Origin of the sequence: Cupriavidus respiraculi (assembly GCF_914271545.1) — a bacterium.
Classification (GTDB): Bacteria; Pseudomonadota; Gammaproteobacteria; order Burkholderiales; family Burkholderiaceae; genus Cupriavidus; species Cupriavidus respiraculi.
Genome location: NZ_CAJZAH010000003.1, coordinates 394141 through 450598, shown reverse-complemented (window position 1 = coordinate 450598; position 56458 = coordinate 394141). Strand labels below are relative to the sequence as shown.

Below are 56458 nucleotides of genomic sequence, written 5' to 3'. Positions count from 1 at the left end.
CCAGGCCGATCCCGACCTGGGCTACACCTTCGGCCAGCCCTCCATCGTCAAGCTGCGCGACGGGCGCTGGGCGGCCATCTTCGGCAACGGCTACAACAGCACCGCGGTCAACCCGGCGGCGAGCGGCGAGGCCTATCTGTACGTCGTGTTCCTCGATCGCGCCGCCAACCGCAAGACGTGGGTCGCGGGCACCGACTACCTGAAGATTCCGACCGGCGCCGGCACGCAGGCAAATCCCAACGGCCTCGCGCAGGTATTTCCGGCCGACGTGGACGTCAAGGCCGACGGCATCACCGACATCGTCTACGCCGGCGACCTGCAGGGCAATGTGTGGAAATTCGACATGCGCCATGCCAGCGCGGCCGGCTGGGGCGTGGGCACGGCGCGCACGCACCTGTTCCGTGCCACCGATCCGTCCGGCAACGCGCAGCCCATCACCACGTCGGTCGATGTGCTGCGCAATCCCGCGGGCGGCTACAACGTGCTGTTCGGCACGGGGCGCTACGTGGACACCGCCGATCCGGGGGATATGTCGGTGCAGACGCTGTATGGCATCTGGGACCGCGACATTGCCGGGCTGGCCACCATGACGCGCAGTGCGCTGGTGCAGCAGACCATCCTGCGCGAAGCCACCGTCAACGGCGATGTCTACCGCGTCACCAGCGACCATGCCGTGGCGTATTCGGCCAGCGGCGCCAAGGGCTGGTTCATGGATCTGGTCACGCCGCCGAATGGGCAACGGCTGGGCGAACGCGTGGCGTACAACCCGCTGATCCGCGGCAGCCGGGTGGTGTTCACCACGCTGGTCCCGTCGCTCAATTCCTGCGACAACGGCGGCTACAGCAACCTGATGGAGCTCGATGCGCGCTCCGGCGGGCGCCTGCTGGTGACGCCCTTCGACGTCAACGGGGACGGCATCTTCGACAGCCGGGACTTGATCGACGACGGCACCGGCAGGATGGTACCGGTCAGCGGCGTGCGCACGCGGGTCGGCATCGTACCCACACCCACCGTGCTCGACTGCGGCCAGGGCAAGGAATGCAAGTTCCTGACCGGCAGCAGCGGCAACCAGCAGACCATCACCGAAAGCGCGGGCAAACCCAAGGGCCGCATCTCGTGGCGGGAGATCCTGCGATGAGCGGCCATGGCAACCACAGGAGGACCGCGATGCCCCGTCGCCGCGCGCACGCCGGCTTCACGCTGATCGAGGTGATGATCGTCGTCGCCATCGTCGGCATTCTCGCCGCCGTGGCCTACCCCAACTACACCGAGCACGTGCAGCGCGGCAGGCGCACCGAGGGCAAGGCGGCGCTGCTCAAGACCCAGGGCGCGCTGGAGCGCTACTTCACCGTCAACAACACGTACACGACGGACCTGGGCGAAGTGCGGGCCAATGCGTTCTCGGGCGACAACGCCGCGTCGAGCGCCTACACCATCGCGGTGGCGCCCGGACCGGCCGGCATCGCGGCGTCGTACGTGATCACCGCCACGCCGACGGCGGGCGATGCGCTGTGCGGCCGGCTGACGCTGGACAACCTCAACACGCGGGGACAGGAACGCGGCACCCAGGCCGCCTGCTGGTGAGGCCGGCGCGATAGCGCGGCCGACGAATTGACAGACGGAAACGTTTGGACGGCGCGCGCGGCAATAAGCTCGGCTCCTCACTTTGCCAGGGGGAGCCCGCCCGATGTCCGCCACACCTTGCGCGCCTGCGCGTCGATCCCGAGCAGAAGCTCACCGGTTCCGCCCGCGCTCCCACGCGCGCGGCTATCTGCTGACGGAGGTACTGTGCGCGCTCGCCGTACTGGGGGTGGGCCTGCTGTCGCTGGGGGGCGCGGCCGTCGTCGCGCTGCCGTGGCTGCGTGAGCAGGCGGTCCTCGCGCAGGCGATGCGCGTCGCCGCCGAGGCGGCCGAGCAGCACCCATGGCGAGCGACCGCGCCATCCAGCCCTCCGGCACCGCTGGCGTCGCTGGCGTCGCGCTCGGTTGCGGCCGGACTGATCGGCTCGCCACGGCTGTGCGCCGCGGCGCTTGCCGGGCCGGCCGCCGGCGGCTGCGTGCCGGGCAGCCGGCTGTCCGTGGTCCATCTGCTGGCACGGTCCGCCGCGCCCACGGAAACCGCGCCGCGCGACCTGCGCGCCATCGCACTCTGGCTGGCACCATGACGGCGACCTTTCCGCTATCGCCGCGCACGGGCGTTGCGCACGGCTCGCGCGGCTGGTCGCTCGTCGAGCTGATGGTAGGGCTCGTGCTGGGCCTGATCGTCACGGCCGCCGCCGGCGCCGCCTTCCACGGCGCGCATGCCGCGTATGGCGCCACGGTCGAATCGCTGCTGCTGGAGCAACGCGGCCAGTTCGCGCTGGACGTGCTGGCGCAGCAGATCCGGCACAGCGGCTGGAGCCCGGCTCCCGCGGCGCCCGCACCGGCCAACGGCACGCGACCGCCCACGCTGGCCGGCCGCGACGATTGCGGCCAACCCGGCATCGACGACGTGCCGACGTGCGGGCGTGCCGGTCTTGGCGCCAGCGATGCGCTGCTGCTGCGCTTCACCGCGCCGCCGCAGCCGGATCGCGCCATGGTCGATTGCAGCGGCTATCCCGCGGTAGCGGGGGTTGCCGGCGCTGCCACGGCGCCATCGACGGCGGACGTGGCCAACCTCTTCTATGTCGCGGCGGGCAGCGACGGCGAGCCACAGTTGCTGTGCCGCTATCCGAGCCGGCGCGCCGGCGAGCTGTCGGGGTCGGGCTGGACCTCCGGCGCGCTGGTGGCGGGTGTCGAGACCATGCAGTTCCGCTACGGCGTGGATACCAGCGGCGATGGCAAGCCCGATGCCTATCTACGCGCGGACGAAGTCCAAGCGCTCGGGCGCGCGGCCTGGCGCAAGGTGATCGCGGTACAGATCGCGCTGGTGCTGCGCAGCCAGCGGCCGTTCGCTTCAAAGCGCCCGGCAACCGGCTCACCGCCGCTCGCGCTGCTGCCCGCGCGCTTTCCCGGCGAAGGCGGGCCCGATATCGGCTTCGTCCCGGCAACCCGGCCCGATGCCATGCGCCGGGTGTTCGCGACGACCGTGCGCCTGCGCAATGCGCCGGCCTGCGGGGAAACGCTGTGCTGAGACAAGGCGCGGTGCCGGCGCGCGCGGGACACGGCGGCGGCGTGACGCTGCTGGTGACCGGCGTGCTGCTATCGATGAGCGCGGCCGTCGTGGCCGCCGCGCTGTATGTCGTGCTGTCCGGCCGGCAGGCGCTGTCCGACAGGCTGGACCGCGAGATCGCCTTTCGCGCCGCGGAGGTGGCGCTGCTCGATGCGGAGGCGGACGTGTTCGGTGCCGCCTCCGGCGCCGCGCGCGGCGAACGTTTCGACCACTGGCCCGCGCCGGGACGCTGCGGCGAAGGCCCGCAACGAGGGCTTTGCGTGCCGGGGCCGCGGGTGGGGAAAGTCACCGCGGCAAGCATGTACCCGGTCTGGCAGCCCTGGCTGGACCGCACCAGGCCGGACGATCGCATCGGCGTGACCCTTGGCACCTTCACGGGCGCGACGCTTCCCGTCATGCCCGCGGGCGTCGCGGGCCCCACCGTTTTGCCCCGCTATGTCGTCGAACTGCTGCCCCGCCATGCCTCGGGCGAGCGCATCGACGCGCCAATGGCCATGCCGCGCCCCCGCCTGCGGATCACCGCAATGGGCCAGGGCCGCGACCCGGCCGTGCGGGTCGTGCTGCAAACCATCGTGCAGCCATGAGGACGCCAAACCCGGACCGGCGGGCGCCGGCGATGCTGTCCCCGCGCACGATGCTGCCCGCGGCGCTGAGCGCGCTGGCTTCGATCTGTGTCCCGCTGCGCGCCGACACCGTGCCGCCCGGCCGACTGCCGCTCAGCTATGTCACGGCACCGGCCGCCTATCCCTGGACCGGGCGGTTGCGCGCCATCGCCTTCCGCGCCCGCCCGGCGGAGCGCACGGTGGCGCTCGGCACCGACGCATGGGAGGCCGGCGCGCTGCTGCGGGCGCGGGCGCCGTTCACCCGGGCGCTGCTGACTTCGCTGGCATCCGGCGACGGCCTGCCGGAACGGCTGGTGCCGCTGTCATGGCCGGCGCTGGACGCGGCATCGCGCGCGTGGCTCGATGCGGACCCGCGCACGGGAACGCCCGACGGCAACGGCGCCGCCCGGCTCGGCTGGCTGCGCGGCAAGCTCGATGTCGACGGCGTGGCCGGTCTGCGCCCACGCGATATCCCGCTCGCCAGCGCCGCGGGCGCGCGCGTGCTCGTCGTGCCGCCACCGCTGTGGCATCCAGGCGAAGCCGGGCATGCCGCATTCCGCGAGCGTCACCGGCTGCGCACCACCACGGTCTGGCTGGGCACCGCCGATGCGCTGCTGCACGGCTTCGACGCCATCACGGGAACCGAACTGGCCGCCTATCTGCCCCGCACCCTGTTGCGGGATGCCGGCGCGGCGGCGACGCGGAGCGGCCGCATGGCGCCACCGCCGTGCCCGCGGCCCGACAGCGTCGACGCGAGCCTGGCGGGGCAATGGCGCACCCTGTTGCTGTGCGGCGCGGGCCGGCCCGCCGGCAACGTACGCGATAGCGCCGCCGACAGCGCCCCCGACAGCGCCGCTGGGGTCTTCGTGCTCGATATCTCGAACGTAGCGGGCCCGCAGCCGATCCGACTGGTGTGGGAGATCGCCGCCTCGCCCGAGCTGCCGCTGGCGCCCGCCGGGCCGGTACGCGCGGCACGGCTGGACGACGGAGCAGAGCCCCGCTGGTACGCCGTCGTACCGACGTCGCCGCCGGAGAGCGCGGAACACGCGCCCATCCCGCCCTCTCTCGCCCTGCTGCCGCTGGACAAGCCGCCGGCGGCAGGCTGGGCCGGCCGCTACGCCATCCGCCGGCTCGCACTGGCGGCCGGCGGCTGCGGCGACACGGCCGCCGCACCGGTGGTCGCGGTATCCATCGCCGTGCAGGCGAACGGCATGGCGCTGGCGGCCTACGCGGTCGACGGTCGCGGGCGCCTGTGGCGCGTGATGCTGAATGGCGCGCTGGCCCCGGACGCAAACCGCGCATCGACGTGCCTTTACCACCTCTCGGCGACGGCACGCGCGGATCTCGCCGAGGCGCCGGCGTTGTTCGCCATCCCGAACGGCACGCTGGCGATCTACGGGGCGGGCAACACGGTGGCCGCGGTGCCCGATACGGACGCGACCCACCCCGCACCGCCGCGCCGCATCCTCGCGGAACAGGTCGAGGATGGCTTCGTACTTCACGCCGACACCGATGCACCAGACGCGCGGCCGGACGCCGGCTGGGTCCTACAGCTGCCGCGCGCGGGCGAGACGCTGGATCGCATCCTTCCCGCCGCATCCGGCTACCTCGGCTTTGTCACGCGCACGCCGGACGGGAACCTGTACGCCTATCTGGTCAACGCCCTCAGCGGCGAGTCGCGAACGGCCGACGACGATGGCACGGCGCCCGCGCCAATGCCTGCCGGCCTGCTCGCGGGGCGGTCCGGCGAGGTCGGCATCGAACTGGTGCAGCAGCCGTCGCCAGCCGCCACGCTGCCCACGCCGGGCGCGACGACGCGCGAGACACGGGACGTATCGGTCTGGGCCCTGGACGGCGCCAACGCCCGCCGGCTGGCGCGCACCGGCGCCACCCGGCGCACCGGCCGCATCGGATGGCGGGAACTGGTCGAGCCGGAGGCGCCATGAACGCTCGCCGCGCCTGCGGCTTTACGCTGCTCGAACTGATCGTGGCGCTGGCCATCGTTGCCATCCTGGCCACGGTGGCGGTCAGCACCTGGCAGCGCCATCTGTGGCGCGGCTGGCGCGCACAGGCGAGGTCCGCCATGACCGCGGCGATGGTGGACCTGGAGCGCCACGCCATGTCGGCCATGACCTTCGCGGCGGATGCCGGTGGGGAAACGGTCGCCGGCGCCTGGCCACGCGCGGTGCCGCCGACGCCGGCGCGCACCCGCCACGTGCTCTTCGCCAAACCGTGCGCCCAAGCCGGCCTCGCTACCTGTGTCGAACTGCATGCCCTGCCGCAGGCGCCGGACCCGGACTGCGGCACGCTGATCCTGCGCAGCACCGGCGAATGGCTCGCCTCGCCGCCCGGCTCGGCACAGGCAGTGCCGCTGCCCGAGGCTTGCTGAGTGCATCCCGCCCTGCGATCCGTCACCGGCAACCGGACGGTCCACTGCTCCGCCGCCGCCCGGGCCGGCCGCCGCGGGCACGGCCTCACGCTGATCGAACTGCTGGTGGCCCTGGCCGTCATGGCCGTCCTCGCCGCCGTGGCCTATCCCTCGTTCCGCCGGTGGCTGGCGTGGCAGCGCGTGGAGCTGACCGCCGATCTGCTGGCGGGCGCGCTGGAATCGGCGCGCACCATCGCGGCGTCGCGACGCCGCACGGTGGTACTGGCTCCGTTGCCGGGCGCGGACACCCTGGCGGCGGGCTGGCGCCTGCTGGCCGATGACGTTGGTGGAGTGGCGCCCGGCGGTCGGCGCGTGCTGTCGGTCGTCCGCCTGCGCAACCCTTGCCTGCGGATCGACATGCGCGCCAGCGCGGGCGCCGGCCATACGCTGCGAGTAACAGGTGTGGGATACTCACGCTCGGAGCGCGGCGGCCTTCTTGCCGCGACCTTCACCGTGCGCTGCGACGATGCGCAGCGACAGGTCAGGCTCGGTGCCCAGGGGCGCCTGCGCATCTGCACACCGGGCCGCGATGCCGGCTGCGACGACGCGGACGGCGCGGGCGATCCCGATCCATGACCGCGCCCGCAGCGTCCGGCAGCGCCGCCCGTCCGCCAACCCGGCTTCCACCCTCAGACCCTCGGCAATCCATGTTCTCCGATACCGACCACGCCGCCATGCAGCTAGCGCTGAAGCTGGCGGCGCGCGGCATGTATATCACCACGCCCAATCCCCGCGTCGGCTGCGTGCTGGTGAAGGACGGCACTGTGATCGGTGAGGGCTCGACGCAGCCGGCCGGACAGGATCACGCCGAAGTGCAGGCGCTCAAGGACGCGGCCGCGCGCGGCTTCGACCCGGCCGGGGCGACGGCCTACGTCACGCTGGAGCCGTGCAGCCATTTCGGGCGCACGCCGCCTTGCGCCGACGGCCTGGTGCGGGCCGGCATCGCCCGCGTGGTGGCGGCGATGGAGGATCCAAACCCGGCCGTCTCGGGCCGCGGCCTGCAGCGGCTGCGCGAGGCGGGCATCGACGTGCGCTGCGGCCTGCTGGAAAAGGAGGCGCGCGACTTGAACATCGGCTTCGTGTCGCGCATGACGCGCGGCCTGCCGTGGGTGCGGGTCAAGGTCGCGGCATCGCTCGATGGCGGCACGGCGCTGCACGACGGCACCAGCCAGTGGATCACCGGCCAGGCCGCGCGCGACGACGGCCATGCCTGGCGCGCCCGGGCCTGCGCCATCCTGACGGGCATCGGCACCGTGCGGGACGACGATCCGCAGCTGACCGTGCGCGCCGTCGACACGCCGCGCCAGCCGCAGCGCGTGCTGGTGGACTCGCGGCTGGAAGTCCCGCTGGATGCGCGCCTGCTGACGCCGGACACCGGTCCTTTCGCCAAACCCGTGCTGGTCTTCTGCGCGGTGGACGACCCCGCCCGGCGCGCGGCGCTGGAGGAGCGCGGGGCCCAGGTCGTGGTACTGCCCAATCCGCATGGCAAGGTGGAACTGCGCCGAATGCTCGAGGAGCTGGGCCGGCGCGGCATCAACGAACTGCACGTGGAGGCGGGCTTCAAGCTCAACGGCTCGATGATCCGCGAGGGCTGCGCCGACGAGCTGCTGGTCTATCTCGCGCCGCGCCTGCTCGGCGATGCGCAGGGCATGTTCAACCTGCCGCCGCTGGCCAGCCTCGCCGATGCCCCGGCCTTCCGCTGGCACGACGTGCGCCAGATCGGCGACGACCTGCGCCTGATCGCCCGCCGCAGCCACGGCGACTGACGGTCCGCGCGAATAGCCCTGCCGCCGTCGCGGGCCGGCGCTCCTGCTAGCATTCGGGTTTTCGTACGCATTTCCCTTCCATCATGTTCACAGGCATTGTCGCGGCGGTCGGCCGCATCGAAACGGTCTCCCCGCTGGGTGGCCAGGACACCGACGCCGGCGTGCGCCTGCGTATCGACGCCGGCTCGCTGGACCTCTCCGATGTGCAGCTTGGGGACAGCATCGCCATCCAGGGCGCCTGCATGACCGTGGTCGCCAGGGACGCGCGGCATTTCGACGTGGACGTCTCGCGCGAATCGCTGGACAAGACCGCCGGCCTGGACCGCCCCGGCCGCGTCAACCTGGAAAAGGCCCTGCGGCTCGCGGACCGCCTCGGCGGGCACCTGGTGTCCGGCCACGTCGACGGCCTTGGGGAGGTCATCCACTTCGCGCCGGTGGGCGAATCGCACGAACTGCGCGTGCGCGCCTCCCGCGACCTGGGCCGCTATCTGGCCTACAAGGGCTCGGTGGTGGTCAACGGCGTCTCGCTGACCGTGAACCGGGTGATCGACGACGAAGCCGGCTGCACCTTCTCGATCAACCTGATCCCGCACACGATCGAGGTGACCACGCTGCAGGACCTGCGCCCCGGTGCGCGGGTGAACCTGGAGATCGACCTGATCGCGCGTTACGTCGAGCGGATGATGAGCGCCCCGGCGGCCGGCTGAGGCCGCCCCGCCAACCCTTTCGAAGCGGGGGCCACGGCGCCCGCTTCGCGTACAATGTCGGGCTGAACCGAAAGCGCCCGACGGCCCGACGGCCCGAAATCCGGCCCCGCCTGCCATCCGCCCACGCGCGATGGCCACCGCCGCGGCCGCCGGCGCCCTCCCCGCCCGATATTCCAGCCTGCATTCCATGACGATCGCCCCAACCGAAGACATCATTGCCGAGATCCGTGCCGGACGCATGGTCATCCTGGTCGACGAGGAGGATCGCGAAAACGAAGGCGATCTGGTACTGGCCGCGGATTTCGTGACGCCCGAGGCGATCAACTTCATGGCCAAGTTCGGGCGCGGCCTGATTTGCCTGACGCTGACCGCCGAGCGCTGCAAGCAGCTGGACCTGCATCCGATGGTCAGCCGCAACGGCACCGCCCACGGCACCAATTTCACCGTCTCCATCGAGGCCGCCGAGGGCGTGACCACCGGCATCTCCGCGGCCGACCGCGCCCGCACCGTCCAGGCCGCCGTGGCGAAGAACGCCACGCCCGCCGACCTGGTGCAGCCCGGCCATATCTTTCCGCTGACCGCCCAGCGCGGCGGCGTGCTGATCCGCGCCGGACACACCGAGGCCGGCTGCGACCTGGCCGCGCTGGCCGGCCTGGAACCGGCCTCGGTGATCTGCGAGATCATGAAGGACGACGGCACCATGGCGCGTCTGCCCGACCTGATCGAATTCGCCGAACAGCACGGCCTGAAGATCGGCACCATCGCCGACCTGATCCACTATCGCAGCCGCACCGAATGCATCGTCGAACGCGTGGGCGAACGCACCATGCAGACGCCGTACGGCACCTTCCGCAGCATCGCGTACCGCGACAAGCCGAGCGGCAACGCCCACCTGGCGCTGATCAAGGGCGAGCCGCAACCGGAGCGCGAGACACTGGTGCGGGTGCATGAGCCGCTGTCGGTGCTGGACCTGCTGGAAGTCTCGCGCACCACTCACTCGTGGAGCATGCCGGCCGCGCTGGAAGCGATCGCGGGCGCCGAACACGGCGTGATGGTGCTGCTGAACTGCGGCGACGGCCCGCAACGGCTGCTGGACCAGTTCGCCGCGCTGGACGCGCCGCAGGGCCGCCCGCGCCAGAAGCCCGACCTGCGCACCTATGGCATGGGCGCGCAGATCCTCAAGGATGTGGGCGTGGGCAAGATGCGCGTGCTGGCCTCGCCGCAGCGCATCCCCAGCATGACCGGCTACGATCTGGAAGTGACCGGCTACCAGCCGATGCACGGCGAGCTGGCCGACTGAATACCGCGGCGCGCCCGCACCGACACCGGCGCGCCCAACCCGAACCTGGAGAACACAATGGATCATGGTTTCTACCCGAGCAACATGGACGGCGAAGGCCTGCGCATCGGCATCGTGCAGGCGCGCTTCAACGAGCCGGTATGCGAGGAACTGCGCGAAGCGTGCGTGGCCGAGCTCGAAAAGCTCGGCATCGAGGGCGAGGACACGCTGCTGGTGACCGTGCCGGGCGCGCTGGAAGTGCCGCTGGCGCTGCAGAAGATGGCCGAGAGCGGCCAGTTCGACGCGCTGATCGCGCTGGGCGCCGTCGTGCGCGGCGAGACCTATCACTTCGAGCTGGTGGCCAACGAATCGGGCGCCGGCATCACGCGCGTGGGCCTGGACTTCAACGTGCCCATCGCCAACGGCATCCTGACCGTCGACACCGACGAACAGGCGCACGCCCGCACCCGCGAGAAGGGCCGCGACTGCGCCCGCGCCGCGGTGGAGATGGCCAACCTCGTGGTGGCGCTGGATTCGCTGCGCAGCCAGGACGACGAGGACGAGGAAGACGATGAGTGACGCTCCCGAAACCGGCCGCCCGACCGGCGACAAATCCGCCAAGGGCGCCAAGGGCGAGCCCAAGGCACCGCCCAAGAGCGCGCGCCGCCGCTCGCGCGAGCTGGCGCTGCAGGGCCTGTACCAGTGGCTGCTGAACCGCAACGATATCGGCGCCATCCAGGCCCACCTGCACGACGCCCAGGGCTTCAGCAAGGCCGACAGCGAACATTTCGACGCGCTGCTGAATGGCGCGATCCGCGAGGAAGAGCGGCTGACCGGCGCCTTCGCGGAATACCTGGACCGCCCCGTCGCCGAGCTGTCCCCGATCGAGCGCGCCGCGCTGCTGATCGGCAGCTATGAGCTGGTGCACTGCATCGACATTCCCTACCGCGTCGTGATCAACGAGGCGGTGGAGCTGACCAAGACCTTCGGCGGCGTGGAAGGCTACAAGTACGTCAACGGCGTGCTCGACAAGGTCGCCGCCCGCGTGCGCGCCACCGAGGTCGCCGCGCGCCGCTGAGCGCACCGGCAGGTCCCGCGCGGACGCCCCGCCTGCCACGACACCCGCCCCGGCGGGTGTTTTCACTTCCGATTCCCTCACGCCTGAGAACGCCGCCATGGACATCCAGCGCCTCGCCACCGCCTCCCGTCTCGCCAATATCAATGCCTTCCATGTGATGGAGCTGGCCAAGCAGGCCGCCGAGCTGGAACGGGCGGGCCGCCACATCATCCATATGGGCATCGGCGAGCCGGATTTCACGGCGGCCGAGCCGGTCGTGCGCGCTGCCGAGGCCGCCATGCGGCGCGGCGTGACGCAATACACCGGCGCGCTGGGCATCCATGCGCTGCGCGAGGCGATCGCGGGCCATTACCGGACCGCCTACGGCCTCGATATCCCGGCGCGCCGGGTCATCGTCACCGCGGGCGCCTCGGGCGCGCTGCTGCTGGCGTGCGCGGTACTCGTCGAGATCGGCGCGGAAGTGCTGATGCCGGACCCGAGCTATCCATGCAACCGCCATTTCGTCGCGGCCTTCGACGGCGTCGCGAAAATGATCCCGAGCGGCCCCGAAGCCCGCTTCCAGTTGACGGCGGACCAGGTGGAGGCAAACTGGGGCGAGGCGACGCGCGGCGTGCTGCTGGCCTCGCCGTCGAACCCCACGGGCACCTCGATCCTGCCCGGCGAACTCGCGCGCATCCTGCAGGCGGTACGGGCGCGCAACGGCTTCGCGATCCTGGACGAGATCTACCAGGGCCTGTCGTACGACGCCGCACCAGTGTCGGCGTTGAGCCTGGACGACAACGTCGTCACGGTCAACAGCTTCTCGAAGTACTTCAATATGACCGGCTGGCGCCTGGGCTGGCTGGTGGTACCCGAGGCGCTCGTGCCGGCCTTCGAGAAGGTGGCGCAGAACCTGTTCATCTGCGCCTCGGCTGTCGCGCAGCATGCGGCGCTGGCGTGCTTCACGCCCGAGGCGCTCGCCATCTACGACGAGCGCAAGGCGGAATTCCGCCGCCGGCGTGAAGCCATCGTGCCCGCGCTGGAGGCGCTCGGATTTCGCGTGCCCGTCAAGCCGGACGGCGCCTTCTATGTCTATGCCGACTGCCGCGGGGTGAACCATGCCGATGCCGCGAATGCGGACCGGCTGACGCAGTCGATGCTGCACGACGCCGGCGTGGTGTTCGTGCCCGGCAACGACTTCGGGCCCTACACCGCCAGCGACTACATCCGCATTTCCTACGCCACCTCGATGGCCAATATCGACGAGGCGATGACCCGGCTCGGCCGGCTGTTCTCGCGCTAACGGGCGCCGCGCGCCAAACGGAACGCGGCGGCCTGGTGGCCGCCGCCTTCGTTATGACGCCTGGGATGGGACGACCGGGATCTGCCGCGCGGCCACCATGAAAAACACCCCGGAGACCGGACGTTCGTCCACTCTTCGGGGTGTTGTTCGGAGGCGCGTCATCCGCGCCCGGCGCGAGCCGATCGTCAGGCGCTCTGCGGCACGGCGCTGGCCACTTCGATCTGCGGGCCTTCGGCCGGCGGATGGTTCTCTGCCTGCGTCTTGGTAGAGGAAGGCACCTCGGGCGCGGGAATCACGTCCGGCGTGTTCTTCACGCCCAGCAGCGATCGCAGCCGGCCGCGCTCGGCCAGTACCTTGGCGCCATAGCCGCCGTCGGTTGCCGTGGTGGCGCCGACGTAGTACTTCAGGCCACCCTCGATCGAGCCGGCGCGGGCGATGCAGTCCTTGAGCACCAGGGCGCCGATCTTGATATTGGCGTACGGGTTCAGCGCGGCGGACACGCCGCCCACGGCCTCGTACTTGTCCTGGTGGACCTTGGTCATGACCTGCATCAGGCCCTGCGCGCCCATGCCGCTCTCGGCGTACGGGTTGAAGCTGGACTCGATGGCGATCACGCCCAGGATCAGCAGCGGATCGATGCCCACTTCGCGGCCCGTCAGGTAGGCGGCCTTGACCAGTTGCCCGGTCGCCTGCGCCGCCACGCGATACTTGCGGGCGATGTATTCGGCCACCGCGGCCTGCTCGCGGGCACTGCCCAGCAGGCTGGTGTAGCGCGCGTCCAGCGCCACGCGCTGGGCCGGAATCCGGGCGGCCAGATGGGCCACCGAAGGAACCTTGGCATCCGCCGCATGGCCCCACTCGCCCACGCCCGACACGGTGGGCAGACCCGAAGCCGGTTGCACGGCGACGGGCGCCGACGAAGCGGGCGAGAGCCGGGCAGCGGCCACGTCGGCGCTGCTGGCGTGGACCGTGGCCGAAGCCGTGGCGGCCTGCAGCAGCACAGCGGGTGCTTCGTCGCCGGCCAGGATGGAGGCCAGTTCGGTGCGCCATTGCGGGCTTGCCGCCAGCGTGATCGCGGCGATCACGGACAACACGCCCGCCGCGTTGACTGCGTACTTCAACGTTGCGCGGCCGCCCCGAAAGGCGCGCCCCGCGACCGGATGGGCAAACCGAACCTGGAAGGAACGTCGCACACCGGGAACCGGTTGCCTGAAGCGGACCTGCAACGCCCGCCCGACACCGGGAATATGAAGGGTTTTCCAACCACTCATGCTTACCTCCATCCGCTGCCGCTCCGGCCGGGCACGTATGCCTGGCCAGTCGAATCAACGTAGTCAAGTAAGGATGCCGCCTCGCCTTGCAGAGGCTACCGGCATCTGTTGTTGGTAGGCGCTCCCCGTGCGCCTAACGATTAGCAGGGACGTTCCTGGGGAGAACAACCCTGCTGCGAACAGACTCAATACGCTTCGGCAGTGCGCCGAAGGAAACCGGCGCGACATGCAGTGAACCCTGTGGTCCGTCTCGCCGATCTGTTACGAAGTTGCTGCCGCGTCCCCTTGACAGGGCTCGATATTCATTGTTGCGGCGCAGCACTCCGATGAGCAGACGCGATTGTATGAACGACTTTATACATCGTCAAGAATTAAAGCCGAACAAAACAAAACAACTGGTTATATGTAACTCACCCGTCTAAGTGTATTTTTAATCACTCGACGGGCCGCAATCCCTGTGCTGGCGTAGAACCGCTTCGTCCGGCGTGCCGGTATCCCGCCAAAAAAACTTACAATTTGCCGCTACACCTTGCGGCATTTATTTGCCGCCCGCGGCTCAAAAGAGCATTTCCAGGCATCTCCCTATCTCGGACGGCTGCCGCAGATGCGCCACGTCCAAACCGGAATCACCATGAAATACAACGACTTGCGCGACTTCATCGGCCAGCTCGAAACCCTCGGCGAACTGCGCCGGGTCGGCGAACCGGTCTCGCCGCGCCTCGAAATGACCGAGGTCTGCGATCGCCTGCTGCGTGCCGGCGGTCCTGCGGTCCTGTTCGAGCGGCCCGTCCGGCAAGCCGGTGACGCCGCGTCTGGTGACAGTTATAAGGTGCCGGTCCTGGCCAATCTGTTCGGGACCCCACGCAGGGTGGCGCTTGGCATGGGCGCCGAGTCGCTGGCCGACCTGCGCGACATCGGCCATGTGCTTTCCGCCCTGAAGGAACCCGAGCCGCCGCGCGGCCTGCGCGAAGCCGGCAAGCTGTTCAACCTCGTGAAGTCCGTGTGGGACATGGCGCCGAAGCGCGTCTCCGGCCCCGCCTGCCAGGAGATCGTCTGGGAAGGCAACGACGTGGACCTCGGGCGCCTGCCCATCCAGCTGTGCTGGCCGGGCGATGCCGCGCCGCTGATCACGTGGGGCCTGGTCGTGACCAAGGGCCCGCACAAGAAGCGGCAGAACCTGGGCATCTATCGCCAGCAGGTGATCTCGCGCAACCAGGTCATCATGCGCTGGCTCGCGCACCGCGGCGGCGCGCTGGACTTCCGCGAGCACGCCCGCGCCAACCCCGGCCAGCCCTTCCCCATCGCCGTGGCGCTGGGCGCCGATCCGGCCACGATCCTGGGCGCCGTCACGCCGGTGCCCGACACCCTGTCCGAATACCAGTTCGCCGGGCTGCTGCGCGGCAGCCGCACCGCGCTGGCCTCCTGCGTGACGCCGACGCTGTCGGCGCTCAGCGTGCCGGCCTCGGCCGAGATCGTGCTGGAAGGCCATATCCAGCCGGACCCCGCTCACCCGAGCGGCTACCAGCATGCGCTCGAAGGCCCGTTCGGCGACCACACCGGCTATTACAACGAGCAGGACTGGTTCCCGGTCTTCACCATCGACCGCATCACGATGCGGCGTGACCCGATCTATCACTCCACCTACACCGGCAAGCCGCCCGACGAGCCCGCCGTGCTGGGCGTGGCCCTGAATGAAGTGTTCGTGCCGCTGCTGCAGAAGCAGTTTCCCGAGATCACCGATTTCTATCTGCCGCCCGAGGGGTGCAGCTACCGCATGGCCGTGGTCAGGATGAAGAAGCAGTACGCCGGCCACGCCAAGCGGGTGATGTTCGGCGTCTGGAGCTTTCTGCGCCAGTTCATGTATACGAAGTTCATCGTGGTGGTGGACGACGACATCGACGCGCGGGACTGGAAGGAAGTCATCTGGGCCATCACCACCCGGGTCGATCCGTCGCGCGATACCGTGCTGGTCGACAACACGCCCATCGACTACCTGGACTTTGCCTCGCCGGTGTCCGGCCTGGGCTCCAAGATGGGCATCGACGCCACCGACAAGTGGCCCGGCGAGACCAACCGCGAATGGGGCCGCACCATCGAGATGGACGCCGCGGTGAAGAAGCGGGTCGACGCGATGTGGGAGCGGCTGTTCGACCGCCCCGCCGGCTGAGGAGCAAGGCAAAGGCGCCCCGGGCGCGGCGGCGAAGCGCGGGCGCCGCTATCATGGCGGTCTGACAAGGAACGCGGCACCCCGCCCCGGCACGTTTCACGCACACGCTGGCGCCAGCGGGAGATGCCCTCGCGCAAACCCGATATGGAGACCAGGATGGCCAATGCGCTGGACCGGATGCAAGATCGCTCGCTGATTCGCGGCGAGTCCTATATCAACGGCGAGTGGGTCGGCGCCACGGGCGGCGCCAGTTTCGCCGTCATCGACCCCGCCACCGGCGACGAACTGGTGCGCGTCGCCAATCTCGGCGCCACGGAGACCGAACGCGCCATCGCCGCGGCCGATGCGGCACTGCCCGCGTGGCGGGACAAGACCGGCAAGGAGCGCGCCGCGCTGATGCGCCGCTGGTTCGACCTGCTGATCGCCAACACGGAGGATCTCGCCACGCTAATGACCGCCGAGCAGGGCAAGCCGCTGGCCGAGGCGAAGGGCGAAGTCGGCTATGGCGCCTCGTTCATCGAATGGTTCGCCGAGGAGGCCAAGCGCGTGGCTGGCGACGTGCTGGCTTCCACCTGGGCCGACAAGCGCATGGTGGTGCTGAAGCAGCCGATCGGCGTGTGCGCCTCCATCACGCCGTGGAATTTCCCGATCGCGATGATCACCCGCAAGTGCGCGCCGGCGCTGGCCGCGGGCTGCACCATGGTGATCAAGCCGGCCGAGCAGACGCCGCTGTGCGCGCTGGCGATGGCCGAGCTGGCGCATCGCGCCGGCATTCCGCCCGGCGTCATCAATGTGGTCACCGGCGACGCCGACAACTCCATCGCCATCGGCCGCGCGCTGTGCGCCTCGCCGGTGGTGCGCCATCTGTCCTTCACCGGCTCCACGCCGGTCGGCCGCATCCTGATGGAGCAATGCGCGCCCACGGTCAAGAAGGTCGCGCTGGAGCTGGGCGGCCATGCGCCCTTCATCGTGTTCGACGATGCCGACGTGGACGCGGCGGTGGAAGGCGCCATCGCCTCCAAGTACCGCAATGCCGGCCAGACCTGCGTCTGCACCAACCGCTTCTACGCGCACGAGTCGGTCTACGACGCCTTCGTCGAGAAGCTGGCTCGCAAGGCCGCCGACCTGCCGGTGGGCAACGGCTTCGACGCCGGCGTGGCGCAGGGCCCCCTGATCGACGACCAGGCCGTCGACAAGGTGCAGCGGCATATCGACGACGCGGTCACCCGCGGCGCGCGGCTGGTCACCGGCGGCAAGCGCGTGCCGGGTCTGGGCACGGACCGCTTTATCGCGCCGACCGTGCTGGCCGACGCCACGCCCGAGATGCTGATCGCCCGAGAGGAAACCTTCGGCCCGGTCGCCGCCGTGTTCAGGTTCCGCGACGAGGACGAAGTGGTCGCCATGGCCAACGACAGCGAGTTCGGCCTGGCGTCCTACTTCTACAGCCGCGACATCGGCCGCATCTGGCGCGTGGCCGAGCGGCTCGAATACGGCATGGTGGGCATCAACACGGGCCTGATCTCCAACGAGGTGGCGCCCTTCGGCGGCGTCAAGCAATCGGGCCTTGGACGCGAGGGCTCGAAATACGGCATCGACGAATACCTCGAGATCAAGTATCTGTGCATGGGCGGCATCTGAGACACCCAGGCCGGCATCCGAGCCGGCATCCCCACAACCCCGCATAGACGGGCAACCGGAGGAGACATGAGCACCATCGAGGAAGGGCAACTGGTCTGGACGCCATCGCCGGCCCGCCGCGAAGCGGCGCAACTCACCCGCTTCATGCGCTGGCTGGCCACCGAACGCGGCCTGCGTTTCGACGACTACGACAGCCTGTGGCAATGGTCGGTCACCGACATCGAGGCATTCTGGGATGCGGTGCGGGCCTACTTCGACCTGCGCTTCGACACGCCGGCCGCGAGCGTGCTGGCCAGCCGCGAGATGCCCGGCGCGCGCTGGTTCGAGGGCGCCAGCCTGAACTACGTACAGCAGGTCTTCCGCCATGCCGGCACCGGCGCGGCGCGCGCGCGTCCCGCGATCCGCCATGCCGCGGAAAGCGAGGCGCTGGCGGACCTGGACTGGGACACGCTGGAGCGCCAGGTCGCCTCGCTGGCCCATGCGCTGCGCGGCATGGGCGTGGGCCGCGGCGATCGCGTGGCCGGCTATCTGCCCAATATCCCGGCCACCGTGGTGGCATTCCTCGCCACCGCCAGCCTCGGCGCGATCTGGTCGGGCTGCGCGCCGGACATGGGACAGGTGGCGGTGATCGACCGCTTCCGCCAGATCGAGCCCAAGGTGCTGATCGCGGTGGACGGCTACCGCTACGGCGGCAAGGCGTTCGACCGCACGCCGGTGCTGGCGCAGCTGGTGCAGGCCCTGCCCTCGCTGACCGACGTGGTGCTGGTGCCGCGCCTGGGCGCCACGTTCGACGTCGGCGCCGGCCCGCGGCTGCATCGCTGGGACGACGTGCTGGCGCACCAGGTGCCGCTCGCCATCGAGTCGGTGCCCTTCGACCATCCACTGTGGATCGTCTATTCCTCGGGCACCACCGGCATGCCCAAGCCGATCGTGCACGGCCATGGCGGCGTGGTCATCGAGCAGCTCAAGCTGATGGCCTTCCACAACGACCTGGGACCGGACGATGTCTTCCACTGGTACAGCAGCAGCGGCTGGATCATGTGGAATGCGCAAGTGGCGGGACTGCTGCTGGGCACCACCATCGCCATCTACGACGGCAATCCGGCGTGGCCGGACGCGGGCGTGTTGTGGCGATTCGTCGAAAGCGCCGGCATCACCGTGTTCGGCGCTGGGGCGGCGTTCTTCACCAATGGCATGAAGGCCGGCGTCACGCCGTCGCAAAGCGTCGACCTGAGCCGGCTGCGCGCGGTGGGCTCGACCGGCTCCCCGCTGCCGGCCGAAGCCTATGACTGGATCTACCGCAACGTGCGCGCCGATGTCTGGCTCGCGCCGATGAGCGGCGGCACCGATTTTGCCGGCTCGTTCGTGGCGGGATGCCCGCTGCTGCCGGTCCACGCCGGCGAGATGCAATGCCGCTGCCTGGGCGCCAACGTCCAGGCGTTCGACGAGAACGGGGCGGCGCTGATCGACCAGGTGGGGGAACTGGTCTGCACCGAGCCGATGCCGTCGATGCCGCTATACCTGTGGGGCGACCGCGATGGCCGGCGCTATCGCGACAGCTACTTTGACACCTATCCCGGCGTCTGGCGCCATGGGGACTGGATCAAGATCACCTCGCGCGGCGGCGCCATCATCTACGGCCGCTCGGACGCCACGATCAACCGCCACGGCATCCGCATGGGCACCAGCGAGCTGTATCGCGTGGTGGAGGAACTGCCGCAGGTGCTGGACAGCCTGGTGGTCGATCTCGAATACCTTGGGCGCGAGTCGTACATGCCGCTGTTCGTGGTGCTGCGCGAAGGCATGACGCTCGACGACGCGCTGCGCGACACCCTGCGCGCACGCATTCGCGACGCGCTGTCCTCGCGGCACGTCCCGAACGAGATCCTGCAGGCGCCGGGCGTGCCGCGCACGCTGTCGGGCAAGAAGATGGAAGTCCCGATCAAGAAGCTGCTGCTCGGCCACGCCCCGGAGAAGATCGCCAACCGCGATGCCATGGCCAACCCGGACACGCTGGACTGGTACTTCGACTACGCGCGCCGGTTCATCGCGAGCAGGCCCCGCGAGGATGCGGCCTAACGACGCCGCCGGACGACACCGCCTGAGCACGCGGGCATCGCGGCAAGGGCGGGCACGTTACGTGCTCCTGCCCAGCGCCGCGCCTGGCGCGGCATGCCCCTTGTCAACAGGAACCGATCCGCCCGTATGCAAGACCGCGACGCCACCCCCGCCTCGACGACTCTCTCCTTCCCGCCCCAGGGCCTTGCCCCCACGCGCGAACAAGTGCTGCGCCATCTTCAGCGCGCCAGTGCCGTGGCCGAACGCGCGACGCTGCTGGGGCACCATCCCTTCGGGGCGATCCTGGTCGGTCCCGACCAGGAGACCGTGCTGATGGAGCAGGGGAACGTCGATACCGTCAACCACGCCGAGGCCGTGCTGGCTCGCGTGGCGGCCATGAACTTTCGGCCGGAGTATCTGTGGGGCTGCACGCTGTACACGACGGTGGAGCCGTGCTGCATGTGCGCGGGCACCGCGTACTGGGCCAATATCGGGCGCGTGGTATTCGGACTCACCGAGGCGCGGCTGCTCGAAGCCACGGGCAGCCATGCGGAGAATCCGACGATGAGCGTGTCGTCACGCTATGTGTTCGACCATTGCCAGAAGCCGGTCGAACTGATCGGGCCGGTGCCCGAGGTGGAAGAGGCCATTCTCGCCGTGCAGCGCGCCTTCTGGGCGGGGCGCTGAGCGGCTCGCGCAACCGCTACTTCTTTGCCTTGGTGAAGGTCGACATCCCGTCGATCACGGTCCGCGCGTAGACGACGGCCGCCTCGATGGCGGCGCGCGGCGTATGGCCGCTGTGGTCCGGCAGGGGCGACGGCATCTGCAGGGACTCGTTGCCCCCGTTGACGCGCGTGATGCTCACCGTGGCGTGGAAGTCCAGACGGGCCGTCTGCGCGCCGGCTACCTGCGGCAATGACCGCTGGACGTGGGCCGACACCCGGAACCCCTTGTACACCGCATTGTTCTCGACCATGACGGTCTCCTGATATTTGCATGGAGGGGCTGTGCCCCTGGCTTTCCGACGAAGCCCACCGCGATGGCCGGGCCGGGAATGTGTGTGACTGGACCCGTGAAAGCTCACTCGGCAACGCCAATAGCGCGTATGCTCGCCACACCGGCCGGCAACCAGTCCGGATAACGAGCGCCATTCAAGGAGCACCCCATGGCAAAAGGTCAATTACGCGGCAACCGCGAAGCCAAGAAACCCAAACAGCCGAAGAAGCCCGCCGCCCCGGCGGCGCCCTTTTCCGGTATCGCCGTGCGCGGCAGCGCGCGCACGGACGACAAGAAGAAATAATCCGATGCGAGGGCGGCCTACAGCGCCGCCACGGACTCGCCCTCTACCAACCCGTTGATGATGTCCTCGCCGAAACGCACGGCGCCGCGCCTTGCGGTGCCGACGTTTTCCCAAGGCGCCGCTTCGAGACGGAACACCTTCGAACGCTCGCCGCCGGGCGCTTCGCCGTCGCGGCAGATCAGCACCGAGGCGCTGAATGTACGATCAGACTTGACCCGCGGCCAGGATTGCGCCGGTTCGATCTTGTAGACCAGGGGATAAAGGTCGAAACCCTTGTATTTGGCGGTGGGGGCGTTGTCCATGCGAACTCCAGGGTGAGGGGGTAAGTCACCTGGACGGCGCCTCGCGGCGCCGGCACGCACGGCATGTGCATGTCCCACTGATGATGACGAATCCAGCCACTGTACTCCTATCCGGTGACAGCTATGTGATTTCTTCCGCGGCGCTGCCTTTGCGCCCGGTGAACCGGCGACCGCGCACCATCGCGCACCATCGCGCCGCATCGCCGGCACCAGCACGGGGCACTGCGGTTATGATGCCCAGGCGGCGCGCGCCGCCGCCATCCCTCCAGTCGCGCCCGACGTCCCCCCTTGCCGGTATCGACAGCCCCTAACACCCAGCCCATGCCCGCTCACACCACCCTCCGCTTCCAGGACCAGGAACTGATCCGCGTCGGCGACGAAAACGATTACTTGCTTCTGGCCCCGCAGTACGGCGGCCGGCTTGTGCGCTGGGTCCATCGCGGCGAGGACATCCTGTACTGGCCCGCCGACGCGGACTGGTCCCAGCCCGCCCGTATACGCGGCGGCAACCCGCTGCTGTTTCCCTTTATCGCCCGGCATTTCGTCGACGGCGACATCGGCAAATGGCGCGACGCCGAGGGCACCGTCCGCGCGATGCCGGTACATGGCTTTGCCCGCGACCTGCCGTTCGAAGTGGTGGCGCAGACCGAGGACAACGCCATCACCATGCGCTTGCAGGCGGGCGCCGCCACGCGCGTGCCCTACCCCTACGAGTTCGAGTTCGAGGTCACCTACCGCCTGCTGGAAAACGGGCTCGAAGCGGCGCTGGCCGTGACGAACGGCGCGGCGGAATCGGAGCAGGACCTGCTGCCCGAGGCCAAGTCCAACGCCCTGCCGTACTACGCCGGGCACCACTTCTATTTCGCCCTGGCCCACGGGGCGCGGGCCGGCACGTCGCTGGCCATGCCGCCATCGTCGCTGGCGCGGCAACGGCCGGACGGCAGCATCCAAGACATGGCGCCGGGCGAGCCGGCCTACACGCTGGACGATGCCCGCCTGCAGGACACCTTCCATGTGCTGCAGGAACCGGCCCCCGACGGCTGCACGCTCACGATGCCGCCCAATCCCGCGGCCCCCGCAGGCCGGCGCCTGCGCATCGCGCTCGACCGGCGCGACGACGGCGCGCCATGGCACGCCATCACCACGTGGTCGGAGAAGGAAACCTCCGACTTCTACTGCGTGGAGCCGTGGCTCGGCCTGCCCAACGCCATCCACCACGGGCGCGGCCTGCGCTGGCTGCAGCCGGGACATCGGGAGACGGCGGTGTGCCGGATCCTCGTCGAGTCGGCTGCCGAGGGAACATAGGACGCCGGAATCGGACTCACCGGTATGAAGCCCTACAAGAACCTGTCCGGCGACTCCGGTGTCGTGGCGTACGACATCGGCAAGGAGCACATCGACGTCCAGTTCCGGCATGGCGACGCCTATCGCTACGACTACCCGAGCGCGGGCGCGGAACATATCGAGAACATGAAGCTGCTCGCCCGCGCCGGGCGGGGACTGAGCACCTATATCAGCCGGTATGTGAAGGACCGGTATGGGAGCAAGCTGTAGTCCTTCGGTCGCGAGGGATCACGCCGGCACCGGACGGGCGTGGACAAACCAATCGCAGCTATAAATAATCCTTGATCCCCGGATTATTTATAGCTACGATTATTCCGCATGGACATCGCGTTCGATCCTGCCAAAGACGCCAGCAATCAGTCCAAGCACGGCGTCTCGCTGGCACTCGCCGCGATGCTGGACTGGTCGGCCGTCTTGGCAGGCGTCGATACCCGTCGCGACTACCGTGAACTGCGCGAAATCGGGTTCGGCATTATCGGTGCGCGCCTCTACTGCGTCGTGTTCACCCAGCGTGGCGAGACCATGCACATCATCAGCTTGCGGAAGGCGAACAAACGGGAAGCGAGAAACTATGTCGGGCAAACCTAAGCTGATCATGCCGAGCGACGAAGAGGACGCGGCAATCAACCGCGGCATTGCGTCGGATCCGGACACCTACGAGGTATCGGCCGAACAGATGAAGGCTATGCAACCCCTTGGCAAGCGAGGAAGGGGCCGTCCGAAGCTGGCAAGTACAAAGGAGCTTGTCAGTATCCGCTACGACGCGGAGGTGATCCGCGCATTCCGCGCCAGCGGTGAAGGCTGGCAGACCCGGATGAACGACGCCCTGAAGGACTGGCTCCGGACCCACCGACCGTGATCGAGAGGCCGCCGGAGCGGCATCGACTCATGCTACAATCCGCGCCCAGTAAGCCATAGCGGGCGTCGTATAATGGCCATTACCTTAGCTTCCCAAGCTAAAGACGTGGGTTCGATTCCCATCGCCCGCTCCACTCCTCGCTGATACAAGCCGCCTCAGCCGCCTGGTCGCCCGCCGACCGGTGATCCGCCCGGCGGCTTTTTTGTTGCCATGCTTCCCGACGAACCGAATACCGAACCGACTGCCGCGGACGATGCCGATCCAATCGCCGGCGTGGCGCATCCGCGCCGCATCCGCTCCTTCGTGCGCCGGGCGGGTCGGACGTCGACCGGCCAGCAGCGCGCCATCGACGAGATCGGCCCGAAGCTGATGATTCCGTATGCGCCGGCCGTGCTCGACTGGCAGGCGGCGTTCGGCCGCCAGGGCCCGGCGATCCTGGAGATCGGCTTCGGCATGGGGGAGACCACGGCGCATATCGCTGCACTGCGTCCGCAGGACAATTTCCTCGGCTGCGAGGTGCACGAGCCGGGTGTGGGCGCGTTGCTGAAGCTGGCCGGCGAGCGCGGCCTGGACAATATCCGCATCGTGCAACACGACGCGGTCGAGGTGGCCGCGCACATGCTGGCCGAGCAGACGCTCGACGGCGTGCATATCTTCTTCCCCGACCCCTGGCACAAGAAGCGCCACAACAAGCGGCGCCTGGTCCAGCCGCCGCTGGTGAAGCTGCTGGCGAGCCGCCTCAAGCCCGGCGGCTATATCCACTGCGCGACGGACTGGGAAGAGTACGCGCACCAGATGGTCGAAGTGCTGGCGGGCGAGCCGACGCTGGAAAACACCTCCACCGCCGCCGGCGGCTTCGCCGAGCGCCCCGAGTACCGGCCCGTCACGAAGTTCGAGAAGCGCGGCCTGCGTCTTGGCCACGGCGTCTGGGACGTGGTGTTCCGCAAGCGCGCCTGACGGGCCTGCGTCAAGCGCCGGCCCGTTCCGGCGGCCATGGCTGGAAGCCGGCCAACGCCGGTATCCGCTCCGCCAGGAACTGAATCAGCAGCCGCGCCCGCAGCGACTGATACCGTCGCGACGGATAGAGCAGGTGGGCCTGCTGCATCGGCGCCCGCCACTTCGGCAGCACGGCGACCAGGTCGCCTGACGCCATCAGGTCGTCGACCAGCCAGGCCGGCGCCAGTCCGACGCCTGCCCCGCTTGCCAGGCTCTCCCGTATCGCCAGCGCGTTATTGACACGGTAGCGGCCATGCGTCGTCACCGTGACGCTGCCGCCCGGCCCCTCCAGCGTCATGGCATCGCCGCTTGCCAGCCAGGCGAAGCGGATCGTTTCGTGCCGGTGCAGGTCATCGGGCCGGCGAATCGCCGGACGGCCGCGCAGATAGCCGGGCGAGGCCACCAGCAGGCGCGGCGACACGGCGATGCCGCGCGCAATGCCATCGGGCGGCAGCGTGCCGCCGAGCCGCAAGGCCACATCGACACCCTCCTCCACCAGGTCGACGAAGCGGTCGTTCAGGATCAGCTCGACCTCGATGTCCGGGTAGCGCGCGAGGAACTCCAGCATCAGCGCGTTGAGGCGGAACTGGCCCAGCGCGACCGGCGCGTTGACGCGCAGCAATCCAGTCGGCATCCCGGTCTGCCCACGGGCATCCGCCACGGCCTCGCCATATTCCTCCAGCACGCCCTTGGCGCGGACGTGGAACCGCCGGCCCTGCGGCGTCGGGGTAAGGCTCGTGGTGGTGCGTTCCAGCAGGCGCACGCCCAGATCCCGCTCCAGCGCCGCCACGGCCTTGCTGATGGTGGGCTGCGTGGTGCCCATCTCGCGCGCCACCGCCGAAAGGCTGCCCAGTTCTACCGCCCGCACGAAGATCCGCATCGCCCGAAGGTTGTCCATCTCATTCCTTGCTGGAATATGTCCCATGCGATTTTGCCCGCTACCCCGGCGACAAGGAAGAACTTAATGTCGCGGCATCGAAACAAGCACGGAGTACCGCCATGTCACGATCCGCCCTGCTGAGCGCCACGTTCGGCGTGGCCAGCCTGATGTCGGCCGCCGCGGTGGCCGCGCAGCCCGCGCCGCCGTTGCGCTGGGTCGGCACCTGGGCCGCCAGCCCGCAACCGCCGTGGGAGCCGGACTTCGCGCTGCCCACCGGCATTCCGCGGCAGTTGTCGGACCAGACCATCCGGCAAGTCGTCAGGGTCAGCGTGGGCGGCCGGCGCGCACGCGTCGTGTTGTCGAACGCCTACGGGAAGCAGGCGCTGGTCATCGGGGCCGCCCGTCTGGCCATCCCCGCCGGGGGCGCCGCCATCGTGGCGGGAACCGATCGCAGGCTGAGCTTCGGCGGCAGCCCCTCGGTGACCATTCCGCCCGGCGCGCCGGCAATCAGCGATCCGGTCGATATCGATGTTCCCCCGCTTTCCGAACTGGCCGTCAGCCTTTATCTGCCCGAGCCGACGCCGCTCACGACCTTTCACTGGGATGGCCGCCGCACCGCCTACCTCGCGGCCGGCAACGTCGCACACGCCGGCTCCCTGGACGCGGATGCGACCCTCGCTTCCCGGCTGTTCCTCAGCGGCGTGCAGGTCGAAGCTGGCGGCACCCGGCCGGTGGTGGTGGCCTTCGGCGACTCGCTGACCGACGGCAACGGCTCCACCCCCGGCACCGACCGCCGCTGGCCCGACTTCCTGGCGCGGCGGCTCGCGCCGCGCCAGGTGTCGGTCCTCAATGCCGGCATTTCGGGGGCGAGAGTGCTGGACAGCCTGATGGGAGACAACGCGCTGGCGCGTTTCGATCGCGACGTGCTGAGCGAACCGGGCGTGAAGGCAGTGATCGTGATGATGGGCATCAACGATATCGGCTGGCCCGGCAGCCCCTTCGCGCCGCGCGCCCGGTCAATGCGGGCCGAGGCCCTGATCGCCGGCTACCGTCAACTGAGCGAACGGGCGCGGGCCCGAGGGGTGCGCATTGTCGGCGGGACGCTGCCGCCGTTCGAGGGCGCGCTGCGGGGCACGCCGCTAGAGGGGCACTACAGCGCGGACAAGGAACGCGTCCGGCAGGCGGTCAATGCGTGGATACGGAACGGCGGCGCCTTCGACAGCGTGGCGGACTTCGACGCGCTGCTGCGCGATCCCTCACGCCCGACGCGGCTGCTGTCCGCCTACGATTCCGGCGACCACCTGCATCCCGGCGACGCGGGCTACGAGGCGATGGCGCAGGCCATCGACCTGCGCAGCCTGCTGGGCAGCGACCCGATGCCCGAGGACTGAGGCCTCAGGCGTGCCAGGCCACCCAGCCGAACTGCGCGGTGGCCAGCACGATGATGCCGAAGGCGATGCGGTACCACGCGAACGGGCGGAAGTCGTGCGTCGCCACGAAACGCAGCAGCCAGCGCACGCACAGGAAGGCCGACAGGAAGGCGAAGACGAAGCCCACGGCGAAGATGCCCAGGTCGTCCACCGACAGCAGCGTGCGCGCCTTGTACAGCTCGTAGACGGTGGCGCCCGTGATCACCGGAATGGCCAGGAAGAACGAAAACTCGGTGGCCACCTTGCGCGACAGCCCGAAGATCAGGCCGCCGATGATCGTCGCGCCCGAGCGCGAGGTGCCCGGCACCAGCGCGAAGCACTGCGCCAGCCCGACCTTGAGCGCATCGCGCCACGTCATGTCGTCCACCGACTCGATGCGCGGGGCGCCCGCCTTGGCCGCTTCCAGCAGGGCATTGCCCTGCGGATGGGAGACCTGCCCGCGCCGGCTCTCGCGCCGTTCCGCCCACAGGATCACCAGGCCGCCGACGATAAAGGCGGACGCCACGGTGATGGGATTGAACAGATAGGCCTTGATCCAGGGGCCGAAAATGAATGCGAGCACGATGGCCGGCGCGGTGGCAATGATCACGTTGGCGGCAAAGCGCTGTGCGCGCGGCTCGGTGGCCAGCCCGCTCACCACGTCGATGATCCGCTGGCGGAACTCCCAGCACACCGCCAGGATGGCGCCCAGCTGGATCACGACTTCGAAGATCTTGCCCTTCTCGTCGTTGAAGCTCAGCAGGTCGGCCACCAGGATCAGGTGGCCCGTACTGGAGATGGGCAGAAACTCGGTCAGGCCTTCGACGATGCCGAGGATCAGGGCTTTCAGGGCGAGTGCGATATCCATGCGGTACGGGCAGGCAGACTGAATCAGGTTTTGGGGAACGACGGAACGGGACGAAAACGAAACGAAACCGGGACGGCGCGAACGGCACGGCGGCAGAGATGGCGGCGCCGCTCGCGGGCGCAGCGCCGGCCCTACCGCCGGTTGATCTTGACGTTGATGCCGTTCGGCAGGACGGTGATTGTACCGGGCTCGACACTTGAGCCGCCGAACTGCAGCTCCTCCGGACGGAACGTGTAGAGCGGATAGTCTTGCAGCAGCTGCTCGGCCAGGATGCCGCCGAGGGCATTCAACTGGCGCGAATACTGCGGCGGCAGCCCGGCCACGTCGAACTGCTGGACCACCGGGTCCTGCAGCACCACCGAACGGGTCGATGGCTCGTAGCGCAGCGCGCTGTCCAGCGCGAAACGGCCGGTAAAGGCGCGGGTGAAGAACAGGCGATTGTCCAGCGTGGCGTCGAACTGCACGTTGACACGGTTGCGGTTGGGATCCAGCGTCAGCTTCGGGTTGGCCAGCTGGATATCGAACAGCTCCATATAGCGCTTGCTGAACGGAAACTTGCGCTCCAGCGCGGATTGCAGCTGCCCTTGCGAGAAGGTGTATTCGTTGCCGAACGAGCCGCAGGCGGCCAGCACCGCGGTGAGCAGGGTCGCGCCCGTGGCGGTGAGCCATCGTCGGCGTGTCATCAAAGCCATCTAACATCTCCAGGTCAATGCCGGTCCGGGCGCGTTCGCCGCGGCCCGGATCAGACGGTGGCCAGCGCGTCCGGCGTGGTCGCCACTTCCAATTGTGCAAGCCAGAGCAGCGCGGCTCCGCGCGATTCGCCACACATCTCCGCGGATGGCCGCAGGCTCGCGCAAAAGGCCGGGCGCTCCGGCCGGCCGAAGACGGCGCAGCGCATGTCGGGCAGCAATTGCGCGCAAGGGACCCCGGCCGGCTTGCCGCCCGGCATGCCCGGCAAGGGCGAGGCGATCGACGGGGCAATGCAGCAAGCGCCACAACCGGGGCGGCAGGAAACGTCAGACTGGCGGTTCATGGGGATGGTTCTGGGTGAAGCGCAAGGCTTACACCCTCTTACATGCGAGGCGGCCGGCTGCGGCGTGGGCCTTGCGGGCGCCTGCCGGCGAAGGCGCCATTGTGCCGCAGGCCGGCGGCGGGTAGCCACCGATCGCTGGCGCACAAGACGTGTCTTGACCCTATGCCGCACTCCACACTACATTACTGACCCATCGGTTATTTATTTCTGACCGCGCCGATCCGGCCCGTCTCGCCCCGCCCGCGCTTGCGCAAGGGGCGAGCCAAGCCGCCCGGGATTTACCACCGTTCGCTTCTACCCCGTACCCGCTTTTCTTGTGACCAAGCCACCGGAACGCCCCTCCGAGCCCCAGGATGCCCGCAAGTGGTCGCGCCGCAAGGCCGCGCGCCCGCAGGAACTGGTCGCGGCCGCACTGAACCTGTTCGTCGAGCGTGGCTATGCCGCGACGCGGTTGGAGGATGTCGCTGCCGCCGCCGGCGTGTCCAAGGGTACCGTCTACCTGTACTTCGCCAACAAGGAAGAGCTGTTCAAGACCGTCGTGCGCGAAAACCTCGTGCCGGCGCTGGCCAAGGGCACGGACCTGGTCGACACCTACGAGGGGACGACGCCCGAGCTGCTGCGCGAACTGATGCGCGGCTGGTGGGGGCTGATCGGGGCGACGCCCGTGGCCGGCCTGACCAAGCTGATCATGGCCGAGTCCGGCAATTTCCCCGATATCGCGCGCTTCTACCACGAGGAAGTGATGGTGCCCGGCGACGAACTGTTCGCCCGGGTACTGGCGCGCGGCGCGGCGCGGGGCGAGTTCCACGCGCTTCCCGCCAATCCCGTCACCACGCTGATCTGCGCCCCGCTGGTGTTCCTGATGCTGTGGCAGCACGCGTTCCATGTGGGCAGCCACAAGGACATCGACCCCGAGGCGTATCTGGACAACCTGCTGCAGGTGCTGCTGTTCGGCCTGACCGCCGGGGCGGCACGCGATACGCCGCTGCCGCCGCAGAACGGCCCCTACGTGTGGGAGCAGATCCTGGCAGAACAGATGGCGCAACAGCAGGCCCAGCAGCAGGCGCAGCAACCATCGCCACAACCGCCACAACAACCGGCCGCGCTGGCGGCCGATCCGGACGAGGGCCAGGCCCGACCATGACGAAGACCCGACGCAAGACCATCCTGTTGGCCGTGCTGGCGGTGCTGGTGCTGCTCGGCGCCACCGCCGCCGTGCGCTCGGCGCGCGGCAACAAGGAAGCCAAGCCGCCGGTGTCCGCCGCCGCGCCGGCCGGACTCATCGAACTGCTGCAGACCGATGTGGTCACGGCCAGCCAGCGCACGCTGCGCACGTCGCTGCCGCTCTCGGGCGGGCTGCGGGCCCTGAACCAGGCGTCCGTCAAGGCCAAGGTGTCCGGCGAGGTGCAGCAGGTACTGGTGCGCGAGGGCGAGGCAGTGCGCGCCGGCCAGGTCATCGTGCGCATCGATCCGTCCGAGTACGAGGCCAAGGTCGCGCAGGCGCGCGGCCAGATGCTGGCGATGCGCGGACAGTACGAGAATTCGCGGCAGACCTACGAGCGCAATCGCACGCTGGTCGACAAGGGCTTTATCTCGAAGACGGCCTTCGACAACTACCAGTCCAATCTCGACGTGGCCAAGGCCAATCTCGACGCGGCCGAGGGCGGGCTCGCCGTCGCGCAGAAGGCGCTGAGCGATACCGTGGTCAAGGCGCCGCTCGATGGCACCGTCGCCATCCGCGCCGTGCAGCCGGGCGAGAAGGTATCGCCGGACACCCGTCTGCTCGACGTGGTCGACCTGCGCACGCTCGAGCTCGAGGCCCCCGTGCCCACGGCCGACGTGGGCCGCGCCCGCATCGGCCAGGCCGTGCAGCTCGACGTCGAGGGCAGCGGCCACTTCGAGGGCAAGCTGGTGCGCATCAACCCCGCGGTCAGCGAAGGCACGCGCAGCATCCTGGTCTATGTCCGCGTGGACAACCCCGAGGGCCGGCTGCGCGCCGGCATGTTCGCCAAGGGCGCGCTGGTGCTCGGCGAACAGGCCGACGCGATCGCGGTGCCGGTCACCGCGGTGCGCACCGAGGGCGAGCGCAGCTTCGTCTATGTGGTGGAGAACGGCGTGCTGGCGGAGAAAGCCGTGCAAACCGGCGTGCGCGACGAGGAAAGCGGCATGGTCGCGATCGTCTCCGGTCTCGCCGACGGGGCCCAGGTGGTCCGCAACAACCTTGGCACCCTGCGCGTGGGCAGCCAGGTCCGGCTGGTCAAGCTCGGCTAAGGCCCGACCGCTCAGGAGCGCTTCCCCATGTGGTTCACCCGCCTGTCCATCCGCAACCCCGTGCTGGCCACCATGATGATGATGGCCTTCATCGTCGTGGGGCTGTTCTCGTACCAGCGCCTGCCGGTGGACCAGTTTCCCGACATCACCTTTCCCATCGTCGTGGTGCAAACCGAGTATCCCGGCGCGGCGCCGGAGTCGGTGGAATCGGACGTGACCCGCAAGGTCGAGGAAATCGTCAATACCATCTCGGGCATCGACGAGATCTTCTCGCACTCGTACCAGGGCACCTCGGTGGTGGTGATCAAGTTCGATCTGACCGTGGACGTGGGCCGCGCCGCGCAGGACGTGCGCGACAAGATCGCGCTGATCCGCCCGCAGTTCCGCGACGAGGTGGAAGAGCCGCGCGTGCTGCGCTACGACCCGTCAGAGGCGCCGATCTTCCACCTGTCCGTGTCCAATGCGCCGGGCGCCAACCGCAGCCAGCGTGAGCTGACCACCATCGCCGACCAGATCGTGCGCAAGCGGCTGGAGACGGTGCGCGGCGTGGGCGCGATCAGCATCGTCGGCGGCACCAAGCGCGAGATCGAGATCCGCATCCGCCCCGCCCAGCTGGAAGCGCTGGGCATCGGCGTCGACCAGGTCATGACCGCCATCCGCAACGAGAACCAGGAGCTGCCCGCGGGCGAGCTGCGTTCGTCGGTCAGCGAGACGGTCGTGCAGATCAAGGGCCGCGTGCCGACGCCCGAGTCGTTCCGGCAGATCATCGTCGCGCGCCGGGCCGGCCAGCCGGTGACGCTGGCGCAGATCGCCGACGTGCGCGACGGCGAGGAGGAACAGGAAAGCCTCGCGATGCTCAACGGCCAGCGCGCGCTGTTCCTGTCCGTGGTCAAGGAACAGGGCCAGAACACCGTCGACACGGTGGACGGGCTGGTCGCCATGACCGACGAGATCCGCGCGCTGGTGCCCGCCGGCGTGCAGCTGAACGTGGTCAACGACAGCGCGCGCGGCATCCGCAACAGCGTCAAGGAGGTCCGCTCCACGCTGCTCGAAGGCGCCTTTCTGACCGTGGCCATCGTGTTCCTGTTCCTGGGTTCGTGGCGCAGCACGGTCATCACCGGCCTGACGCTGCCGATCGCGTTGATCGGGACCTTCGGCGTGATGTACATGTTCGGCTTCACGCTGAACGTGATCACCCTGATGGCGCTGTCGCTGTGCGTGGGCCTCTTGATCGACGATGCCATCGTGGTGCGCGAGAACATCGTGCGCCACAACCTGATGGGCAAGAACCATCGCGACGCGGCGCTGGACGGCACCGACGAGATCGGCCTGGCGGTGCTCGCCACCACCTTCTCCATCGTCGCCGTCTTCCTGCCGGTGGGCTTCATGGGCGGCATCATCGGCCGCTTCTTCCACCAGTTCGGCGTGACGGTGGTGGCCGCGGTGCTGATCTCGATGTTCGTGTCGTTCACGCTGGACCCCATGCTGTCGTCGGTCTGGCACGACCCCGACCTGCACGGCACCGGCAACAAGCGCAGCTGGTACGGCCGCAGCGTGGGCCGCATGCTCGACTGGTTCTCCGCGCGCATGGACCGGCTCGGCCATGGCTACGGCAGCATGCTCGGCTGGGCGCTGAAGCATCGCCTGGCCACCGCGGTGATCGCGGCGGCCACCTTCTTCGGCAGCTTCGCGCTGGTGCCGCTCATCGGCACCGAGTTCGTGCCCAACGCCGACCTGGGCGAGACGCAGGTGGGCTTCACCACCCCGGTGGGTACCGCGCTGGAGGTCACCGAAGCCAAGGTCCGGCAGGTCGAGGCCGCGCTGAAGTCGTTCCCCGAGGTGGCCTACACCTACGCCACCATCAATGCCGGCAATACCTCCGGACGCAACAACGCGCTGGTATCGGTGCGGCTGACCGACCGGCGCGAGCGCGAGCGGTCGACCGCGGAACTGAACCCGATGATCCGCAAGCGGCTGGAGCAGATCGCCGGCATCACGCTGACCATGGTCGGCATGCCGGACGGCGCGGGCGGGCAGAAGGCGATCCAGATTTCCATCCAGGGCGACGACCTGGGCGAGCTCAAGCGGCTGTCGCAGGAGGCGTCACGGCGCATGAATGCCGTGCCCGGGCTGGTCGATCTCGATTCGAGCATGAAGGACGACCGTCCCACCGTGGAGGTGCGCATCCGCCGCGAGCTGGCGTCGGACCTCGGCGTGGGCATCGTGCAGATCGGCAACGCGCTGCGGCCGCTGCTGGCGGGCGACGCGATCAGTTCGTGGCGCGCGCCGGACGACGAGAACTACGACGTGCGCGTGCGCCTGCCCAAGGACGCGCGCACCGGCATGGCGGACCTCAGCGCGCTGATGATCGCCAGTACGCAGACCAATGCGGACGGCTCGCCGCGCATGGTGCCGCTGCGCCAGATCGCCGAGCTGGTGCCCACCACCGGCGCCAACCAGATCAGCCGGCGTGACCTGAACCGCGAGGTCGAGCTCACCGCCAATACCGCCGGCCGCTCGCAGGGCGAGGTGGCGCGCGATATCCGCCAGGCGCTGGACGGCATGACGTGGCCGGCCGGCTACAAGTACCGCTTCGGTGGTTCCACCAAGTCGATGAACGAGTCGTTCGGCTACGCGGTGTCCGCGCTGGCGCTGGCGGTGATCTTCATCTACATGATTCTCGCCTCGCAGTTCGGCAGCTTCTTCCAGCCCATCGCCATCATGACGTCGCTGCCGCTGACGCTGATCGGCGTGTTCGCCGCGCTGCTGCTGTTCCGCTCGACGCTCAACATGTTCTCCATCATCGGCTTCATCATGCTGATGGGGCTGGTCACCAAGAACGCCATCCTGCTGATCGACTTCGCCAACCAGGCCCGCCGCGGCGAGCACGGCAAGGCCCCGCTCGGCCGCGAGGCGGCGCTGGTGGAGGCCGCGCGGGTGCGGCTGCGGCCCATCCTGATGACCACGCTCGCGATGATCTTCGGCATGGTGCCGCTCGCCTTCAGCCTGGGCGAAGGCGCCGAGCAGCGCGCGCCGATGGGACAGACCGTCATCGGCGGCATCATCACCTCGTCGATCCTGACCCTGGTGGTGGTGCCGGTGATCTACACCTATCTGGACGATTTCGGGGCATGGCTGGCGCGGCTGTGGCGCGGCAAGCCCGCCCGGGCGCAGGAACCCGGGAAAGACACGGCGAACGACACGGCGACGCCCGGCGCCGAGCCGGTGCGGCCGGCGAGCGCGGAGTGAGCGAGTGCGGCCGCACGAAAGAGGCGCGGCCTGGGCCGCAATACTTCGTAATACGCCGCGCACGCCACCCTGTCACCGGCGGGGTTAAAATGACGGGTTTGACGAATTTCCCGGCCTGTGGCACTCGCAGGGCCGGCAACAGAACACTTCGCGCGCCTCAGGGCGTCAGCGCATCAGCAGTTGGCAAAGCAAGGAATGGCAAGATGGACCTCGAAAAAGCCCGATTCAATATGATCGAACAGCAGATCCGGCCGTGGGACGTGCTGGATCAGGAAATCCTCGACCTGCTCGCCGTGGTCAAGCGCGAACAGTTCGTACCGAAGGCCTATGCGTCGCTGGCCTTCGTCGACACGGAAATTCCGCTGCCCGGCGGCCAGAACATGCTGGCCCCGCGCGTCGAGGCCCGCGTGCTGCAGGAACTGAACGTGCGCAAGCACGAAACCGTGCTCGAAGTCGGCGCCGGCTCCGGCTACATGGCCGCCCTGCTCGCCCACCGCGCACGCCAGGTCCTGACCGTGGAAATCCTCCCCGAGCTGGCTGCGCTGGCGCGCCAGAACCTGGCCGACGCCGGCATCCTCAACGTCGAGGTGGCAGAGGGCAATGGCGCCGAGGGCTGGCCCGCGGGCGCGCCGTACGACGTGATCTGCCTGTCCGGCTCGGTGCCGGCCGTGCCGCAGGCCATCCTCGAACAGGTCAAGGTGGGCGGGCGCATCGCCGCCTTCGTCGGCATGCTGCCGGTGATGGAGGCGCAGCTGATCACCCGCATGTCCGAGACCGAATACCAGACCGTCAACCTGTTCGAGACCGCCGTGGCGCCGCTGACCGGCGTGCCGCAGCCCTCGCGCTTCCGCTTCTGAGCCGACAGTCGAGTCCTCACCCATGCAACTGATTTCCGCCCCCGAGCTCGCCCAGTGGCTTGCCGACGAGAGCCGGCCCCGCCCGGTGCTGCTCGACGTCCGCGAAGACTGGGAAGTGCAGACCTGCGCCATGCCCGGCATCACCCATATCCCCATGGGACAGATCGTGGCGCGCGCCGCGGAGCTGGACGAGGACGCCGACATCGTCTGTGTGTGCCACCACGGCGCGCGCAGCATGCAGGTCGCCAGCTTCCTGGAACGCCAGCACGGCTTCGGCAAGGTCTACAACCTGACCGGCGGCGTGCATGCCTGGGCGGAGCAGGTCGACCCCGCCATGCCGCGGTACTGAGCAGAACGGGACGACGCGCGCCGCCCGGGTCGCGGCGCGCAGGTCGACGAACGACTCCAGGCGGGCTTTCCCGCGGAGTCCCTGGCGCTGTAGAAAATCAAGAACGGTAACCGTTGACCGCGCGTGGCCCGGGCAACCTGGAGAAGTCATGACGTTTGCGCTGAGTTTTGCGATTTCCACTGCACGGGGCGTCCACGGGAAGCGCCTCGCCCCGACGCTGGCGGCCTCGCTGCTGGCGTTGGCCCCGGTGCTGTTCGCATCGGCGGCCCACGGTGCCGACCTGCTGCAGGTCTATCGCGATGCCCAGTCGAACGATGCGCAGTTCGCCAGCGCCCGGGCACAGCTGCAGGCGAGCCTCGAGCGCCTGCCGCAGGGCCGCGCCGGCCTGCTGCCGCAGCTGAACGGCACCGCCGCGGCCACGCGGACCATCGTCGACCAGTCGGCGCCGATCGCGATGGACCGCTACCTGAACAACAACAACTGGGCCCTGCAGCTGGTGCAGCCCCTGTTCCGCTGGGACCGCTGGGAAACCTACAAGCAGGGCGAGCTGGCCGCGCTGGCCGGCGAGGTCACCTTCAGCCAGGCGCAGCTGGACCTGATCACCCGCACGGCCCAGGCCTATTTCGACGTGCTGGCCGCGCAGGACAACCTGTATCTGGCCGGCGCGCAGAAGCGCGCGATCGAGGAGCAGCTGGCGCAGGCCCGGCGCAACTTCGAGGTGGGCACGGCCACCATCACCGACGCCAACGACGCGCAGGCGCGCTACGACCTTGCCGTGTCGACGGAGATCGCGGCGCGCAACGATCTGGAAGTGCGCCGTGCCACGCTGCAGCAGATCACCGGCAAGCCGGTGGACGAGCTGATGGGCCTGCGCAGCGGCGCAGACATTCCGGGCCCGATGCCGGCGGACGTGAACGCCTGGGCCGCGCAGGCCGAGGACACGAGCCCGCAGGTCGCGCTGGCGCGCTACAACCTCGAAACCGCGGAGCGCGAGTACAACAAGGCGCGCTCCGGGCATCTGCCCTCGGTCGATCTGGTGGCCTCGTATGGCTACGTCAATTCCACCGGCAACGCGCAGCAGCAGGTCAATATCGCCAGCCGCTACAACAGCGCGCAGATCGGCGTGCAACTGAGCGTGCCGATCTACAGCGGCGGACAGATCCAGTCGCGCGCCCGCGAGACGCTCGCGCTGGCCGACCGCGCCGCGAGCGACCTGGAATTCGCCCGCCGCACCGCGGCGCAGACGGCGCGGCAGACGTTCTCGGGCGTCTCCAACGGCCTGGCCCAGGTGCGCGCGCTGGAGGCCGCGGAACGCTCGGCGCAGACCGCGGTGGAGTCCAACATGCTGGGCTACGAAGTGGGCGTGCGGATCAATATCGACGTGCTGAACGCCGAGGCGCAGCTGTTCTCGACCCGGCGCGACCTGGCGCGAGCGCGCTACGACACCATCATGAACGGCCTGCGGCTGAAGTCCGCCACCGGCGCGCTGCGCGAGGACGATGTGGTGCAGATCAACACGCTGCTGACGCTCGAGCCAGGAGCGATGTACAAGCTGCCGGAGAAGCCCAGAGCCGGGACCGCGGTGCCGAAGGGGCCTTCGCCTTCGGCGGGAACGCGCCGCGAGGCGGTGGGCGGGCGGCGGTCTTAGGCTGACGGCGACAAACGCCCGCACACCCCGGTATCAATTCGCGCGCGTCCGCGCCTCCACCTTCAGCAACTCCCACCGGATCGCCGAAGCATCCGCCGGCGGGTTCGGCACGCGGTACTCGCGCACCCTGAGCGTGTAGGCCACGCCAGGCTCGAAGTCCAGTCCCTCGATCGGCCCGTACCACAGCTGCCACGGCGCCGAGGGATTGTCCCGCACCCGGTAGCAGGTCTGTTTGGCGACCCCGGTGCAGTCGACGCGCTGCGAATCCACGTAGACGGTCTTTTCCACGCCACCGGCCTGCTGCGCATCCATCTTGTCGCCGCGCCGCCCCACCCCTTCGCGCTCGGCAAACTGGAGCAGATCGCCGCCGGCGGTCTTCCATACGATCTGGCGGCCGCCGCTGCCCGCGGACGGCTGCGTGCCCACGGTGGTGAATGGCTGCTCCATGGCCTTGAGCAGCGCGGTCTCCACCTCCATCCGCGGCGGCGGGCAGGCCATGCGGGTGCCCGCGATGCGGCCGAAGCGCATGCCGGCGTCGGTCTTGCTGTAGCTGCCGCTGAAGCGGTTGCAGCCGCTGTGGCCCTTGACGGTGCCCTGGGCAGCGTCAATGCCGTCGTTGAATTCGAAGATGATCGGCTCGCCGTTGTCGCCATGCGGGATGGTCTTCAGGCTGCCGTCCGGCTGCTGCCAGCGCACCAGTTCCCAGCGGCTCGGGCCGGTGGAGCGGGTCTCGTTGAGGCTGGCGGCGGCCCCGGGCGATCCAGGCGCCGGGCTCATGGCGCAGCCACCGAGCGCGGCGGCGAGCAGCACGGCCGCCGAGCCGGCCGAAACACGTGTAAGCATGGGCATGGATGGAGCTCCTGTTACCGTTGCGGAACGCGACGCCATGGCGGGCCACGCGTCCAAGCGATTTGCCGGCCGCCGCGGACGCGGCGAGGCCGGTTCTGGGTGGCATCTGAGGATGGGACGCCGGTAGCGGCCCCGCAGTTCCTGCCAGGTGCGCTTTTTGTCACCGGGCGGGGAACCACGCGACGCCTAGCCGGCCTCGCCGATCAGCCGCTCCAGCGCAACCAGGGTCCGTTCGGTCGCCCCGCGATGCTGCCCCGCGAAGGCCCGGGCCTTCGCGCCCATGTCCTGCAGCCGCGCCGGATCGGCCAGCACCGCGGCCGCCGTGCCGATCAGCTCGTCGGCATTGGCGACCCGCAGGCAGGCGCCGGCCGCGATGGCGTCGTCGGTAGCCTGCGCGAAGTTGAAGGTATGCGGGCCGATCAGCACCGGCGTGCCCACCGCGCAGGCCTCGATCAGGTTCTGCCCGCCGAGGGGCAACAGGCTGCCGCCGATGAAGGCGATATCCGCGGCGGCGAAATACATGGCCATCTCGCCCATGGAGTCGCCCAGCAGCACATCGGCATCGACGGGCGCGAAGTCCGGCCCGTTGCCAAGCGCACTGCGCCGCGACACGCGAAAGCCGGACTGCGCGGCCATCGCGGCGACCTCGTCGAAGCGTTGAGGATGGCGGGGAATCAGCAGCAGCGCCGGAGGCGCACGGTCGCCCCACCCTTCGCCGGCCAGCGTGCGCCAGCGCGACAGCGCATCGAGCAGCATCGCCTCCTCGCCCTCGCGCGTGCTGGCCGCCGCCAGCACCGGCCGCCGCCCCTGCTGGCCCAACGCATCGCGCAGGGCCTGGCCGAGCGCGATCTGCGGCTCGGACGGCTGCATGTCGAACTTCAGGTTGCCGGTGATCTGCACGGCCGGCACGCCCAGCGCCTCGAAGCGCTCCGCGTCGCCGGCGGTCTGCGCCAGCACGCCGGTGAAATCCAGATACATGGCCGAAGCCGCCTCCCCGAATTTCGCCGTCCGCGCATAGCTGCGCGGCGACAACCGCGCGTTGACCAGCAGCAGCGGCACGCCCTCGCGGCGGGCGCCCCTGACGAGGTTCGGCCAGACCTCCGTTTCCATCAGCATGCCGGCCCGAGGGCGGAAATACCGCAGGAAACGCCGCACCAGCCAGGGAATGTCGTAGGGCAGATAGCACTGCACCACCCGGGGTTCGTTGCCGAACAGCTGCGCGCCGGTCTGGCGCCCCGTGGGGGTCATGTGCGTGAGCAGGATGCGCTCGCCGGGATAGCGCGCCAGCAGCGCGGCGATCAGCGGCTGCGCCGCGCGGGTTTCGCCGACCGAGACCGCGTGCACCCACAGCCAGGGGCCCGTCGCGGGCAGGTCGCGATAGCGGCCGAGCCGCTCGCCCACATGCCGGATATAGCCCGGTTCCTTGCGCGCGCGCCACACCAGGCGCAGCAGCGCGGCCGGCAGGATCAGCAGCCACAGCAGGTTGTACAGCAAACGCAGCAACATCAGCGCTCCTGCCCGAGGCCGCGCACGCGGCACGCCGCCGCGTAGACCTCCTCGGCACCCGGCACCACGCCGTCGTCGCCCACGTTGGCAATGCGTTCGGACCAGTAGCCCTCGGTCTTCCAGCGCCACGTGGCGGTATAGATCTCGACGGTCGGGCGGCACAGCGCCGCCGCGATATGGACCAGCCCGGTATCGACGCCCACCACGACCTCGGCGCGGTTGATCAGGCCGAAGCCCTGCATCACCGAGAAGCGCGGCAGCACGCGCGCACCAGGTATGCCGGCGGCTATCTCTTCCGCCGCCGTGCGTTCCGCCGCGTTACCCCAGGGCAGCAGCACGCCAAGCCCCTCGTCACGCAGGCGCCTTCCCACCGCGTGCCAGCTTTCCAGCGGCCATTTCTTCTTCGCGCCCGCGGTGGCGTGGAAACACACCGCATAGCGCGCCGGCAAATCGGCCCACAACGGATCGTCGACATGCAGGCTGGCCGCGGCGGGGCCGAAGAAGCGCGGCGGCTCGGCTGGCTCCAGCCCGGTCAGCGCGGCGCCGAGCAGGCGCGAGCGCCGCACGGCATGGGTCTGCCGTGGCACCCGCACCGGATCGCTGTAGAACAGCCGCGCGGCCGGTTCATAGCCCGAGCCCTGCGTGGCGTTGCCCAGCCCGACGATGGGCGCGCCCGCGTGCCGGCTGGCCACGCGCGCCACCACAGCGGTCTTGAGCAGACCCTGGGTCTCGATCACGGCGTCGTAGCCGTCCCGGCGCAGGGCATCGCGGAAGGCGCCGATCTCGCGCCACACGGCGCCCTTGTAGAAGCCCTTGCGCCAGCGGCGCAGCGCGAACGGAATGACCCGCCGCACCTCGGGCAGAAGCCTGACCAGATCGACGTAGCCCTCCTCGACCACCCAGTCGATCTCGCAGCCCGGCCAGCGCGCGCGCAGGTCGTGGATCAGCGGCATGTTGTGCACCACGTCGCCCAGGGACGACACCTTGACGACGAGAATGCGCGGATTGGCGGGAAGGACAGCGGACAGGCGTTGCGGCGGCACCGCGGCCGCAACGCCGGAAGTTACCGGCATCCGCTCAGAACGGCAGCTGCGCATCCGGCTTCTCGGCCAGGATCACGCGCTTGAACTCCGCCTGGATGCGCGCGAGCGCGGCGTCGTTGTCCGCCTCGAAGCGCATCACCACCACGGGCGTCGTGTTCGACGGGCGGGCGAGGCCGAAGCCGTCCGCGTACTCGACGCGCACGCCGTCGATGGTGATCACCTCGCGCGCGCCCTCGAACTTCGCGTTGGCGCGGATCTTGTCGAGCAGCGTGAAGGGCTCGCCCTCGGCGCACTTGAGCTGCAGCTCGGGCGTGCAGTTCGAGTTCGGCAGCGCGTTGAGCACGGCGCTCGCGTCATCATGGCGCGACAGGATTTCCAGCAGCCGCGCGCCGGTGTACAGCCCGTCGTCGAAGCCGTACCAGCGGTCCTTGAAAAACACGTGGCCGCTCATCTCGCCCGCGATCGGCGCGCCGGTTTCCTTCAGCTTGGCCTTGACCAGCGAATGGCCGGTCTTCCACATCAGCGGCTCGCCGCCGTGCTCGCGGATCCAGGGCGCCAGCTTGCCGGTGCATTTGACGTCGTAGATGATCTTCTCGCCGGGATTGCGCGACAGGATCTCCTGCGCGAACAGCATCAGCTGCCGGTCCGGGAAGATGACCTGGCCGTCCTTGGTCACCACGCCCAGCCGGTCGCCGTCGCCATCGAAGGCCAGGCCGAGCTCGCAGTCCGTCTCGCGCAGGCAGCGCATCAGGTCCTGCAGGTTTTCCACATGGGCGGGATCGGGATGGTGGTTGGGGAAGTTGCCGTCGACGTCGCAGAACAGCTCGGTGACCTCGCAGCCCAGCCCGCGGAACAGGTCACCGACGAAGGCGCCGGCCACGCCGTTGCCGGCATCGAGCGCGATCTTCATCGGACGCGCCAGCTTGATGTCGCCGATGATCCGGTCCAGGTATTGCTGGCGCACGTCGACCTGCTGATACGCGCCCTGTCCGCTGGCGAACTTGCCCTCGGCGATGCGCTGGCGCAGCGCCTGGATCTGTTCGCCGTAGATGGCCTTGCCGGCCAGCACCATCTTGAAGCCGTTGTAGTCGGGCGGGTTGTGGCTGCCCGTGACCATGATGCCGGAGGTGGCCCGGCGGCCGGCCAGTTCGACATTGGTGCCGAAATACACCATCGGCGTGGCGACCATGCCCAGGTCGATGACGTCCATGCCCGCCTGGCGCAGGCCCTCCACCAGGCCGCCCAGCAGATCGGGGCCGGACAGGCGGCCGTCGCGGCCGACCACCACGGCGGTCTCGCCGGCTTCCGCCGCGGCCGAGCCGAAGGACAGGCCGATCGCGCGTGCCACGTCGCGGGTCAGCGTCTTGCCAACGATGCCGCGGATATCGTAGGCCTTGAAAATGGAAGGATCGATTTGCATGCAGCTTCCTGGAAAGTAAATGGGAGAGGAACGCGCGGCCGGATACGTTGTCCGGCGCCCCGCCGTCGTCGACCGCAGTCAAGTGGCAAGAGGGGCGCGCCAAAACCCGTATTTTGCCGCAATGCGAGGAGCACGCCAGTTATAATCGCCCTCCGGTGCCGGAATCTGAGCGCTGGCGCACCTTCGGGGCCGATTGGCCCATCGCACGATCCGACGGCCAGACCGCGCCTTCCCCGACAGCTTCGTCGCCGCCCGCACCGATTCCGCCCCTATCTCGTGCCCCTGCCTCCGCACACACTCCGCCCGCGCATCGCCTACGTGATCACCCAATCGGAGATCGGCGGGGCGCAGGCGCATGTGGCCGGCCTGCTGCAGGGCCTGCGGGGCCGGATCGAGCCGGTCGTGATGGCCGGCGGAGACGGTCCCCTGTTCGACACCGCGGCGGCGCTGGGCGCAGAGGCCGTGCGGCTGCCGCTGCTGGACAACGCGCTGTCGCCCTTTCGCGCCGCGGCCACCTTGTCCCAGCTCGTGCAGGCCCTGCGGCGCGTGCGTCCCGACCTGATCCATGCCCATAGCGGCAAGGCCGGCGCGCTGGCCCGCGTCGCCGCCGCCGTGCTCCGGATTCCGGTGGTCTATACCGTCCATGGCTTCGCTTTCAAGGCTGCCGCGCCGGCCCGGCAGCGCCTGGCCTCGCGGCTGATCGAATGGCCGCTGGCGCCGCTGACCACGCGGCTCGTCTGCGTATCCGAGGCCGAGCGCGAGATGGCGCGCGCGCTGCCGATTCCGGCGTCCAGGGTCTGCGTGGTGCGCAACGGCATCCCGGACGCCGCCGGGCGGGCCGATCCGGCGGCGCCGCTGCGCCGGATCGCCATGGTGGCGCGCTTTGCCGCGCCCAAGCGGCCAGACGCGGTGATCCGCGCCTTCGCCGCGACCGCGCTTGCCGACTGCGAACTGGTGATCGCCGGCGACGGGCCGCAGCGCGCCGCGATGCGCGCGCTGGCCGACGAACTCGCGCCCGGCCGCGTGGCCCTGCCCGGCAACGTGGCGGACATCGCCGGGCTGCTCGCCTCGGTGCAGGCCTTTGTGCTCGCCTCGGACCATGAAGGCTTTCCGCTGTCGGTGCTCGAGGCGATGCGGGCGGGCCTGCCGGTCGTCGCCACGGACCTGCCCGGCATCCGCGAGCAACTCGATGGCGGCCGCTGCGGAATACTGTGTCCGGCGGACGATACCGGCGCGCTCGCCGCCGCGTTGCAGCGACTGGCAGGCGACGCCCCGCTGCGTGGCGCGCTCGGCAACGCCGCGCGCCAGCGCTGGGAACGCTGCTATGGCCTGGAGCCGATGGCCGAGGCGACGTGGGCCGTCTACGAGCAGGCGCTCGCTACCGCCGGCCGGGCGACACGCCCACTGGCGCGCCCGACAAGACAGTGAACGACCAGGGATCAACCAGAACCACCAGGGAACGCATGGCCAAAGCCCAGAGCGCGCAGCGCTCACCGCTCTACGTCCGGGCCCGGGGCTCCGAGACCATACGCCGCGCCAGCCGCATGCTGACGTGGGCGCTGCTCGGCCTGCCGCTGTTCGGCGCCCATCTGGCCGTGGCGGAACTGGCGCACCACGCCGGCTACGTGACCTACGTGTTCTCGCAGACCCTGCTGTGGGCCCTTGCGCCCTACCTGATGGCCTTCGTGCTGCTGCACCGCACGCTGCACCTGCCCGCCATGGAAGGCAACAGCCTGGTCGGGCTGTCCGCGACGGTGCCCTTCTGCGCGCTGCTGTTCGGCTTCGCCGCATTCCACCTGGAGTACTCGCGCGGCGCGCTGCTGGTCGCCTACCTGACCACGCTCGCGTGGATCTGGTTCGGCTACCGCCGCTACGTGCGCAACTACGTGCCCGTGTTCGGCTACACCGATCCCGGCGCGCTGGCGCAGCTCGAAGCCATCGTCGCCATGCCGGGCGCCGCGCCGCCGGGCACGCGCATGCGCTTCGAGCCCATCCGCTCGCTCGACGAAGCCGTGCACTGCGACGGCCTGATGCTCGAGCGCAATGCCACCGCCGACCCCGAGCGCACGCGCGTGCTGGCGCGCTTCAAGCTGAGCCACGTGCGCGTCTACTCCGTCGAGCGCATCGGCGAGATGCTGACCGGCCGCGTCGGCCTCGCGCATATCGACGAGAACTTCCTGGACGACTACGCCGCGCACTACCTGTACGGTTACCTGAAGCGGCTGATCGACGTGGCCACCGTGCTGTGCGCCGCGCCCGTAGCGCTACCCACTGCGCTGCTCGTCGCGCTCGCCATCCGCCTCGATTCGCCGGGACCCGCACTGTTCCGGCAGGTGCGCGTGGGCCTGTTCGGCAAGCCGTTCACCATGCTCAAGTTCCGCAGCATGAGCACCGCGCCTGAGACCGCCGCGCGCTTCGCCGTGCCGCACGACCCGCGCGTAACCCGCGTCGGCCGCGTCATCCGCAAATACCGCCTCGACGAGATCCCGCAACTGTGGAACGTGCTGACCGGCGAGATGAGCCTGATCGGCCCGCGTCCCGAGCAGGCGCCGATGGTCGAGCGCTTCGCCGACACCATTCCCTACTACCCCTACCGGCATCTGGTGCGCCCCGGACTGAGCGGATGGGCGCAGGTGCAGCAGGGCTATGCCGGCTCGCACGAAGAGACCGTGACCAAGCTCAGCTACGACCTCTACTACGTCAAGCACTGCAGCTTCGCGCTGGACCTGCTGGTCACGGTGAAGACCGTGCGCACGCTGCTGACCGGGTATGGAGCGCGGTGATGGCGCCGGCTGAAGCGGCACCGATGCGCATCCTGCTGCTGACGACCGGCCTGCGGCTCGGTGGCGCCGAACAGCAGGTGGCCGCGCTCGCGCAGCGCTTCGTCGCGCTTGGCCATGCGGTTGCGATCGTGAGCCTCACGCCCGACTGCGAAGTCTCGCTGCCCGCCGCCGCACAAGTGCTGCGGCTGGACATGCGCAAGACCCCTTGGTCGATGGCCGCGGCGCTGTGGCGCGTGCGCGGATTCGTGCGCGAGTGGCGGCCCGACGTGATGCACGCGCATATGGTCCATGCCAATCTGTTCGCGCGTGTGCTGACGCGGTTTGGCGGGATGCCGCCGCTGGTTTGCACGGCGCATAGCTATGACGAGGGTGGCGCGGCCAGGATGCTGGCGTATCGGCTGACGGATCGCTGGTGCCGGCTGACCACCCATGTCGGCGAGCAGGGCCGCCAACGCATGATCGCGTTGCGCGCGGTCCACGCCGCGCGGATCGCCGTGGTGCCCAACGGTATCGACACGGCACGCTTCCGGCCCGACCCCACCACGCGCGATGCCGCCCGCGCCGCGCTCGGTGTCGGCGCGGACACGCCTCTGATCCTGAACGTCGGCCGCCTCGTGCCGGAGAAAGCCCAGGGGCTGCTGCTGCGCGCATTCGCCGGCCTGCCCACGGGCCACGGTGCCCGCCTGCTGATCGCCGGCGAGGGACCGCAGCGTACCGAGCTCGTGCAACGTATCGCGCAGCTGGGCCTGCAGCAGCAGGCCACGCTGCTGGGCGCGCGCAACGACATCGCCGCGCTGCTGAATGCCGCCGACCTGTTCGTGCTGTCGTCCGACATCGAAGGCATGCCGATCGCGCTGGGCGAGGCGCTGGCGTGTGGCTGCCCCGTGGTAGCGACGGATGCACCGGGCGTCGTCGAACTGATCGGCGACCGGACCGGCGTGGTCCCGCGCGCGGACGCCGACGCCCTCTCGGCCGCCATGGCGACGGCCCTGGCCGACGGGCGCGGCGACGCCGCCGCGCAGGCCGCGCGGCACCAGCGGATCGCCTCGCGCCTGAGCCTGGAGGCCGTCGCGCGGCAATGGCTCGACTGCTATGGCCGGCTCGCCGACACCGCCACCACGGCCCGCGTGGAGACCGCCTGATGCGCCGCAAGGTAGCCGGCAACCTGCTGTGGATGCTGAGCGAGCGCGGCCTGCAGGTGGCCGCCGGCATCGGCATCGTCGCGATGCTGGCGCGCGGACTTGGCCCCGAGGGATTCGCGCACTTCCAGTACGCGCAGGCCATCGTCACGATTGCCGCTTCGGTGGCGCTGATCTGCGGCGGCGAGGTCATCGTGCCGCGGCTGGTCGGCCTGTCATCCTCGCTCGAACAGCACCGCTTGCTGGCGCATGCATTCGTGCTGCGGTTGGCCGGCGCCATGCTCGGCTATGCGCTGATGTGTGGCTATCTGCTGGCCGCCGCGCCGGCGACGCAGACCTGGGAGGCGGCGCTGCTGCTCGGCCTCGCCATCCTGCTGCGCGAACCCGCGGGCGTGGTCAACGCATGGATGCAGGCGCATACCCACAATCGCCCGGGTACCGTGTTCAGCTTGATCGCGCTGAGCATCAAGCTCGGTCTGGCCGGCCTGGTCTTCGCGCTGGGCCTGAGCAGCGTACCGGCCTTTGCCGCCGCGATCGCGGTGGAGCCGGTGATCCTCGCCACGCTGCTGGCGATGTACTACTTCGCCCGCATCGAACACCGGCGCGTCGCCTTCGACCGCGCACTGGCCAGCGAACTGGTGCGCGGCGGCGCGCTGTTCTGGGCAAGCTTCATGATGATGATGGGCGCCCGCCGCGTCGACCAACTGATCCTGCAGCCCGCCGTATCGCTGACCGAGTTCAGCGCCTATGCGGCCACCATGCAGATCCTGGACAACTTCACCGTGGTGGCGGCCATCGTCGCCGCCGGCATCGCGCCGGCCTACGTGTACAGCCGCACGGAGCCGGCAGCGGCACGCACCAACGTGATCCGCATCGCCACGGGCATGACGGCGCTCGGCGTGGCGGGGGCCGCCACCATCGCGCTGGCCTCGCCATGGATCGTCCGCCTGCTGTACGGGGCTGAATTCGCCATGGCGATCGACCTGCTGCGCATTGCCGCGCTCGCATCGGCGCTGGTCTTCGCGGACGTGGGGCTGACCCTGCTGCCGGTCTATCTGCGCCGTCCCGACTGGATTGCGTGCAAATGGGCCGTGGTACTGGCCACGACGCTGGCCTTCGACCTGTGGGCGGTGCCCCGCCATGGCGCATGGGGCGCCATCGGCGGCTATGCGCTCGCAAACGGCGTCGCCGTGCTGTTCGGCATCGGACTGTGCTGGCGCGTGCGCCCCGCGCCGCGGGCGCTTGCGGCATGAACGCGCCGCGCACGCTGTGCTTCCTGACCGGCACGCTCCACGCCCTGGCCGGCGCCGAGCGGATGACCGCGGTCATCGCCAGCGCACTGGCCGAGCGCGGCTATCGCGTTCACGTGCTCAGCCTGTGGGACCGCCGCAGCAGCTTCGCCCTGCATCCGGCCGTGCGCCACGACGCCCTCTTTGACCATCGGCCTTCATTCAAGATCAAGTACGCGGCCACGGTTGCAGGCATACGCCGATATGTGAGAGACCACGGCATCGACACGCTGATCGAGGTCGATCCCATGCTGACGCTGTTCACCGTACCGGCCACGCTGGGTCTGGGGGTGCAGCGTATTGCGTGGGAGCACTGTCATTTTCATCAGGATCTGGGGCGGCGGGTTCGGCGGGTGGCGCGATGGGTGGCGGCCCGAACGGATGTGGCCGTTGTCGTGTTGACGGAAAGGGATCGCGTCAGCTGGCAAAGCGCGCTGGCGCCTGTCTGCCCCGTGGCCGCGATACCGAACGCGTTGCCGTTCAAGTATCCCGAACAAGCCGCCCCACGCAACACCGGCGTAGTGTTGGCCGTAGGACGGCTCACCGCTGCCAAGGGGTTCGACGTGCTGCTGCACGCATGGGCTCTCGTAGCACACCGCTTTCCGCACTGGCGCCTGCGGATCGTCGGCGAAGGCGAGGAACGGGCGAACCTGGAGCTATTGCGGCAACGGCTTGGCGTCTCCCAGACGACGACGCTTCCCGGCGAGACGCTCGCTATCGCCTCCGAGTACCGCAACGCCAGTCTGTTTTGCCTCAGTTCCCGATATGAGGGCTTCGGGCTGGTGCTGATCGAGGCGATGGCGTATGGGTTGCCAATCGTCTCGACAGCGTGCGAAGCGGGCCCTCTTACCCTTCTGCGGCAAGCCGAGAACGCTTATATGGTTCGGCCCGATGATCCGGTTTCGCTGGCCGAAGGGCTGACCAGGTTGATGGATGACGGGGCGGTGGCCGGCCGTCTCGCTGCACAAGGAAGGGAAGATTCCAAGGCATGGGCAACCGGAAACATCAGTCGGCAATGGATCGATTTGCTCAACAGTCTGCCGCCGCGACCGCCACGTTTGCCCTGACAACGCTGGCGTGAGGCTTTCCTTGCGCTCCTATCAGCGCCGCAGCAACTTCCGGCCCACCCGGATCACGCGCCAGGCGTTGCGCATGACCACCAGATGAACAGCCGCGATGGCAAGGAACAGCAGGAAGAGAGTCTGCTCGGACAGGCCGGCCCTCCACCCCCACACACCAATCAACCCCATCAGTCCGTTGCAAACGAGCATCAGCCAAACGATGGAGTCGGGGCCCAGTCCCAGACGTAGCAGTACATGATGCAAATGCATGCGGTCCGCCGCCAGCGGGTTTTTTCCCTTCATCGTGCGCCGGATGACGACCGCCAGGAGGTCGATCAGCACGAAACCCAGGATCCACAACATCACCACGGGCGGCACATGATTGCCGTTGTTGTACTGACGTTGCGATAACTCGACCGCGAACCACACGATGCAGAATCCCAGCATGAGGCTGCCGGCGTCGCCGAGGAATACCCGCATCCGCCCACGGAAGGGGTTCTTCATGTTGAATACCAGAAAGCCCACCAACGCGCCGCACAGAATGATGCACATGCGTTGCGCAGGAAGATTTCCCATCTCGCCAGCCAGATAGGCGAACCAGCCGAAAATCACCAGGGACAGTCCGCCGCAGAGTCCGTCCAGCCCATCGCTCATGTTCATGGCGTTGATGACGGAAACGGCTGCGAACAACGTCAGCGGAATGCCCCAGTTGGACAGTTCAATTTCCCGGCGCCCGACGAGATCACCAAGGGAAGCGAGATATATGCCGCCCCAGGACGTCATCAGAATGGCGGCGAACAGCTGCACAACGAGCTTCGTGATGGGGGACATGCCACGTAGATCGTCCATGACGCCAGTGATGGTCAAGAGCGTCAGGCCGGCGAGCAGGGCTACGTAATATCCCTGCGTACGCATAAACAACAGTGCCCCGACCCAGATCGCCACGGTGATGGCAATGCCGCCCACCAGCGGTACGTCGCCATCGTGGCGCTTGCGCGCATTTGGACGGTCGACCAGGCCTACCGTCGACGCGAGTGGCCGTAGCACAAAAATACCAAGCAGGCAGACCACAAACGCCAGCGCCGGCACCCAGAAGAAGTTGAACATGCAGCCCCTGTTTTGCTTGATTGCATCATTCGCGCAATCACGTTCGAGCGACCGGGATCGACTTAGTCGGTCTTGTCATCAATGCCCGGCCGTTGATTCAGCCGAATGTTGTCGACCCGGAACGACCGACAGGATTCGGGTGAACCGACATCGAAACGGATACGACGGATCTGCTTCGCGAGCAACCATGCCGGTGCAGAATCGACCGGAACCAGAATACGCCCGGACCGACCGTTGAAGCGAAGCACCGTACCCTCGCTTTCGTCTGTGCGGTCGGTCGCCCAGTAGAACTCGATCACCGGTGGCGGACCAGCAGCTTCGCAAGAGAAGTCGAAGCCGACGATACCGGCCTGACGGCCGGCAAGGCCCCAGCTAGAGATATCGAAGGTAATGTGCGGGTCCGCTCCTGTTACGCGATAGGCGCCGTCCGGCTCCCGGACGACATCGGTATATATCGCCGTGGCGTCTGCCGGCAAACGCTGTACGGTCCGCATTCTCGGCTCCAGCGTGGCCGCGGAACGACCCCACGATGCAGGAATCCACTGCAGGTTCGGAACGCGGAAAACAGCGTTCACGGGATTCGACGGCGCATCGGACAATTCGCTTATCTCCGCATGCCACTCGGGCGCGAGCCGTACCACGCGGTCGGGACGCATCAGCCATACCAAGTTACGGAACGTCACAACCTTGTAGCCCGTCTCCAGCATCAGGAATCGATACAGCAGGTTCGCCCGCAGACTGGCGGGTCCCCCGTCGTGAACGATATTGTCAGCGCTGATGAGAACGACCGGCGGACGCTCGTGCCGCAGCGAGGCTATCGCGCGCAACTGCTGGCGCTCGGTCACGAGGTTATAGACCGATCCCGTTTCGATCGGTGGACGCCGGTTGAAATAGAAATAGGTGGCATGCCGGCCCGTCATGTCCAGATAGGTCTCGTGCGGTTCCAGCACCCTGTCCAATGTCTGCCGGATGCGGATCAGCCGGTCCAGGTGTCCGCCGTCGGCAACGCCGTTGCCCAGTTCCGGCAAGCCCACGGAGCGCCCTTCCACGTAGCCGGGCAATCCCGCCGGACCGTTGAGTGGCTCGAAGGCACGCAAGTAGTGACGGTCCCAACCGCCGAAATACGGCACGATAAGGCCAGCGGCGGACACCCACAGCAGTACTGCCACGCCAGGCGCACGCGGCCGCATGACGGCAAAAATCAGGATCGGTAGCAACAGCGCCAATCCCCAAACGCTTGCGATGCCTAGCCGGGTGGCAGCGCTCGGGTCGATGCGTCCGGCGGCCCGGATCACGAAGACAACCATCAGAATGAAGATCGGGACCAGGAAGGCAAAGGCAGCAGCGCGCCCGTCGGTCGACTTCAACATGATCTGCCGCAACAGCAGAACCCCGGCGAGCATCGCGACAAGTAGCCAGCTGCACCGTGCCACTTCATACAACCATGGATTGGCATCGGACTTGCCGAACGTCGCACTCCAGTTGACCCCATGGGCAATGGAATTGACGCCGGATTGCTCGGTGCCATATCGGATCGCGCCCAACAGCATGTGCCCGAATGGCGTCAGCCATGCCAGCAACGCGGTAACGGCAAGGAGCGCAACCAGCATACGGATCAGCGCCGTCCGATCGTCGCGGAATGCGCGATACAGCATGGCAAGCGCCAATGGGGTCACCGACACGATCGCCAGCGCGCCCTGGCCTGGCGCATACAGCAGCAACGCCAGGGCGGCACACCATGCTGTAGCCAGCCAGCGTACCGCGGTCCAGCGCAGATACCCGGTGCACAGCACGCACAGGAAGGCCGTAACAACGATATCGATCTCGCTGATCCAGTTGATATACGGAGCAAGAAACAGCGCAAGGATTGCCGGACCCCTGCCGATCGTGGCTGCGACCGCGGGCATGGCAACTGCCAGCACCGCGACATAGAGGAAAGGGGCCGCGGCATCGTAGGTCGCCGCCGTGCCGTCGAAGAACAGCGTCGCGGTCAACCCCGGCAGATAGTTCATCAGACCGCGCGCGGGAGAGTAGTCCCAGAACGGAATGAGATGGTGTTGCGCCAGACTCCACCAGGGCGCCACCATCTCGCCGAAGTGATAATCGTCCGGGCTGATCGACGCCACACCCACCGGGAAAGTCTTGAGGAACAGCAGAACCCCGATCGCCGCCGGCAGCACCAGCAGTCCGGATGGCGCCATGGGAACCGCCGCGCGGCGCACGGTCCTGAAGCGGGCGAGCACCGCAGCCAGCGTCAACAGCACGCAAATGCCGATGAAGGCAAACCCAGCCGTGCTAAGCGGATATCCGAGCACAAGCTTGCCAGCGACACGCCAGGGCACCGGAATCAACATCATGAAATAGGCCGGATATACCACCTGCGATCCAAGGATCAGCGTATCCAGGCGACTCTCCAGCGCGGCAGCCGTTCGGCTGGTCAGCACCAGCGCAATCACGGCGATTGCGCCAACCACCATGGCGCGCACCGCGAGGAAGTACACTCGGTCCGCGCGCACCTCGGGGAAGGGAAAGACAAGTCCGCCGCGGCTGACCAGCAGGCCCACGGCTGCTACGCCAAATCCGATGACTGCCAACGCCAACACCGACTTCTGCAGAATGCGCGCAAACCTCGCTTCATCCTGTTGCCAGAAGGCGTGCCCGCGCATTTGCAATACGAAGGCGAACACGGCGGCCATCCCTGCCAGCGCTCCGGCCACCGCCAAGTTTCGAAGGTCGGTGTCCCGCGTCGTCAGCAGGCCGGCAAGCCAGAGCCCCGCCGGAGCGGCGGTCATCGCCAGAAAGTCCTGGAACCGTGCCTCCGCCAGAGATCCGATCTGGCGCGCCACCCGCGCGGACAGAGCACACAGCAGCACGAAACTCGCCAGGGTTCCGAAGACAAAGGCAAACAGCGCCGCGTAGTCGTGATACTTGTTGGACAGCGACCATGCGATATTGCCGACGATCAGTTCCGAATAAGCCTGCGGGCGGTCCATCCGCTGGTAGGCGCCATAGGCGCACCACGCGGCAATCACCAGCGACGCGAGCAGAAGCGAAGCCCGCCGGCACAGGAAAGCGCCGGCACTCTCGTCGGTGTACGGCCACGGGCCGCGGGACAACAGGCTTTTCATGGGAACATTGAGCCGGTCGAGGCGATCTCAGTCGCCCGATTGCGGCTTGGAGAGCAGATAAAACGGAAGGCCGGACAGCCGCGAAATCACACTAAGTATCTGGAAGGCAAGGCCGATGCTGGCGCCGACATTGACGTCGAGCAAGCGCGCGAACAGCAGGTCGAAAGCGGCCGTGCCTATGCCGAAACCGCCGGCGAAGCCGAACGTATTGCTGAAGATCGCGATGGGAAACACGGCGAAGCCCTTGAGCAAACCGATATCCTGACCAAAAGCGATGCAAATGCACAGCAACGCGGCACACCAGAAGACATGATTGAGCACCGACAGCGCCAGCACCCTGAACAGGTCAGACGGCTTTTCCCGCAACAGGTTGAAGCAGCCAATCATGCTGATGATCTTCTGCCCGCCGGGCAGCGCGACAAGCGCTGATCGAATGCGCGCATTGCCATACAGCCGCCGCGCGCCCATGATGCGGAAGAACCCGAGCGAGCCTACGCAAATCAAGCCGATGAAGAGCACCAACTCGTCGCCGTTGGGCAAGGTGCGCACAATGCCCCAACCGCCCAGGCATGCGAGCCCAGCCAGCAAAAAGAGCCCAAGCAGCCCAAGAACGCGATCGAAGACCACCGCGACAATACCCTTGGTGCGCATGCCCGGGCCAAGATATTTGACGATATAGCCCGCCTTCACCACATCGCCCCCCGAATTGCTGGGCATGACGATATCGAAGAACGAACCAATCATCGTCCAGCGCATTGCCAGACCGAAACCGACATCGATATGCTGATTGCGCAGCAACGTCCAGAATCGGTAAGAAACGATGACATACGGCGGCAGCATCAGCAGGAAGGCGAGCAACAGCCATTGCCAGTTTTCGGTCAGCCGCACGAAGACGCGCACGTCGATCCGGTTGAATGCGACCAAGCCCCAGATCACCGCAACGGCGATACCGATCTTCAACAACGGAGACCCAAGCAGCCGCATCGGCAGCGACCGCCTTTCCGGCAGCACTGCCTTCTCAGCCATTGCGTCGCGCCTCGAACCAGAGATACGCCAGCAACCGCTTGCCCGTCGGCCAGATCTTGAAATGCGTCGCGCCAAACTGCCGTGCCGTCTCCTGCGTGGGGAATTCGACTCGCGGAATACGTAGCTTGTACGAGCGCACCACCATCTCGATATCGATCGACAGACCGGTATCAAGGACTTTCATGCGGGCGAATGCCGGACGCGTCCACCCCTTGAATCCATGCAGCACATCCCAGACGCGGTTCCCCTCGCGCCGCCAAAGGAGGCTCGCCAGCATTGCCAGACCGCCCACGGCCCACTTGCGCGGACGGAACAAATGGCTGTCTTCCTCATTGGTCGAACCAGGAATCTGGCGGCTGGCCACGACAAGCTCGTAACCCTGCTCGAACAAGGGCCGAAACTTCAATACATGATCCACTGGCGTGGTGGCCTTGGGAAAGAACACCACCACGGCATCGGCCGTCGATACGTCGTTCGCGTGCACGTAGGCCGCGTTTAACCCGCGCTTCGGCTGTTTGTAGACCGGAATGCCCTGGGACTCGAGGTATTCCACGGTACCGTCGGTGCTACCGCCGTCGACGGCATAGACCTCGTCGAAATGGTCGCGGGGCAATTGCGGTACGTCGATCTTGCAGCCTTCCAGTTCATTCCAGACGATCAGACACAACGACACCCTCATGCCCACGCTCCCGTGGCCGCATGCCGGGATACCGCCGCCAAGGCTTCCGCCACGGCCACGTCCGAGTTCATATGTTCCCAGCGTCCCCAGCGGCCGGCCCCGACGATGCCCTGGGTTCGCGCCCATGCCGTGATGGCTTCGACGGCCTGCGGCTTCTCCAGCGTGTTGACCGGATAGGCGAACTCGTTGCGATGACGGAATCCTGCCGCTTGTGCGGGAGAGCGCGCGGCATTGGTTTCGGTCCAGTAGCCCTTTCCGCCCGCCGTGAAATTGGAGCGAAGCAGCAACCTGTGATGCGGCATCGCCTCGTCTGGCTCGTAGATCCAGTGCGATGGATTGTCGAGCGTCTCGGGCACGTAGTCCACATCGATAGCAACGTTATGAAGCTGCTCGATATGCTTTTGAATCTCGATCGGGACCGCGGTGAATTTTGGCCACAGCGTCCACGGAATGGTATTGACGATGGTATCGGCACTCCATTGACCGTTGACCGACCGGGTGGCGAGATCGATGGTCTCCACCTGACACGACGACACGAGGCTTTGGCCGAGCGCTTCACCCATCCGGCGCCACACTTCTCCGTAGCCGTAGGCTTTCGGATATAGGAAGGTGCCGTGCGCGGGCAGCGCGCCGAACGGTCGCCCTTCCAGGCAGCTGCGCAACGTCTCGCGGAACGACACGTCGGGCAGCTTGTAGAGCCAATAGGTGCCGAGGCGGTTCGGGTCCATTGACCAGATCTTGCGGTTGTACGGCAGCATGTATTCTTCGGCGATACGGCTACCGAATTTCCAGACGACCCAGTCCGCAAACGCGGTCGGCATGGGCTCGCCGCGTACGCATCCGGCCTGCGCGATCGACTCGAGATAGTCAACCTGGTCTTCCTTCGAGAACTGCCAAAGGTTCGCCTCGAGCGGATGGTCGATTTCCTGACCGCGCAAGCGGATGCGCGACACCCGCTGGAACAGGTTCCACTCTTCCTCTGGCATGAAGCGGAACAAAAACTCGAGCACTTCCTTGCGGCGCACGTCGAGGAAGTGGCCGCCACCGATATCCAGCGGCGCACCATCGACATCCTGGGAACGGCACAGGCCGCCGGCAATGGCTTCCTTCTCGATGACCAGGATCTGGTCGCGTGGCACGCCGTTATCGATCAGCGAGTGCGCGTAGGTAAGTCCGCTCGGCCCTGCGCCGAGCACAATGTACTGGTAGTGTTTCAACGTTGGTCCTGATGCGGTTGGCTGCGCCCATCGGCGGCCAGATAGTCCTGATAGTCCCGATACGCGGCTTCGATGCCTTCCCGTAGCTCCATCTGATGCCGCCAGCCCAGTTCATGCAGCCGATCAACCGACAACAGCTTGCGCATGGTGCCATCCGGCTTGGTTCGATCCAGTTCGATGGTGCCGCGGTATCCAACGATGGACGCGACCATCTCGGCCAGCTCGAGGATGCTCAGATCGCTTCCGGTTCCCACATTGATAATCGGTGGCATGCCATCGTTGCGATCGGCGGCGAGAAGCGGCACGAACCGGGTGTCGTCCAGTCGCATCAGGAAAACACAGGCATCCGCCATGTCATCGCTGTAGAGGAACTCGCGGCGCGGCGTGCCGGAACCCCAGACCATCACCGACGGCGCACCGGACGACCTCGCTTCATGAAACTTCCGGATCAGCGCTGGAAGGACATGCGAGTTGGCAAGGTCGTAGTTGTCGCCCGGCCCGAACAGATTTGTGGGCATGACGGCCAGATACTGAGTGCCGTACTGGCGGTTGTACGCCCAGCACGTTTCCACACCCGCGATCTTGGCCAGCGCATAGGGGCGGTTCGTCGGTTCCAGCGCCCCGGTAAGGAAATAGTCCTCGCGAATCGGCTGGGGACATTCCTTGGGGTAGATGCATGACGAACCGAGGAATAGCAGGCGCCGCACGCCGTTGCGCCACGCCTGGTGGATCACGTTATTCTGGATCGCGAGGTTCTGATCGATGAAGTCTGCGGGATAAACGTTATTGGCCTGGATTCCGCCGACTTTGGCGGCGGCCAGGAAAACATACTCCGGCTTCTCCCTCTCGAAAAAAGCCGCGACGGCACGCTGATCCGTCAGATCGAGTTCCGCATGAGTCCGCGTAACCAGGTTACGGAAGCCCTGCCGCTTCAGTCCGCGCATCAGTGCCGAGCCCACCAGACCGCGATGTCCCGCAACGTAGATTTTGCTATCGGTATGCATGGCGAGGCAGTGTCATTCGTGGCGGTCGAACGTGCGGAAACCATGGTTCTTGACAAGCTCGTCGCGCTGGGCTGCGCTCAAGTCCTCACGAACCATCTCGGCGACCAGTTCCTTGAAGCTGGTCCGCGGCGTCCAGCCAAGCTTCTCCCGAGCCTTGCTCGGATCGCCAAGCAACGTTTCCACCTCGGTGGGCCGGAAGTAGCGCGGGTCGACAGCGACGATGCACTTGTTGTCGGTGTCGTAACCTTTCTCGTCCACGCCTTCGCCCTCCCAGCGGATCTGCATGCCCAGTTCCTCCGCCGCGGCGTCGACGAAATCCCGCACGCTGTACTGCACGCCAGTGGCAATGACGAAATCCTCGGGCTTGTCCTGCTGCAGCATCAGCCACTGCATTTCGACGTAGTCACGGGCATGTC

54 protein-coding genes and 1 tRNA gene (2 of these 55 running past the window's edge) are annotated in these 56458 nt (G+C 68.2%); 37 read left to right on the top strand and 18 right to left on the bottom strand.

Annotated elements, in window-relative coordinates; translation table 11 throughout:
- The 14 genes from LDO27_RS17155 to LDO27_RS17085 form a co-directional block, all read left to right on the top strand.
- Positions 1–1138: the end of a pilus assembly protein gene (locus LDO27_RS17155; RefSeq protein ID WP_224042967.1), read on the top strand. It extends 3665 nt beyond the left edge of the window; the window shows 1138 of its 4803 coding nt (coding positions 3666–4803); the start codon falls outside the window, past its left edge; its stop codon occupies positions 1136–1138.
- A 29-nt stretch (positions 1139–1167) separates the two neighbouring features.
- Positions 1168–1584 carry a type IV pilin protein gene (locus tag LDO27_RS17145; protein WP_222207825.1) on the top strand — a complete coding sequence of 139 codons (417 nt, stop codon included), beginning with the start codon at positions 1168–1170 and terminating at the stop codon, positions 1582–1584.
- A gap of 103 nt (positions 1585–1687) precedes the next feature.
- The gene (locus LDO27_RS17140; protein WP_224042965.1) at positions 1688–2164 is read left to right on the top strand and encodes a hypothetical protein; all 477 of its coding nucleotides are present in this window, start codon (positions 1688–1690) and stop codon (positions 2162–2164) included.
- Positions 2161–3111 (top strand): PilW family protein, encoded by a 951-nt coding sequence (locus LDO27_RS17135; RefSeq protein ID WP_224042963.1) that lies wholly within the window; start codon positions 2161–2163, stop codon positions 3109–3111. The genes LDO27_RS17140 and LDO27_RS17135 overlap by 4 nt, the downstream gene beginning before the upstream one ends.
- Positions 3105–3734: a hypothetical protein gene (locus LDO27_RS17130; RefSeq protein WP_224042961.1), complete on the top strand. Its 630-nt coding sequence runs from the start codon at positions 3105–3107 to the stop codon at positions 3732–3734. Before LDO27_RS17135 ends, LDO27_RS17130 begins: the two co-directional genes overlap by 7 nt.
- Positions 3731–5698, top strand: coding sequence for a pilus assembly protein (locus LDO27_RS17125; RefSeq protein WP_224042960.1), 1968 nt, complete (start codon positions 3731–3733; stop codon positions 5696–5698). Before LDO27_RS17130 ends, LDO27_RS17125 begins: the two co-directional genes overlap by 4 nt.
- The gene (locus LDO27_RS17120) at positions 5695–6141 is read left to right on the top strand and encodes a type IV pilin protein (protein ID WP_224042958.1); all 447 of its coding nucleotides are present in this window, start codon (positions 5695–5697) and stop codon (positions 6139–6141) included. Before LDO27_RS17125 ends, LDO27_RS17120 begins: the two co-directional genes overlap by 4 nt.
- Entirely contained in the window at positions 6142–6756 is a 615-nt protein-coding gene (locus tag LDO27_RS17115; protein WP_224042957.1) for a GspH/FimT family pseudopilin, read from the top strand.
- Positions 6757–6827: 71 nt separating this feature from the next.
- Positions 6828–7946 carry a bifunctional diaminohydroxyphosphoribosylaminopyrimidine deaminase/5-amino-6-(5-phosphoribosylamino)uracil reductase RibD gene (gene ribD, locus LDO27_RS17110; protein WP_222207835.1) on the top strand — a complete coding sequence of 373 codons (1119 nt, stop codon included), beginning with the start codon at positions 6828–6830 and terminating at the stop codon, positions 7944–7946.
- An 83-nt stretch (positions 7947–8029) separates the two neighbouring features.
- Entirely contained in the window at positions 8030–8653 is a 624-nt protein-coding gene (locus LDO27_RS17105; RefSeq protein ID WP_224042955.1) for a riboflavin synthase, read from the top strand.
- 187 nt (positions 8654–8840) lie between these two features.
- Positions 8841–9953: a bifunctional 3,4-dihydroxy-2-butanone-4-phosphate synthase/GTP cyclohydrolase II gene (gene ribBA, locus LDO27_RS17100; RefSeq protein WP_222207839.1), complete on the top strand. Its 1113-nt coding sequence runs from the start codon at positions 8841–8843 to the stop codon at positions 9951–9953.
- Positions 9954–10010: 57 nt separating this feature from the next.
- Positions 10011–10511 (top strand): 6,7-dimethyl-8-ribityllumazine synthase, encoded by a 501-nt coding sequence (gene ribH, locus LDO27_RS17095; protein ID WP_222207841.1) that lies wholly within the window; start codon positions 10011–10013, stop codon positions 10509–10511.
- The gene (gene nusB / locus LDO27_RS17090; RefSeq protein ID WP_224042953.1) at positions 10504–11010 is read left to right on the top strand and encodes a transcription antitermination factor NusB; all 507 of its coding nucleotides are present in this window, start codon (positions 10504–10506) and stop codon (positions 11008–11010) included. The genes ribH and nusB overlap by 8 nt, the downstream gene beginning before the upstream one ends.
- Before the next feature lie 97 nt (positions 11011–11107).
- A complete protein-coding gene (locus LDO27_RS17085; protein ID WP_224042952.1) occupies positions 11108–12292 on the top strand; it encodes a pyridoxal phosphate-dependent aminotransferase in 1185 nt (394 codons plus the stop codon).
- A gap of 185 nt (positions 12293–12477) precedes the next feature.
- Here LDO27_RS17085 and LDO27_RS17080 read toward each other — a convergent pair whose 3' ends face one another.
- Positions 12478–13563, bottom strand: coding sequence for a lytic transglycosylase domain-containing protein (locus LDO27_RS17080; protein WP_224042950.1), 1086 nt, complete (start codon positions 13561–13563; stop codon positions 12478–12480).
- 631 nt (positions 13564–14194) lie between these two features.
- Between LDO27_RS17080 and ubiD the strand changes: the two genes are divergently transcribed.
- The 4 genes from ubiD to LDO27_RS17060 all read left to right on the top strand — a co-directional run bounded on the left by ubiD (position 14195) and on the right by LDO27_RS17060 (position 20113).
- Entirely contained in the window at positions 14195–15730 is a 1536-nt protein-coding gene (ubiD, locus tag LDO27_RS17075) for a 4-hydroxy-3-polyprenylbenzoate decarboxylase (protein WP_224042948.1), read from the top strand.
- A gap of 156 nt (positions 15731–15886) precedes the next feature.
- Complete coding sequence (locus LDO27_RS17070) at positions 15887–17368, top strand: NAD-dependent succinate-semialdehyde dehydrogenase (protein ID WP_377747523.1); 1482 nt, start codon at positions 15887–15889, stop codon at positions 17366–17368.
- A 66-nt stretch (positions 17369–17434) separates the two neighbouring features.
- Positions 17435–19447 (top strand): acetoacetate--CoA ligase, encoded by a 2013-nt coding sequence (locus LDO27_RS17065; protein ID WP_224042944.1) that lies wholly within the window; start codon positions 17435–17437, stop codon positions 19445–19447.
- Between the two features lie 126 nt (positions 19448–19573).
- Positions 19574–20113: a nucleoside deaminase gene (locus tag LDO27_RS17060; RefSeq protein ID WP_222207849.1), complete on the top strand. Its 540-nt coding sequence runs from the start codon at positions 19574–19576 to the stop codon at positions 20111–20113.
- A 16-nt stretch (positions 20114–20129) separates the two neighbouring features.
- Here the strand turns inward: LDO27_RS17060 and LDO27_RS17055 are convergent, their stop codons facing one another.
- Positions 20130–20402 carry a GTP cyclohydrolase gene (locus LDO27_RS17055; RefSeq protein ID WP_222207850.1) on the bottom strand — a complete coding sequence of 91 codons (273 nt, stop codon included), beginning with the start codon at positions 20400–20402 and terminating at the stop codon, positions 20130–20132.
- A gap of 189 nt (positions 20403–20591) precedes the next feature.
- Between LDO27_RS17055 and LDO27_RS25595 the strand changes: the two genes are divergently transcribed.
- Entirely contained in the window at positions 20592–20726 is a 135-nt protein-coding gene (locus LDO27_RS25595) for a hypothetical protein (protein ID WP_267920427.1), read from the top strand.
- A 17-nt stretch (positions 20727–20743) separates the two neighbouring features.
- Here LDO27_RS25595 and LDO27_RS17050 read toward each other — a convergent pair whose 3' ends face one another.
- Complete coding sequence (locus LDO27_RS17050) at positions 20744–21028, bottom strand: hypothetical protein (protein ID WP_222207851.1); 285 nt, start codon at positions 21026–21028, stop codon at positions 20744–20746.
- A gap of 321 nt (positions 21029–21349) precedes the next feature.
- Here LDO27_RS17050 and LDO27_RS17045 point away from each other — a divergent pair, with 321 nt between their 5' ends.
- The 6 genes from LDO27_RS17045 (at position 21350) to trmB (ending at position 24188) form a co-directional block, all read left to right on the top strand.
- On the top strand, positions 21350–22333 hold the full coding sequence (locus tag LDO27_RS17045; RefSeq protein ID WP_224042942.1) for an aldose epimerase family protein: 984 nt from the start codon (positions 21350–21352) through the stop codon (positions 22331–22333).
- 24 nt (positions 22334–22357) lie between these two features.
- Complete coding sequence (locus LDO27_RS17040; RefSeq protein ID WP_224042940.1) at positions 22358–22582, top strand: hypothetical protein; 225 nt, start codon at positions 22358–22360, stop codon at positions 22580–22582.
- A gap of 108 nt (positions 22583–22690) precedes the next feature.
- A complete protein-coding gene (locus tag LDO27_RS17035) occupies positions 22691–22960 on the top strand; it encodes a BrnT family toxin (protein WP_224042938.1) in 270 nt (89 codons plus the stop codon).
- Positions 22944–23231 carry a BrnA antitoxin family protein gene (locus LDO27_RS17030; protein ID WP_222207858.1) on the top strand — a complete coding sequence of 96 codons (288 nt, stop codon included), beginning with the start codon at positions 22944–22946 and terminating at the stop codon, positions 23229–23231. Before LDO27_RS17035 ends, LDO27_RS17030 begins: the two co-directional genes overlap by 17 nt.
- Before the next feature lie 58 nt (positions 23232–23289).
- Positions 23290–23364 (top strand) — tRNA-Gly (locus tag LDO27_RS17025).
- Between the two features lie 77 nt (positions 23365–23441).
- Positions 23442–24188 carry a tRNA (guanosine(46)-N7)-methyltransferase TrmB gene (gene trmB, locus LDO27_RS17020; protein ID WP_224042937.1) on the top strand — a complete coding sequence of 249 codons (747 nt, stop codon included), beginning with the start codon at positions 23442–23444 and terminating at the stop codon, positions 24186–24188.
- Positions 24189–24198: 10 nt separating this feature from the next.
- Here the strand turns inward: trmB and LDO27_RS17015 are convergent, their stop codons facing one another.
- Positions 24199–25125 (bottom strand): LysR family transcriptional regulator, encoded by a 927-nt coding sequence (locus LDO27_RS17015; RefSeq protein ID WP_224042936.1) that lies wholly within the window; start codon positions 25123–25125, stop codon positions 24199–24201.
- Between the two features lie 101 nt (positions 25126–25226).
- Here LDO27_RS17015 and LDO27_RS17010 point away from each other — a divergent pair, with 101 nt between their 5' ends.
- A complete protein-coding gene (locus LDO27_RS17010; protein ID WP_224042935.1) occupies positions 25227–26498 on the top strand; it encodes an SGNH/GDSL hydrolase family protein in 1272 nt (423 codons plus the stop codon).
- A 4-nt stretch (positions 26499–26502) separates the two neighbouring features.
- On the opposite strand, the gene LDO27_RS17005 is transcribed toward LDO27_RS17010, so the two are convergent.
- The 3 genes from LDO27_RS17005 to LDO27_RS16995 all read right to left on the bottom strand — a co-directional run bounded on the left by LDO27_RS17005 (position 26503) and on the right by LDO27_RS16995 (position 28417).
- Positions 26503–27384: an undecaprenyl-diphosphate phosphatase gene (locus tag LDO27_RS17005; protein ID WP_222207922.1), complete on the bottom strand. Its 882-nt coding sequence runs from the start codon at positions 27382–27384 to the stop codon at positions 26503–26505.
- Between the two features lie 131 nt (positions 27385–27515).
- Complete coding sequence (locus LDO27_RS17000) at positions 27516–28076, bottom strand: DUF1439 domain-containing protein (RefSeq protein ID WP_224042933.1); 561 nt, start codon at positions 28074–28076, stop codon at positions 27516–27518.
- Between the two features lie 50 nt (positions 28077–28126).
- Entirely contained in the window at positions 28127–28417 is a 291-nt protein-coding gene (locus tag LDO27_RS16995) for a YkgJ family cysteine cluster protein (RefSeq protein ID WP_224042931.1), read from the bottom strand.
- Positions 28418–28733: 316 nt separating this feature from the next.
- On the opposite strand from LDO27_RS16995, the gene LDO27_RS16990 reads away from it, so the two are divergent.
- From LDO27_RS16990 to LDO27_RS16965, 6 genes are all read left to right on the top strand, one after another.
- A complete protein-coding gene (locus LDO27_RS16990; protein WP_224042930.1) occupies positions 28734–29561 on the top strand; it encodes a TetR/AcrR family transcriptional regulator in 828 nt (275 codons plus the stop codon).
- Positions 29558–30688 (top strand): efflux RND transporter periplasmic adaptor subunit, encoded by a 1131-nt coding sequence (locus tag LDO27_RS16985; protein ID WP_224042929.1) that lies wholly within the window; start codon positions 29558–29560, stop codon positions 30686–30688. Before LDO27_RS16990 ends, LDO27_RS16985 begins: the two co-directional genes overlap by 4 nt.
- 27 nt (positions 30689–30715) lie before the next feature.
- Positions 30716–33937, top strand: a complete 3222-nt coding sequence (locus tag LDO27_RS16980) for an efflux RND transporter permease subunit (RefSeq protein ID WP_224042928.1) — start codon at positions 30716–30718, stop codon at positions 33935–33937.
- A 203-nt stretch (positions 33938–34140) separates the two neighbouring features.
- Complete coding sequence (locus LDO27_RS16975) at positions 34141–34794, top strand: protein-L-isoaspartate O-methyltransferase family protein (RefSeq protein WP_224042926.1); 654 nt, start codon at positions 34141–34143, stop codon at positions 34792–34794.
- A gap of 22 nt (positions 34795–34816) precedes the next feature.
- Positions 34817–35143: a rhodanese-like domain-containing protein gene (locus LDO27_RS16970; RefSeq protein ID WP_222207934.1), complete on the top strand. Its 327-nt coding sequence runs from the start codon at positions 34817–34819 to the stop codon at positions 35141–35143.
- 160 nt (positions 35144–35303) lie between these two features.
- Positions 35304–36791, top strand: coding sequence for a TolC family outer membrane protein (locus LDO27_RS16965; RefSeq protein ID WP_377747524.1), 1488 nt, complete (start codon positions 35304–35306; stop codon positions 36789–36791).
- Between the two features lie 33 nt (positions 36792–36824).
- Here LDO27_RS16965 and LDO27_RS16960 read toward each other — a convergent pair whose 3' ends face one another.
- The 4 genes from LDO27_RS16960 to LDO27_RS16945 all read right to left on the bottom strand — a co-directional run bounded on the left by LDO27_RS16960 (position 36825) and on the right by LDO27_RS16945 (position 41609).
- Complete coding sequence (locus tag LDO27_RS16960; RefSeq protein WP_222207938.1) at positions 36825–37640, bottom strand: META and DUF4377 domain-containing protein; 816 nt, start codon at positions 37638–37640, stop codon at positions 36825–36827.
- A gap of 186 nt (positions 37641–37826) precedes the next feature.
- A complete protein-coding gene (gene waaA, locus LDO27_RS16955; protein ID WP_224043144.1) occupies positions 37827–39143 on the bottom strand; it encodes a lipid IV(A) 3-deoxy-D-manno-octulosonic acid transferase in 1317 nt (438 codons plus the stop codon).
- Between the two features lie 2 nt (positions 39144–39145).
- Positions 39146–40243 (bottom strand): lipopolysaccharide heptosyltransferase I, encoded by a 1098-nt coding sequence (waaC, locus tag LDO27_RS16950; RefSeq protein ID WP_224042924.1) that lies wholly within the window; start codon positions 40241–40243, stop codon positions 39146–39148.
- Positions 40224–41609 (bottom strand): phosphomannomutase/phosphoglucomutase, encoded by a 1386-nt coding sequence (locus tag LDO27_RS16945; RefSeq protein WP_222207942.1) that lies wholly within the window; start codon positions 41607–41609, stop codon positions 40224–40226. Before LDO27_RS16945 ends, waaC begins: the two co-directional genes overlap by 20 nt.
- A 276-nt stretch (positions 41610–41885) precedes the next feature.
- Between LDO27_RS16945 and LDO27_RS16940 the strand changes: the two genes are divergently transcribed.
- Genes LDO27_RS16940 through LDO27_RS16920 form a run of 5 tightly spaced genes read left to right on the top strand, consistent with a single transcriptional unit; the run spans position 41886 to position 47887 of the window.
- Positions 41886–43037 (top strand): glycosyltransferase, encoded by a 1152-nt coding sequence (locus tag LDO27_RS16940; protein ID WP_224042922.1) that lies wholly within the window; start codon positions 41886–41888, stop codon positions 43035–43037.
- Positions 43038–43072: 35 nt separating this feature from the next.
- Entirely contained in the window at positions 43073–44392 is a 1320-nt protein-coding gene (locus tag LDO27_RS16935; RefSeq protein ID WP_224042921.1) for a sugar transferase, read from the top strand.
- The gene (locus LDO27_RS16930; RefSeq protein ID WP_224042919.1) at positions 44392–45534 is read left to right on the top strand and encodes a glycosyltransferase; all 1143 of its coding nucleotides are present in this window, start codon (positions 44392–44394) and stop codon (positions 45532–45534) included. The genes LDO27_RS16935 and LDO27_RS16930 overlap by 1 nt, the downstream gene beginning before the upstream one ends.
- On the top strand, positions 45534–46784 hold the full coding sequence (locus tag LDO27_RS16925; protein WP_224042918.1) for a lipopolysaccharide biosynthesis protein: 1251 nt from the start codon (positions 45534–45536) through the stop codon (positions 46782–46784). Before LDO27_RS16930 ends, LDO27_RS16925 begins: the two co-directional genes overlap by 1 nt.
- Positions 46781–47887 carry a glycosyltransferase family 4 protein gene (locus tag LDO27_RS16920; RefSeq protein WP_224042917.1) on the top strand — a complete coding sequence of 369 codons (1107 nt, stop codon included), beginning with the start codon at positions 46781–46783 and terminating at the stop codon, positions 47885–47887. Before LDO27_RS16925 ends, LDO27_RS16920 begins: the two co-directional genes overlap by 4 nt.
- A gap of 33 nt (positions 47888–47920) precedes the next feature.
- On the opposite strand, the gene LDO27_RS16915 is transcribed toward LDO27_RS16920, so the two are convergent.
- From LDO27_RS16915 to gmd, 7 genes are all read right to left on the bottom strand, one after another.
- Entirely contained in the window at positions 47921–48988 is a 1068-nt protein-coding gene (locus tag LDO27_RS16915) for an undecaprenyl/decaprenyl-phosphate alpha-N-acetylglucosaminyl 1-phosphate transferase (protein ID WP_224042916.1), read from the bottom strand.
- 62 nt (positions 48989–49050) lie between these two features.
- Positions 49051–52116, bottom strand: a complete 3066-nt coding sequence (locus LDO27_RS16910; protein ID WP_224042915.1) for a hypothetical protein — start codon at positions 52114–52116, stop codon at positions 49051–49053.
- A 27-nt stretch (positions 52117–52143) separates the two neighbouring features.
- Positions 52144–53142 (bottom strand): lysylphosphatidylglycerol synthase transmembrane domain-containing protein, encoded by a 999-nt coding sequence (locus LDO27_RS16905; RefSeq protein WP_224042913.1) that lies wholly within the window; start codon positions 53140–53142, stop codon positions 52144–52146.
- On the bottom strand, positions 53135–53821 hold the full coding sequence (locus LDO27_RS16900) for a glycosyltransferase (protein WP_224042911.1): 687 nt from the start codon (positions 53819–53821) through the stop codon (positions 53135–53137). Before LDO27_RS16900 ends, LDO27_RS16905 begins: the two co-directional genes overlap by 8 nt.
- Positions 53818–55038, bottom strand: coding sequence for a protoporphyrinogen/coproporphyrinogen oxidase (locus LDO27_RS16895; RefSeq protein WP_224042909.1), 1221 nt, complete (start codon positions 55036–55038; stop codon positions 53818–53820). The genes LDO27_RS16900 and LDO27_RS16895 overlap by 4 nt, the downstream gene beginning before the upstream one ends.
- Positions 55035–56042 (bottom strand): GDP-L-fucose synthase family protein, encoded by a 1008-nt coding sequence (locus LDO27_RS16890; protein ID WP_224042907.1) that lies wholly within the window; start codon positions 56040–56042, stop codon positions 55035–55037. Before LDO27_RS16890 ends, LDO27_RS16895 begins: the two co-directional genes overlap by 4 nt.
- 12 nt (positions 56043–56054) lie before the next feature.
- Positions 56055–56458 carry the final stretch of a GDP-mannose 4,6-dehydratase gene (gmd, locus tag LDO27_RS16885; protein ID WP_224042905.1) on the bottom strand. It continues 682 nt past the right edge of the window, so the window shows 404 of its 1086 coding nt (coding positions 683–1086); its start codon lies off the right edge, out of view; it ends in the stop codon at positions 56055–56057.

What these genes read in the sequence shown, in the direction of transcription:
- LDO27_RS17145 (WP_222207825.1), top strand. Translation starts at nt 1,168, where the DNA reads ATGCCCCGTCGCCGCGCGCACGCCGGCTTCACGCTGATCGAGGTGATG.
- LDO27_RS17140 (WP_224042965.1), top strand. Translation starts at nt 1,688, where the DNA reads ATGTCCGCCACACCTTGCGCGCCTGCGCGTCGATCCCGAGCAGAAGCT.
- LDO27_RS17135 (WP_224042963.1), top strand. Translation starts at nt 2,161, where the DNA reads ATGACGGCGACCTTTCCGCTATCGCCGCGCACGGGCGTTGCGCACGGC.
- LDO27_RS17125 (WP_224042960.1), top strand. Translation starts at nt 3,731, where the DNA reads ATGAGGACGCCAAACCCGGACCGGCGGGCGCCGGCGATGCTGTCCCCG.
- LDO27_RS17120 (WP_224042958.1), top strand. Translation starts at nt 5,695, where the DNA reads ATGAACGCTCGCCGCGCCTGCGGCTTTACGCTGCTCGAACTGATCGTG.
- ribD (WP_222207835.1), top strand. Translation starts at nt 6,828, where the DNA reads ATGTTCTCCGATACCGACCACGCCGCCATGCAGCTAGCGCTGAAGCTG.
- LDO27_RS17105 (WP_224042955.1), top strand. Translation starts at nt 8,030, where the DNA reads ATGTTCACAGGCATTGTCGCGGCGGTCGGCCGCATCGAAACGGTCTCC.
- ribBA (WP_222207839.1), top strand. Translation starts at nt 8,841, where the DNA reads ATGACGATCGCCCCAACCGAAGACATCATTGCCGAGATCCGTGCCGGA.
- ribH (WP_222207841.1), top strand. Translation starts at nt 10,011, where the DNA reads ATGGATCATGGTTTCTACCCGAGCAACATGGACGGCGAAGGCCTGCGC.
- nusB (WP_224042953.1), top strand. Translation starts at nt 10,504, where the DNA reads ATGAGTGACGCTCCCGAAACCGGCCGCCCGACCGGCGACAAATCCGCC.
- LDO27_RS17085 (WP_224042952.1), top strand. Translation starts at nt 11,108, where the DNA reads ATGGACATCCAGCGCCTCGCCACCGCCTCCCGTCTCGCCAATATCAAT.
- LDO27_RS17080 (WP_224042950.1), bottom strand. Translation starts at nt 13,563, where the DNA reads ATGAGTGGTTGGAAAACCCTTCATATTCCCGGTGTCGGGCGGGCGTTG.
- ubiD (WP_224042948.1), top strand. Translation starts at nt 14,195, where the DNA reads ATGAAATACAACGACTTGCGCGACTTCATCGGCCAGCTCGAAACCCTC.
- LDO27_RS17070 (WP_377747523.1), top strand. Translation starts at nt 15,887, where the DNA reads ATGGCCAATGCGCTGGACCGGATGCAAGATCGCTCGCTGATTCGCGGC.
- LDO27_RS17065 (WP_224042944.1), top strand. Translation starts at nt 17,435, where the DNA reads ATGAGCACCATCGAGGAAGGGCAACTGGTCTGGACGCCATCGCCGGCC.
- LDO27_RS17060 (WP_222207849.1), top strand. Translation starts at nt 19,574, where the DNA reads ATGCAAGACCGCGACGCCACCCCCGCCTCGACGACTCTCTCCTTCCCG.
- LDO27_RS17055 (WP_222207850.1), bottom strand. Translation starts at nt 20,402, where the DNA reads ATGGTCGAGAACAATGCGGTGTACAAGGGGTTCCGGGTGTCGGCCCAC.
- LDO27_RS25595 (WP_267920427.1), top strand. Translation starts at nt 20,592, where the DNA reads ATGGCAAAAGGTCAATTACGCGGCAACCGCGAAGCCAAGAAACCCAAA.
- LDO27_RS17050 (WP_222207851.1), bottom strand. Translation starts at nt 21,028, where the DNA reads ATGGACAACGCCCCCACCGCCAAATACAAGGGTTTCGACCTTTATCCC.
- LDO27_RS17045 (WP_224042942.1), top strand. Translation starts at nt 21,350, where the DNA reads ATGCCCGCTCACACCACCCTCCGCTTCCAGGACCAGGAACTGATCCGC.
- LDO27_RS17040 (WP_224042940.1), top strand. Translation starts at nt 22,358, where the DNA reads ATGAAGCCCTACAAGAACCTGTCCGGCGACTCCGGTGTCGTGGCGTAC.
- LDO27_RS17035 (WP_224042938.1), top strand. Translation starts at nt 22,691, where the DNA reads ATGGACATCGCGTTCGATCCTGCCAAAGACGCCAGCAATCAGTCCAAG.
- LDO27_RS17030 (WP_222207858.1), top strand. Translation starts at nt 22,944, where the DNA reads ATGTCGGGCAAACCTAAGCTGATCATGCCGAGCGACGAAGAGGACGCG.
- trmB (WP_224042937.1), top strand. Translation starts at nt 23,442, where the DNA reads ATGCTTCCCGACGAACCGAATACCGAACCGACTGCCGCGGACGATGCC.
- LDO27_RS17015 (WP_224042936.1), bottom strand. Translation starts at nt 25,125, where the DNA reads ATGGACAACCTTCGGGCGATGCGGATCTTCGTGCGGGCGGTAGAACTG.
- LDO27_RS17010 (WP_224042935.1), top strand. Translation starts at nt 25,227, where the DNA reads ATGTCACGATCCGCCCTGCTGAGCGCCACGTTCGGCGTGGCCAGCCTG.
- LDO27_RS17005 (WP_222207922.1), bottom strand. Translation starts at nt 27,384, where the DNA reads ATGGATATCGCACTCGCCCTGAAAGCCCTGATCCTCGGCATCGTCGAA.
- LDO27_RS17000 (WP_224042933.1), bottom strand. Translation starts at nt 28,076, where the DNA reads ATGGCTTTGATGACACGCCGACGATGGCTCACCGCCACGGGCGCGACC.
- LDO27_RS16995 (WP_224042931.1), bottom strand. Translation starts at nt 28,417, where the DNA reads ATGAACCGCCAGTCTGACGTTTCCTGCCGCCCCGGTTGTGGCGCTTGC.
- LDO27_RS16985 (WP_224042929.1), top strand. Translation starts at nt 29,558, where the DNA reads ATGACGAAGACCCGACGCAAGACCATCCTGTTGGCCGTGCTGGCGGTG.
- LDO27_RS16980 (WP_224042928.1), top strand. Translation starts at nt 30,716, where the DNA reads ATGTGGTTCACCCGCCTGTCCATCCGCAACCCCGTGCTGGCCACCATG.
- LDO27_RS16975 (WP_224042926.1), top strand. Translation starts at nt 34,141, where the DNA reads ATGGACCTCGAAAAAGCCCGATTCAATATGATCGAACAGCAGATCCGG.
- LDO27_RS16970 (WP_222207934.1), top strand. Translation starts at nt 34,817, where the DNA reads ATGCAACTGATTTCCGCCCCCGAGCTCGCCCAGTGGCTTGCCGACGAG.
- LDO27_RS16960 (WP_222207938.1), bottom strand. Translation starts at nt 37,640, where the DNA reads ATGCCCATGCTTACACGTGTTTCGGCCGGCTCGGCGGCCGTGCTGCTC.
- waaC (WP_224042924.1), bottom strand. Translation starts at nt 40,243, where the DNA reads ATGCGCAGCTGCCGTTCTGAGCGGATGCCGGTAACTTCCGGCGTTGCG.
- LDO27_RS16945 (WP_222207942.1), bottom strand. Translation starts at nt 41,609, where the DNA reads ATGCAAATCGATCCTTCCATTTTCAAGGCCTACGATATCCGCGGCATC.
- LDO27_RS16935 (WP_224042921.1), top strand. Translation starts at nt 43,073, where the DNA reads ATGGCCAAAGCCCAGAGCGCGCAGCGCTCACCGCTCTACGTCCGGGCC.
- LDO27_RS16930 (WP_224042919.1), top strand. Translation starts at nt 44,392, where the DNA reads ATGGCGCCGGCTGAAGCGGCACCGATGCGCATCCTGCTGCTGACGACC.
- LDO27_RS16925 (WP_224042918.1), top strand. Translation starts at nt 45,534, where the DNA reads ATGCGCCGCAAGGTAGCCGGCAACCTGCTGTGGATGCTGAGCGAGCGC.
- LDO27_RS16920 (WP_224042917.1), top strand. Translation starts at nt 46,781, where the DNA reads ATGAACGCGCCGCGCACGCTGTGCTTCCTGACCGGCACGCTCCACGCC.
- LDO27_RS16915 (WP_224042916.1), bottom strand. Translation starts at nt 48,988, where the DNA reads ATGTTCAACTTCTTCTGGGTGCCGGCGCTGGCGTTTGTGGTCTGCCTG.
- LDO27_RS16910 (WP_224042915.1), bottom strand. Translation starts at nt 52,116, where the DNA reads ATGAAAAGCCTGTTGTCCCGCGGCCCGTGGCCGTACACCGACGAGAGT.
- LDO27_RS16905 (WP_224042913.1), bottom strand. Translation starts at nt 53,142, where the DNA reads ATGGCTGAGAAGGCAGTGCTGCCGGAAAGGCGGTCGCTGCCGATGCGG.
- LDO27_RS16900 (WP_224042911.1), bottom strand. Translation starts at nt 53,821, where the DNA reads ATGAGGGTGTCGTTGTGTCTGATCGTCTGGAATGAACTGGAAGGCTGC.
- LDO27_RS16890 (WP_224042907.1), bottom strand. Translation starts at nt 56,042, where the DNA reads ATGCATACCGATAGCAAAATCTACGTTGCGGGACATCGCGGTCTGGTG.